The organism is Sphingopyxis sp. (assembly GCF_035998905.1).
GTDB lineage: Bacteria > Pseudomonadota > Alphaproteobacteria > Sphingomonadales > Sphingomonadaceae > Sphingopyxis.
Window position 1 is genome coordinate 347600 of sequence record NZ_DASYHG010000015.1, and the last position, 57253, is coordinate 404852.

General features: G+C 63.8%; 53 protein-coding genes and 1 pseudogene (2 of these 54 cut by a window edge). 30 read left to right on the top strand and 24 right to left on the bottom strand.

Features of this window, described 5'->3' with window-relative positions; genetic code table 11:
- The 9 genes from VGN62_RS07080 to VGN62_RS07120 all read right to left on the bottom strand — a co-directional run.
- Positions 1 to 1526 carry the 5' portion of a TonB-dependent receptor plug domain-containing protein gene (locus VGN62_RS07080; protein WP_054589301.1) on the bottom strand. Its footprint begins 946 nt before the window's first position, so only the first 1526 of its 2472 coding nucleotides appear in the window; its start codon is at positions 1524 to 1526; the stop codon falls past the left edge of the window.
- Positions 1527 to 1767: 241 nt separating this feature from the next.
- On the bottom strand, positions 1768 to 2115 hold the full coding sequence (locus tag VGN62_RS07085) for a hypothetical protein (RefSeq protein WP_003046382.1): 348 nt from the start codon (positions 2113 to 2115) through the stop codon (positions 1768 to 1770).
- A 26-nt stretch (positions 2116 to 2141) separates the two neighbouring features.
- Positions 2142 to 2609: a DUF411 domain-containing protein gene (locus tag VGN62_RS07090; protein ID WP_223181175.1), complete on the bottom strand. Its 468-nt coding sequence runs from the start codon at positions 2607 to 2609 to the stop codon at positions 2142 to 2144.
- A 58-nt stretch (positions 2610 to 2667) separates the two neighbouring features.
- Complete coding sequence (locus VGN62_RS07095) at positions 2668 to 3057, bottom strand: DUF305 domain-containing protein (RefSeq protein WP_223181178.1); 390 nt, start codon at positions 3055 to 3057, stop codon at positions 2668 to 2670.
- A gap of 92 nt (positions 3058 to 3149) precedes the next feature.
- Positions 3150 to 4361, bottom strand: a complete 1212-nt coding sequence (locus VGN62_RS07100; RefSeq protein WP_003046391.1) for a copper resistance protein B — start codon at positions 4359 to 4361, stop codon at positions 3150 to 3152.
- Positions 4358 to 6193, bottom strand: coding sequence for a copper resistance system multicopper oxidase (locus tag VGN62_RS07105; RefSeq protein WP_374046507.1), 1836 nt, complete (start codon positions 6191 to 6193; stop codon positions 4358 to 4360). The genes VGN62_RS07100 and VGN62_RS07105 overlap by 4 nt, the downstream gene beginning before the upstream one ends.
- Before the next feature lie 119 nt (positions 6194 to 6312).
- Entirely contained in the window at positions 6313 to 6897 is a 585-nt protein-coding gene (locus VGN62_RS07110; RefSeq protein ID WP_003046398.1) for an RNA polymerase sigma factor, read from the bottom strand.
- Positions 6894 to 7331, bottom strand: a complete 438-nt coding sequence (locus VGN62_RS07115; protein ID WP_003046401.1) for a periplasmic heavy metal sensor — start codon at positions 7329 to 7331, stop codon at positions 6894 to 6896. Before VGN62_RS07115 ends, VGN62_RS07110 begins: the two co-directional genes overlap by 4 nt.
- 2 nt (positions 7332 to 7333) lie before the next feature.
- Complete coding sequence (locus tag VGN62_RS07120; protein ID WP_137870392.1) at positions 7334 to 7579, bottom strand: hypothetical protein; 246 nt, start codon at positions 7577 to 7579, stop codon at positions 7334 to 7336.
- 164 nt (positions 7580 to 7743) lie between these two features.
- Between VGN62_RS07120 and copC the strand changes: the two genes are divergently transcribed.
- The 8 genes from copC to VGN62_RS07160 all read left to right on the top strand — a co-directional run bounded on the left by copC (position 7744) and on the right by VGN62_RS07160 (position 15977).
- Complete coding sequence (copC, locus tag VGN62_RS07125) at positions 7744 to 8127, top strand: copper homeostasis periplasmic binding protein CopC (RefSeq protein ID WP_011542702.1); 384 nt, start codon at positions 7744 to 7746, stop codon at positions 8125 to 8127.
- Positions 8128 to 8133: 6 nt separating this feature from the next.
- Positions 8134 to 9102: a copper homeostasis membrane protein CopD gene (gene copD, locus VGN62_RS07130; protein WP_003046408.1), complete on the top strand. Its 969-nt coding sequence runs from the start codon at positions 8134 to 8136 to the stop codon at positions 9100 to 9102.
- 32 nt (positions 9103 to 9134) lie between these two features.
- Positions 9135 to 9824: a helix-turn-helix domain-containing protein gene (locus VGN62_RS07135; protein WP_003046411.1), complete on the top strand. Its 690-nt coding sequence runs from the start codon at positions 9135 to 9137 to the stop codon at positions 9822 to 9824.
- A gap of 137 nt (positions 9825 to 9961) precedes the next feature.
- The gene (locus VGN62_RS07140) at positions 9962 to 10639 is read left to right on the top strand and encodes a class I SAM-dependent methyltransferase (RefSeq protein WP_003046415.1); all 678 of its coding nucleotides are present in this window, start codon (positions 9962 to 9964) and stop codon (positions 10637 to 10639) included.
- 166 nt (positions 10640 to 10805) lie between these two features.
- Complete coding sequence (locus VGN62_RS07145) at positions 10806 to 13127, top strand: heavy metal translocating P-type ATPase (RefSeq protein WP_327452222.1); 2322 nt, start codon at positions 10806 to 10808, stop codon at positions 13125 to 13127.
- 52 nt (positions 13128 to 13179) lie between these two features.
- Positions 13180 to 13656, top strand: a complete 477-nt coding sequence (locus VGN62_RS07150; protein WP_011542707.1) for a YybH family protein — start codon at positions 13180 to 13182, stop codon at positions 13654 to 13656.
- Positions 13657 to 13884: 228 nt separating this feature from the next.
- Positions 13885 to 14514: a c-type cytochrome gene (locus VGN62_RS07155; RefSeq protein WP_037553289.1), complete on the top strand. Its 630-nt coding sequence runs from the start codon at positions 13885 to 13887 to the stop codon at positions 14512 to 14514.
- Positions 14515 to 14699: 185 nt separating this feature from the next.
- On the top strand, positions 14700 to 15977 hold the full coding sequence (locus VGN62_RS07160; RefSeq protein ID WP_011542709.1) for a hypothetical protein: 1278 nt from the start codon (positions 14700 to 14702) through the stop codon (positions 15975 to 15977).
- 307 nt (positions 15978 to 16284) lie between these two features.
- Here VGN62_RS07160 and VGN62_RS07165 read toward each other — a convergent pair whose 3' ends face one another.
- Positions 16285 to 18399 carry a TonB-dependent receptor gene (locus VGN62_RS07165; protein WP_327452230.1) on the bottom strand — a complete coding sequence of 705 codons (2115 nt, stop codon included), beginning with the start codon at positions 18397 to 18399 and terminating at the stop codon, positions 16285 to 16287.
- 646 nt (positions 18400 to 19045) lie between these two features.
- Positions 19046 to 19444, bottom strand: coding sequence for a MerR family transcriptional regulator (locus VGN62_RS07170; RefSeq protein ID WP_039578962.1), 399 nt, complete (start codon positions 19442 to 19444; stop codon positions 19046 to 19048).
- 80 nt (positions 19445 to 19524) lie between these two features.
- Between VGN62_RS07170 and VGN62_RS07175 the strand changes: the two genes are divergently transcribed.
- From VGN62_RS07175 to VGN62_RS07205, 7 genes are all read left to right on the top strand, one after another.
- Positions 19525 to 20346 carry a MauE/DoxX family redox-associated membrane protein gene (locus VGN62_RS07175; RefSeq protein ID WP_276203603.1) on the top strand — a complete coding sequence of 274 codons (822 nt, stop codon included), beginning with the start codon at positions 19525 to 19527 and terminating at the stop codon, positions 20344 to 20346.
- A gap of 103 nt (positions 20347 to 20449) precedes the next feature.
- On the top strand, positions 20450 to 20809 hold the full coding sequence (locus VGN62_RS07180; protein ID WP_327452237.1) for a hypothetical protein: 360 nt from the start codon (positions 20450 to 20452) through the stop codon (positions 20807 to 20809).
- Between the two features lie 65 nt (positions 20810 to 20874).
- Positions 20875 to 21141 (top strand): hypothetical protein, encoded by a 267-nt coding sequence (locus VGN62_RS07185; protein WP_058455288.1) that lies wholly within the window; start codon positions 20875 to 20877, stop codon positions 21139 to 21141.
- Between the two features lie 64 nt (positions 21142 to 21205).
- Positions 21206 to 22435 (top strand): TolC family protein, encoded by a 1230-nt coding sequence (locus tag VGN62_RS07190; protein ID WP_188235735.1) that lies wholly within the window; start codon positions 21206 to 21208, stop codon positions 22433 to 22435.
- Entirely contained in the window at positions 22432 to 23661 is a 1230-nt protein-coding gene (locus VGN62_RS07195; protein ID WP_058455289.1) for an efflux RND transporter periplasmic adaptor subunit, read from the top strand. The genes VGN62_RS07190 and VGN62_RS07195 overlap by 4 nt, the downstream gene beginning before the upstream one ends.
- Positions 23658 to 26792, top strand: a complete 3135-nt coding sequence (locus tag VGN62_RS07200) for an efflux RND transporter permease subunit (protein WP_327452248.1) — start codon at positions 23658 to 23660, stop codon at positions 26790 to 26792. Before VGN62_RS07195 ends, VGN62_RS07200 begins: the two co-directional genes overlap by 4 nt.
- Entirely contained in the window at positions 26789 to 27157 is a 369-nt protein-coding gene (locus VGN62_RS07205) for a copper-binding protein (protein ID WP_011542714.1), read from the top strand. The genes VGN62_RS07200 and VGN62_RS07205 overlap by 4 nt, the downstream gene beginning before the upstream one ends.
- 85 nt (positions 27158 to 27242) lie before the next feature.
- Here VGN62_RS07205 and VGN62_RS07210 read toward each other — a convergent pair whose 3' ends face one another.
- On the bottom strand, positions 27243 to 27665 hold the full coding sequence (locus VGN62_RS07210; RefSeq protein WP_011542715.1) for a MerR family transcriptional regulator: 423 nt from the start codon (positions 27663 to 27665) through the stop codon (positions 27243 to 27245).
- A gap of 104 nt (positions 27666 to 27769) precedes the next feature.
- Between VGN62_RS07210 and VGN62_RS07215 the strand changes: the two genes are divergently transcribed.
- The 15 genes and pseudogenes from VGN62_RS07215 to VGN62_RS07285 all read left to right on the top strand — a co-directional run bounded on the left by VGN62_RS07215 (position 27770) and on the right by VGN62_RS07285 (position 48537).
- On the top strand, positions 27770 to 28432 hold the full coding sequence (locus VGN62_RS07215; RefSeq protein WP_041383325.1) for a cation transporter: 663 nt from the start codon (positions 27770 to 27772) through the stop codon (positions 28430 to 28432).
- Between the two features lie 62 nt (positions 28433 to 28494).
- A complete protein-coding gene (locus VGN62_RS07220; protein ID WP_011542717.1) occupies positions 28495 to 28866 on the top strand; it encodes a DUF3703 domain-containing protein in 372 nt (123 codons plus the stop codon).
- 20 nt (positions 28867 to 28886) lie between these two features.
- Complete coding sequence (locus VGN62_RS07225) at positions 28887 to 29195, top strand: hypothetical protein (protein WP_041383326.1); 309 nt, start codon at positions 28887 to 28889, stop codon at positions 29193 to 29195.
- Positions 29196 to 29254: 59 nt separating this feature from the next.
- A complete protein-coding gene (locus VGN62_RS07230) occupies positions 29255 to 30526 on the top strand; it encodes a TolC family protein (RefSeq protein WP_327452252.1) in 1272 nt (423 codons plus the stop codon).
- 4 nt (positions 30527 to 30530) lie between these two features.
- Positions 30531 to 31679: an efflux RND transporter periplasmic adaptor subunit gene (locus tag VGN62_RS07235; RefSeq protein WP_011542720.1), complete on the top strand. Its 1149-nt coding sequence runs from the start codon at positions 30531 to 30533 to the stop codon at positions 31677 to 31679.
- Between the two features lie 3 nt (positions 31680 to 31682).
- Positions 31683 to 34910: an efflux RND transporter permease subunit gene (locus VGN62_RS07240; RefSeq protein WP_011542721.1), complete on the top strand. Its 3228-nt coding sequence runs from the start codon at positions 31683 to 31685 to the stop codon at positions 34908 to 34910.
- Between the two features lie 755 nt (positions 34911 to 35665).
- Positions 35666 to 36891: pseudogene (locus tag VGN62_RS07245) on the top strand (IS3 family transposase); the annotation flags it as partial.
- A 361-nt stretch (positions 36892 to 37252) separates the two neighbouring features.
- Positions 37253 to 39574 (top strand): heavy metal translocating P-type ATPase, encoded by a 2322-nt coding sequence (locus tag VGN62_RS07250; RefSeq protein ID WP_041383328.1) that lies wholly within the window; start codon positions 37253 to 37255, stop codon positions 39572 to 39574.
- A 450-nt stretch (positions 39575 to 40024) separates the two neighbouring features.
- Entirely contained in the window at positions 40025 to 41545 is a 1521-nt protein-coding gene (locus VGN62_RS07255; RefSeq protein WP_327452258.1) for an aldehyde dehydrogenase family protein, read from the top strand.
- A gap of 24 nt (positions 41546 to 41569) precedes the next feature.
- A complete protein-coding gene (gene adhP, locus VGN62_RS07260) occupies positions 41570 to 42595 on the top strand; it encodes an alcohol dehydrogenase AdhP (protein WP_011542727.1) in 1026 nt (341 codons plus the stop codon).
- Positions 42596 to 42621: 26 nt separating this feature from the next.
- Entirely contained in the window at positions 42622 to 44316 is a 1695-nt protein-coding gene (locus VGN62_RS07265) for a copper resistance system multicopper oxidase (protein WP_011542728.1), read from the top strand.
- A gap of 182 nt (positions 44317 to 44498) precedes the next feature.
- On the top strand, positions 44499 to 45284 hold the full coding sequence (locus VGN62_RS07270; protein WP_041383330.1) for a copper resistance protein B: 786 nt from the start codon (positions 44499 to 44501) through the stop codon (positions 45282 to 45284).
- 613 nt (positions 45285 to 45897) lie between these two features.
- Positions 45898 to 47442 carry a PAS domain-containing sensor histidine kinase gene (locus VGN62_RS07275; RefSeq protein WP_011542731.1) on the top strand — a complete coding sequence of 515 codons (1545 nt, stop codon included), beginning with the start codon at positions 45898 to 45900 and terminating at the stop codon, positions 47440 to 47442.
- Positions 47432 to 48064, top strand: a complete 633-nt coding sequence (locus VGN62_RS07280; RefSeq protein WP_011542732.1) for a response regulator transcription factor — start codon at positions 47432 to 47434, stop codon at positions 48062 to 48064. The genes VGN62_RS07275 and VGN62_RS07280 overlap by 11 nt, the downstream gene beginning before the upstream one ends.
- 74 nt (positions 48065 to 48138) lie before the next feature.
- Complete coding sequence (locus tag VGN62_RS07285; protein ID WP_011542733.1) at positions 48139 to 48537, top strand: response regulator transcription factor; 399 nt, start codon at positions 48139 to 48141, stop codon at positions 48535 to 48537.
- On the opposite strand, the gene VGN62_RS07290 is transcribed toward VGN62_RS07285, so the two are convergent.
- The 12 genes from VGN62_RS07290 to VGN62_RS07345 form a co-directional block, all read right to left on the bottom strand.
- A complete protein-coding gene (locus tag VGN62_RS07290) occupies positions 48528 to 49685 on the bottom strand; it encodes an MFS transporter (protein ID WP_041383331.1) in 1158 nt (385 codons plus the stop codon). The two genes, VGN62_RS07285 and VGN62_RS07290, sit on opposite strands and share 10 nt — an antisense overlap.
- Before the next feature lie 148 nt (positions 49686 to 49833).
- Complete coding sequence (locus VGN62_RS07295; RefSeq protein ID WP_049754663.1) at positions 49834 to 50172, bottom strand: hypothetical protein; 339 nt, start codon at positions 50170 to 50172, stop codon at positions 49834 to 49836.
- 152 nt (positions 50173 to 50324) lie between these two features.
- Positions 50325 to 50792 (bottom strand): four-helix bundle copper-binding protein, encoded by a 468-nt coding sequence (locus VGN62_RS07300; protein WP_327452264.1) that lies wholly within the window; start codon positions 50790 to 50792, stop codon positions 50325 to 50327.
- A gap of 60 nt (positions 50793 to 50852) precedes the next feature.
- On the bottom strand, positions 50853 to 51257 hold the full coding sequence (locus VGN62_RS07305; RefSeq protein WP_011542737.1) for a DUF1622 domain-containing protein: 405 nt from the start codon (positions 51255 to 51257) through the stop codon (positions 50853 to 50855).
- Positions 51244 to 51624, bottom strand: coding sequence for a hypothetical protein (locus VGN62_RS07310; RefSeq protein ID WP_237700871.1), 381 nt, complete (start codon positions 51622 to 51624; stop codon positions 51244 to 51246). Before VGN62_RS07310 ends, VGN62_RS07305 begins: the two co-directional genes overlap by 14 nt.
- Positions 51625 to 51953: 329 nt before the next feature.
- Positions 51954 to 52679: a hypothetical protein gene (locus VGN62_RS07315; protein ID WP_011542739.1), complete on the bottom strand. Its 726-nt coding sequence runs from the start codon at positions 52677 to 52679 to the stop codon at positions 51954 to 51956.
- Positions 52679 to 54556, bottom strand: a complete 1878-nt coding sequence (locus VGN62_RS07320) for a 2Fe-2S iron-sulfur cluster-binding protein (protein ID WP_011542740.1) — start codon at positions 54554 to 54556, stop codon at positions 52679 to 52681. The genes VGN62_RS07315 and VGN62_RS07320 overlap by 1 nt, the downstream gene beginning before the upstream one ends.
- Before the next feature lie 28 nt (positions 54557 to 54584).
- Positions 54585 to 54944, bottom strand: a complete 360-nt coding sequence (locus VGN62_RS07325; RefSeq protein WP_011542741.1) for a hypothetical protein — start codon at positions 54942 to 54944, stop codon at positions 54585 to 54587.
- Positions 54945 to 54998: 54 nt separating this feature from the next.
- Positions 54999 to 55217, bottom strand: a complete 219-nt coding sequence (locus VGN62_RS07330) for a hypothetical protein (RefSeq protein WP_041383334.1) — start codon at positions 55215 to 55217, stop codon at positions 54999 to 55001.
- Positions 55218 to 55262: 45 nt separating this feature from the next.
- Positions 55263 to 55679 (bottom strand): heavy metal-responsive transcriptional regulator, encoded by a 417-nt coding sequence (locus VGN62_RS07335; protein ID WP_011542742.1) that lies wholly within the window; start codon positions 55677 to 55679, stop codon positions 55263 to 55265.
- Between the two features lie 185 nt (positions 55680 to 55864).
- On the bottom strand, positions 55865 to 56227 hold the full coding sequence (locus VGN62_RS07340; RefSeq protein ID WP_327452277.1) for a hypothetical protein: 363 nt from the start codon (positions 56225 to 56227) through the stop codon (positions 55865 to 55867).
- 135 nt (positions 56228 to 56362) lie between these two features.
- Positions 56363 to 57253, bottom strand: the 3' portion of a protein-coding gene (locus tag VGN62_RS07345; protein WP_058456012.1) for a ribose-phosphate pyrophosphokinase. Its footprint extends 9 nt past the window's final position; only the last 891 of its 900 coding nucleotides appear in the window; its start codon lies beyond the right edge, outside the window — the gene reads right to left on this strand; the stop codon is at positions 56363 to 56365.

The window sequence follows — 57253 nt, forward strand, 5'->3', positions numbered from 1 at the left end:
TTCTCGTAGCGGCCGGCAAGGCCGAACTGGAGCGCGTCGGTGAGATTGCCTTCGAGCGACGTATAGGCGGCCCAGTTGCTGCGCGCGAACTCGCCCGCCTGGATGGGACTGAAGCCCGGGAAGCCGTTCGAGCCGACCGGCAGTCCGACGCGGTTTCCGGTATCGGGATCGATGACCGACGCGAAAGGACCAACCTGCCATGATGCGATGTCGCCGGCCGTGATCTCATATGTCTCGCGCCGATACTCGAGACCGCCTGCAAGCGTCAGCGGATCGGAGGTGCCGATCGCGATGGGGTAAGTGAGATCGAGATTGAAAGCGAGTTCGCGCTGCTCGAGCTGCCCCGGCTTGAAGGAGGTCGGCGACGCGAGGCCAAGCGACGGATTGACCGTATTTTCGATCCGGTAGGAAGCATGGTTCTGACCATAGGAAGCGCTGAGGTCATAGGTCAGGCCCGAGGAGAATTCGCCCTTGAGGCCGGCCGCCAGCGCCGCATCGGTCACCGTGGCACCGAAATCCGGGGTGAAACCGCCGGGAAAGAGCTGGCGGAAGCTGAACCGCTGTCCTCCGGGCGTATTGGTGAGCGGAATCGAGGTGGAAATGAAGCTGGCATCGGGGTTGCGGTAAAAGAAGGCCGTCGTGCCGCGGCTCCAGCTATAGTTGCCGAAGGTGTAGAATTCCATCTCCTCCGACAGTTCGATGCCGGCATTGACGAAGATGCGCGCCGCCTCGGATTCGGGATTTCCCCAGCGCTGCGCCGGGACCGGGACATCCTGAACGCCGGCATCGATGAGCGCCTGCGCGTCGGGACGCTGAATGCCGCGCGACGTCGTGCTGGCGTTCACATATTCGCCGCTGATGTTGACGAAACCGGCGTCGGTGAAGGGAAGCCCGACATTGCCCTGGACGAGGAAATCCTCGCCGTCGCCCTTATAGAATTGGCCATAGCGGGCGATCAGCAATCCGCCTTCGCGGTCGCGGCGCAGACCGAAATTGAGGACGCCGGCGATCGCATCCGATCCATAGAGCGCCGACGCGCCGTCACGCAGAACCTCGAGCTGGCCGATCGCGATCGACGGGATCGCCGAAAGATCGGGTCCCTGCGATCCCCGGATATAGGGAACATTGGTGAACTGGACCGTCGCGCCGCGATGGCGCCGCTTGCCATTCACGAGCACCAGCGTCTGGTCCGGCGGCAGGCCGCGCAGCGAGAAAGGCCGGGTAAAAACGGCGCCGTCGTTGCTGACGAGGCGCTGGACATTGAGCGACGGGACCTCGGTGCGCAGGAGATCATTCATGTCGGCCGTGCCCTTTTCGAGCAGTTCGGCACCGGTGATGATGTCGATCGGCTGAGCGGAATCGGCCGCCTTGAGATCGTTCCGCCGCGTACCCGTCACGACGATTTCGCCCTGCGACGCGCCTGGCCCCGGCGCCTCTTTGGCGTTATCCTGCGCGAAGGCGGCGGCGGCCGACATGCCTGCCAGGACGGCGATAATCGAGCCACTCGTGCGAAGCAATTTTCTCATGGTCCCCTCCCATTTGCGAAAGCTCTCGGCTTCGCCACCGAGCTATCTTCGCGGCCTTGGCATGACCAGAAATAATCACCACTCATCGCTATAAACGAGATGGTTATTCCATATGGTTATATCTCTCGCTGCGGCATCGAGCAGCGCCCGACCGCGCGGCATGCCGGGCGCGGCGATGCCGGACACTTCGCGCAGCTTGTCCTCGACCGCCCGGGCGACATGCCGCGTCGGCACATGCTCCTTATTTTTTGTCCATATCGTGCCCGGCATGAGGATCGGGTTCGGGTTCGACAGGTTTCGGCGCTTCCGGCGCGGCCTTTGCCCGCGGCGGCACAGCGGCCTTCGCGGCGGGTTCTTGCTTGGGGCGGGATTTCTCCGGAGGCATCGCTTCTTCGGTCGGCGCCGCCGGGGCAGACGCGGCGGGCGGCTCGTCCGCTACGGGCATGGTCTCGACCATTGCGGGCGGCTCACCGGCAGTGACCTCACTCTGTTCCGGTGTGACGTCGCTCTGCTGCGCGGGCTCAGTGCCGCATCCTGCCAGAGCAAATATCAGCGCGGCGGCGCTCGCTAGGGGAATGAATCTCGTCATATCTGTCTCCTCTTCGTGTCGGCAGGTCATGCGCGGAATTCAGAAACCTTGCCGTCGCTGCCGAATGCCATCACTTCGAATGCGTCCGCGCTTCCGTCCGGCATTTCCATTCCCGGAGAACCGCGCGGCATGCCGGGCACGGCGATTCCGCGAATGTCGCGTGGCTTGTCGTGGAGGAGTCTCGCAACATGCCGCATCGGCACATGACCCTCGATCGCATAGCCGCCGATCACGGCCGTGTGGCACGACGCCAGCTGGCCAGGCACACCATATCGCGTCTTTACGGCGGCCATGTCAGCGCGGTTCTCGACAGTCACATCATAACCGGCCTTGCGTGCGATATCCGCCCAAGCTTCGCAGCAGCCGCATTCGGGATCGCGATAAACGAGCATTCGCTTGGGGCTGGACGTCTCGGCGCCCGGCGCGGGCGCCGCGCCATTCTTATCGCTGGTCGCCGCCGGGCCCGAGGCAGAATTGCATGCCGCAAGCGCCATCCCCGATCCGACCGCAATCAGGCCGAAAAGATGACGGCGCGTCATCAGATTTTTCATGTCATTTCCTCGCGAGAATGGATTTCATCTGTTCGATTTCGGCCGCCTGCCCCGCGATGATGCCGCGGCAGAGTTCGCGTATCTCGGCATCTTTGAGAGAAGCCTGTTCACACATGAGGATCGCGCCCGAGTGATGCGGGATCATCGAACGCAAGAAGGCCGTGTCGCCGATCGTCGTCTGTGTCCGGATGAGCCCGAAGCTCCCGAAGAAGGCAACTGCCGATCCCAGCAGCAGGAACGTATTGAGACGTTTCGACGGGAACATGCCCGGCATTGCGACGATCATCAGCACGACCATCGGCGAGACCATCATCAGCGTCATGTAGAGCATGTTGAGATTATTGTAGAAGCTCGAGAGGCGGTCGATCATGACGAACATCACCAGATACATGATGACGCCGCTGACGATCGTCTGCAGCGCGAGGCTGCGATAGGCTGGTTTCACGGCATTTCTCCTCGACGTGTCGCCACCCCGCGAAACTTCTAGAACCAGGCCCGCACCCCCATCACGAAGCTGACGCCGCTCGCATCCTCGCCCGCGGCGCGGGCAAAACGCGCGGTATCGCCGACCTTGCGCGCCCATTCGACGCCGACATAAGGCGCGAATTCCTTCACGACCTCGTAACGCAGGCGAAGCCCGAGCTCGAAATCCGAAAGCCCCGAACCAACGCCGGTCTCGGGGACATCCTGGAGCGCAAAATTGACCTCCGCCATCGGCTGGAGGATCAGTTTCTGGGTGATGCGCTGGTCGTAATAGCCTTCGAGCCGGGCGAGCAGATCACCCTTGTTCGAAAGAAACAGCGCGCCCTCGACTTCGAACCAATAGGGGGCGAGCCCCTCGAAGCCGATCGTCGCATAGGTGCGGTCGGGGCCGGGCCCAAGATCCTGCCTGATACCCGCCTGCGCGTTGAAATAGGGTCCGATCGCCCGGCTGTAGAGCGCCTGTACCTCGGCGCTCTCGATGCCTTCGCCGAACACGCCCTCGCCTTCGCTCTTGATCGTCAGCCGGTTAATGTCGCCGCCGTACCAAGCCTCACCGTCCCAGCGGAACCCGTCGCGGCCCTTGCGCGCCTGATATTCGGCAAGGTTGAAGCTGATGAAAGCGATGGTCTGCGCACCATTCTCTTTCATCATGTCGTGGCGCGAATGCTCCATTTCGGCTTGGGGATAAATGCGATCGGCATACCAGTCGCCGGGAGGCGCAGGCGCGGTAGCATCGCCCGGCGGCAAATCGGTGCCGCTAGCGCTGCTCGTGGTCGCCATGCCTTCCATTCCCGCCATCGCGTCCGCAGATCCGCCCTTCGGGGTGCAATGGCCCATTTTGGCATGTTCGGGCGGGCAATCGGGATCGGACGGCTGCGGTGCGCCATGATCCATCGCACCCATGTCCGAAGCGCCCTTGCCTGGAGCTTCCGCCTCAGGCGTACAATGACCCATCGCCGCATGTTCGGGCGGGCAGCTTGAAGCCTCGGGTTCCATGTCCATGCCCTGCATGTTCCCATGGTCCATCTGCTCCATCGACCCTTCGGCGGGCGCTTCGGGCGCGGACTGCGCTACGGGTGCTGGCGTTGGCGAGGGAGCGGGTGTCGGCGCGGGCGCCGCACCATGCATCGAATGATCCATCGACTGCGCCGCGGCGGGCACAGCAAAGGCCAGCGGGGCGATACCCGCGAGGAGAAGCGCGACCCGGGTCATTCGCCGTCTCCCTTCGGACGGACGCTGACGACGCGCATCATCCCCGCGTGCATGTGATAGAGAAGGTGGCAATGGAACGCCCAGTCGCCGAGCGCGTCGGCGGTGAAATCGAAGCTCGCGATGCCGCCCGGCTGGACAAGCACCGTATGCTTGCGCGGCGACCGGTCGCCCTTGCCCGTCACCAGTTCGAAAAAATGGCCGTGGAGGTGGATGGGGTGGCTCATCATCGAATCGTTGATGAGGTTGATCCGCACGCGCTCTCCCTCGATGAAGGGGATGGGCTCGTGATAGTCGGACATCTTGATGCCGTCGAACGACCACATGAAGCGTTCCATATTGCCGGTCAGATGGATGTCGAGCGAGCGCGAGGCGGCGCGGGTATCGGGGTTGCGCTCGAGCGCGACAAGGTCATGGTAGGTCAGCACCTTGTGCCCGACATTCTCCAGTCCCTGCCCCGGCTCGCCCATGCGATCCATCGGCATCGGCGAGATCGTCTGAACGCTGGGATCGCGCTTGACCTGCGGCGCGACACTGAAGTCGCGCATGCTGTGCTGCATGCCTCCGCCAGATCCATGATCCATGCCCGCCATCGCGCCGCTTTCCCCCGCTGGCGTACAATGGCCCATCTTGGCATGTTCGGGAGGACAAGAAGGGTCGCTCGCCGGCATGGGCATGGCGCCCATATCGCCGCCCGAATGGTCCATACCCGCCATCGCGCCGCCCGACATGTCGCCCATGCCCATGTCCTTCATGGTCGCGAGCGGCCGTTCGCGGAGCGGCGGCACCTCGGCGACCATGCCAGCGCGCGGTGCGAGCGTCGCGCGTCCCATGCCCGAGCGGTCATTGGCCTCGGCAACGAGCGTATAAGCACGGTCCTCGACCGGGGTCACGATGACGTCATAGGTTTCGGCGACCGCGATCTGGAACTCGTCGATTTCGGTCGGCACGACATTGAGCCCATCAGCCTGGACGACGGTCATCCTGAGGCCCGGGATACGGACGTTGAAGATCGTCATCGCCGACGCATTGACGATGCGCAGGCGTACCCGCTCGCCGGGGCTGAAGAGCGCGGTCCAGTTGTCGCGCGGACCATGGCCGTTGACGAGGAAGGTGTAGGTCGAACCATTGACGTCGGCGACGTCGGTCGGGTCCATCCGCATCTTGCCCCAATCGATCCGCTCCTTGAGCGGTTGATCCTTGCCGGCAAGCAGGCCCGCCAGCGTCTGGCGCTGCATGTTGAAATGGCCGGGATTGACCTTGAGCTTGCGGAAGATCGCCTCGGGCGACAATTGACTGTGGTCGGACAGGACGACGACATGCTCGCGGTCGTAGCCGATCGGGTCGGCGCCCGCGGGATCGATGACGATCGGGCCATAATGGCCGAGCTGTTCCTGAAGCCCCGAATGGCTGTGATACCAATAGGTCCCCGATTGAACGACCGGGAATTCATAGACAAACTTCGAGCGCGGCTTGATCCCGGGGAAGCTGACGCCGGGCACGCCGTCCATCTGGAACGGCAGGATCAGGCCGTGCCAGTGAATCGAGCTGTCCTCGTCGAGATCGTTGACGACGGTGAGGCGCGCGTTTTGTCCCTCCTTCAGCCGGACGAGCGGCGCGGGCACGGTGCCGTTGATCCCGATCGCGCGACTGACCTTGCCGTCGATGCGCATCGTCTGGCGCGCGATGCGCAGCGTTATGTCATTGCCGGATACGGTCGGAAGCGGCGCGGTGATGCCGGACGACACCGGCTGGGCCCAGGCCGGGAACCATGCGGCCATCGCCGCAGCAGCCCCTCCACCCAAAGCTCCACTGACGAACCGACGCCTTTCCATCTGCATATTCTTTCCGACCGTTACTGACTGTTCCTAAAGCTATACGCAGGCGGCACGCCTGCCCCTCAATAAAAATGCCGGACGATGAGGAGATGCCGCCTGAACGAGCGGTCGAACCCTCAACCCTCGGCGCTCGCAGATGTTCCCGCGAGCAATTCCCGGAGCCTGGTCCGCGCTCGATAGAGGCGCGTTTCGACTGTTTTCTCGCTGACCCGCAAAATGACCGCTGTTTCGGCCTGGCTGACCTCGTCGACACCGCGGAGGAGCAACACTTCGCGCAAATTCTGCGGCAGCTGATCGATCGCCCCGCGAACCCTGGCGAGCTCTCGCCTGTCGGTCGCCGCGGAATCGGGCCCAGGACCATCGCTTGCTACGTGATGCGCATTTTCGAGCGGGAGCGCGCGGGAGAAAAAGGCGCGCACCTTTCGCCGTCGTGCCCAGTCGCGACATTTGTTGAGCGCGATACGGGCGATCCATGTGCGGAAGGGGCGTTCGCCATCATAGCGATCGAGCGCCGAAAAGCCGGAGACGAACGTCTCCTGCGTCAAATCCATCGCCTCGTCGGCATCGCCGATCTGCTTTACGATGAGCCGGTAGACGCCCGTTTTGTAACGGCGCAGCAACTCGCGATAGGCGTCTTCGCGGTGCGCGCGCGCAAAGGCCGCCAGATCCTGGTCGCTACATTGCGATAGGTCGGCGCTCACCGCGCATCGGCGGTCAGCGCCTTGACCACGCTTTTGTCGAACATTTCCGCTTGATCGGGGTTGAGAACCCCGCGCATCGCGAAGAGATGCTGGAGCGTTTCCTTCTGCAATGTCCCCATCACCTCATGCGTCTCGTCGATCGCCTCGGTGACGCGCGGTCCATAGCCATGCTCGGCTTCGATCGCCTGCGCGAGCCGGACATTGGCGGCGCGCATCTCGAGTTCGAGCGCCTGGCGGCGACCGGCGAAGTCGGCTTCGATCCGCTCGAGTTTCTTTTCCTGCTCCGGGGTCAGGTCGAGTTGGCCGTGGAGAAGCGCATGAAGTTCGGTTTCGCTGGCTTTGGGCGCATCGGCTACCAGACGGCCGATGAACACGCCGGCAATCGCCGCGGCGAAGGCAATGAGCCCCAAGAGAAGAAGACGGCGCGACGGCATCGCTACTGTACATCCAGCAAGGTGGAAGGCACCAATGCGCTAGGCGGGCCGAATGGGGTCAGGGGGCTTGCCGCGACCGCCGGCTGGGAAATCGCACTCCCCGCAAAGACACCGCCGCCGAGCGAGACAAAGGCCGCGAGCGCCATCAGGCGGCGCATCGCTACCGCTTCGCGCCGGCGGATCGCCAATGCGCCCATGATGCGATCATCGAGCGCATCGAGCGCTGCGGGCAGATCGATCCTGTTCAAAATGCGAAGCTCCTTATCCATCGATCGTCTCTTCAAACCTTTCCATCATTGTACATACGCGCCGAAGCGCCTCACCCCTCACACCAGAATATTATTCCGGAATATTTGAGGGCCATGCCGATATCCTGCGTATTAGCAGGACAGACACGCATTTGGAGGTGTTCATGTTCAAGTCTCTTCTCCCCTCTGCAGCGGCGGCTTTCGCTCTGCTTCTCATGCCGGCCACGGCAAGCGCGCACACCAAGCTCGTCAGCTCGACGCCCGCCGCCAATTCGACCGTTTCGAAGGTCACGTCGGTCAATCTTCAGTTCAACGAAAAGATCGTCGCCTCGACCCTCAAGACCGAGCTGGTCATGACCGGCATGCCCGGCATGGCCAATCATGCCCCGATGAAGGTGCCTTACTCGTCGATGATGGGCAAAGAGGGCAAGTCGGCGATGCTGATGCTCAAGCGGCCGCTGACAGCCGGAACCTACAAGGTCACATGGTCGGCGGCGGGCGCTGATACCCACCGCATGGGCAGCGAATTCAGCTTCACCGTAAAGTAAAAGACGGTGGGGGACCCCGTTCTGATCGGCATCAGGTTCGCACTTTATGCGGACCTGATGCTCATCGCCGGCCTTGCTGCGTTCCCGCTTTTTGCGCTGACACGGAGCGAACGCCTTGCGCCGCAGTCGATGATGGCCTCGATCTGGCGCGCAGAGCGATGGCTCTGCGCCGCCGGACTGCTTCTCTCCATCTTGGGGATGGGCGTGCTCGCGGCTTCGATGCAGGGTGTGGGGCTCCTCTCCCTGGAACTCCAGCCTTTTTGGGACCTTGTTCGCGAGACCGAGGTCGGCACAGCCTGGGTCTACCGGAGCGCAGCGCTGCTGCTCGCGCTGGGAGTCGCGATCTGGATGGTCCGCTGGCCGACAACTTCGGCCGCCGTACTCGCGGCCGCGGGCTCGGTGGCCGTCGCGAGTCTGGTCTGGTCCGGCCACGCCGGCGCGACCGAAGGCGCCGCAGGCACCGTGCACCGGATCAGCGACATCTTGCACCTGATTGCAGCGGCGGTCTGGATCGGCGCGATCGGCGCCTTCCTGATCCTGATCTCACCACGTCGTGTCCGCGAATGGCCGGGCGGACTCCAAATTGCGGCGCGGAGCCTCGATCAATTCTCGCGCGTCGGTACGATCTGCGTCCTCGTCATCGCCGCCACCGGCCTCGTCAACAGCCAGATGATCGTCGGCGCCGAGAATCTCGGCCGTTCCCTCGGCTCGCCCTATGGACAATTGCTTCTCGCCAAGCTTGCGCTGTTCGGACTGATGCTGGCGCTCGCGGCGGCGAACCGCTGGCGGCTGACCCCGGCGCTCGCGGCCGCCGTCCCGGGGACCGATACCGACAATGTCGACGCCGACCCCGACCTCGCGATTGCAGCCATGCGCAGAAGCCTCATCATCGAAGCGTCGGCCGCGCTCGCCATACTCGCGCTGGTTGCCTGGTTCGGTACGCTCGAACCCTTCGTCACCGCCGATCCGGTTTGACCCCAAGCACCGCCTCTTGGTCGGGTTCGATCATGCTCGGGACCGGCTGGGCGCTCATTGACGCGCGCATCGGGAGCAGCCGTCCCCATAACCATGTGGCGCACCAGATCAGCCTCGCCATCGAACGCGACCTCGAAATTTCCGGTGATGCCGACCTGATAGTTCCCGCCGGACACGCCATTGCGATAGCGTCGCATGTCCGGCACCGCCTCGGGCCGCCGGGCGCCCTCGTGCGGTCATTTTATCTCGACCCGCTTTTTCGTGCCGGCACCCGGCTGTCCGCCGGATCGGCGCCTGTCCTGTTGACGCCGATAGAGACAGCCGGGCTAGGTGACATCGCAAGCGGCGCGGACGCGAAGCGCTGGGCGTCCGACTATCTCGACCGCTCGCAGGCGCGTCCGGTGGATGCCCGCCTGTCCGAAGTGCTCGCGGCCCCTGACGATTTGTCGACCGCGCGCGCCTTGGCCGACGTCGCCTGCCTTTCGCCCTCGCGCCTCCGCGAAATCGTCAGCCGCGACTTCGGCGTGCCTCCGGCCAAATTGCTGCAATGGCTCCAGCTTCAACGCGCCGTGCGGACGCTGGTCGGCGGCGGAGGTCTTGCCGACGCCGCGGCGGCGGGAGGCTTCGCCGATCAATCGCACTTCACGCGCCGCTGCGCTCAATGGCTAGGCGTGACGCCTTCGGCCGGCCTTAGTGCCTTCGCGTTCGAAATCGTGCCCTGAGCCGGATGCGCCTCGCACCGCGTCGCCCCGGCGAAACATTCAAGACTGCCGCGCCTGTTTGCCCTTAAGCGTCTCGTCGAGACCGGCGATTGCGGCCGCAATCCGGCGGCAAGCCAAAGCGTCGAAAGGAGACGGCCATGCCCGACCCGAAACCCGTAGCAAGATCCTACACGCCAGCGGCAGGATATCACTTCCTGACGCCCTTTTATGATTTCGGCGTCGCGGTGACAACGCGCGAGCGCGTGTGGCGCGACCGTCTCGTTCGCCATATGGCGCTCGGCGAGGGTGACGTCATTCTCGATATCGGCTCGGGTACGGGAAATCTTGCGCTGGCGATCGCTCGCCATAGCCGGGACGTCCGCTATCTTGGTTTCGACCCCGACGAGGCAGCGACGCGAATTGCCCGAACGAAGACCGCGCAGATTGTTCCACCGCCGGAGTTTCGAGTTGGCTTTTTCGCGGCTTCGGCGATCGATGACTGGCCCCCGCCTGCCAAGATTGCGATCTGCCTCGTCCTTCATCAGGTCGGGCTTGAGGAAAAGGCACGTCTGCTACGCGAGGCCCGGCAGGTGCTCGCGCCGGGCGGCAAACTCTATGTTGCCGACTATGGGGAACAGCGCAGCCGCCTCATGCGGTTGTTGTTCCGCCTCACGATCCAGCAGCTCGACGGCGTCCAGGACACCCAGCCCAACGCCGATGGATTGCTCCCGGTGCTGATGAGAGAGGCAGGCTTTTGCGATGTTCGCGAGCTTGAGACGTTCCGCACGCCAACCGGTGCGATCGGGATCATCGAGGCCCGAAAGCCCGGGACCTGACGGCACGGGGCAAAGAAAATCCAAGGGATAACCGCTCTTCTTGCGTATCGATAGAAGCGGCTCCATTCTGGAACCGCCAGGAACGACGCCAACGGCGAACTCGACCGGTGGCGTTTGGACCGCCCCGCCGCGAGGCGGGCATCCGACACATACGGGAGCGGCGGCGATGCACGATCATCAGGGCGCAGAAAAAGGCAGCGGGAGCACGACTGATCCGGTCTGCGGCATGATGGTCGATCCGGCCACCACACCTCATATCGCGACGCATAGCGGCAAGCATCACTATTTCTGCAGCGCAGGCTGCCTCGCCAAATTCGAGGCCGATCCCGATCTTTATGCCGCAAAACGCGAGCCGGCCGCAGCCGATGCACCCGAAGGCGCCATCTGGACCTGCCCGATGCATCCCGAGATCCAGCGCGCCGGCCCCGGAAGCTGCCCGATCTGCGGCATGGCACTCGAGCCCGTCATGCCGACAGCATCGGGCGGCCCCAGCGAAGAATATCGCGATATGCGGCGGCGCTTCTGGATCGGGCTCCTTCTCGCACTCCCGGTGGTTGCGCTCGAAATGGGCGGCCATCTGACAGGCCTTCATCAATTTGTCGGTCGCCAGACGAACAACTGGACCCAGATGTTGCTCGCGACTCCCGTCGTTCTATGGGCGGGCTGGCCCTTCTTCGAGCGCGCGTGGCTCTCAATCCGCAACAAAAGCCTCAACATGTTCACCCTCATCGCGATGGGGACCGGGGTCGCGTGGGGCTACAGCATGATCGCGGCGATCGTCCCCCAAATCTTTCCGGCTGCGTTCCGCGCCGATGATGGCTCGGTCGCGATCTATTTCGAGGCGGCGGCGGTCATCACGGTGCTGGTGCTACTCGGGCAGGTGCTCGAACTCAGGGCCCGCGAAACGACGAGCGGCGCGATCCGCGCGCTCCTTGACCTCACACCGAAGCTCGCCCGGCGCGTCCGCAGCGATGGAAGCGACGAGGAGGTCGCGCTCGAGGACGTCGCGGTCGGTGACATGCTACGCATCCGTCCGGGCGAAAAAGTCCCCGTCGATGGCATCGTCGTAGAAGGCCGCGGCACGGTCGACGAATCGATGGTCACGGGCGAATCGATGCCGGTGACCAAGGCGGCCGGGGCGGCGCTGGTCGGCGGAACGATCAATCAAACGGGCGGCCTGCTCATGCGCAGCGAGAAGGTCGGGCGCGACACGATGCTCGCGCGAATCGTACAGATGGTCGCCGATGCGCAGCGCAGCCGCGCGCCGATCCAGCGTCTCGCCGATGCCGTTTCGGGCTGGTTCGTGCCCGGCGTCATCGTCGTCGCCATTGCCGCTTTCGTTGTCTGGTCGCTTCTGGGCCCCGTGCCCGCCATGGCCTATGGCCTTATCGCCGCCGTCTCGGTGCTCATCATCGCCTGTCCCTGCGCGCTCGGCCTCGCGACGCCAATGTCCATCATGGTCGGCGTGGGGCGCGGCGCCGAAGTTGGCGTGCTGATCAAAAATGCCGAGGCGCTTGAGCGGATGGAGAAGGTCGACACGCTCGTCGTCGATAAGACCGGGACGCTGACAGAAGGCAGACCCTCGGTCGTCGCCATCGAAGTCGCCGAAGGGTTCGAGGAAAACGACCTCCTCCGGATTGCCGCGAGCCTTGAGCGCAGCAGCGAACATCCATTGGCCGCCGCAATCGTCAAAGCGGCGGAAGACCGCGCCCTCGCGCTCGTCGAGCCATCGGGAGTCGACCAGCCGGTCGGCAAGGGCATCGTCGGGGTCGTCGACGACAAGGCGATCGTCCTCGGCAATGCGAACTTTCTCGAAGAATATGACGTCGATCTGGGCGCACTCGCCGAGGCGGCTGACCGGCTTCGTACAGACGGTGCAACGGCGATCTACATCGCGGTCAGCGGCAAGGCGGCCGGCGTCATCGCCATCGCCGATCCGGTCAAGGAGACGACGGGCGACGCACTCGCGGCGCTGCGCGAAGCCGGAATCAAGGTCATCATGCTAACCGGCGACAATCGCGTCACCGCCGAGGCGATCGCGCGGCGCCTCGGCATCGACGACGTCGAGGCCGATGTCCTCCCCGACCAGAAGAGTGCGGTCGTGCAGCGGCTGCGCGAAGAGGGCCGGATCGTCGCCATGGCCGGCGACGGGGTAAACGACGCCCCCGCGCTCGCCGCCGCCGACGTCGGCATCGCGATGGGTTCGGGAACCGATGTCGCCATCGAAAGCGCGGGTGTGACGCTACTGCGCGGCGACCTTCTGGGCATCGTGCGGGCGCGGCATCTCAGCCATGCGACGATGGCGAACATCCGTCAGAATCTCTTCTTCGCTTTCGCCTATAATGTCGCCGGGATTCCCGTCGCTGCGGGCGTGCTCTATCCGATTTTCGGACTATTGCTCTCGCCGGTCATTGCCGCCGCTGCAATGGCACTCTCGTCCGTCAGCGTCATCGCCAATTCTTTGCGGCTGCGCTTTGCCAGAATCTGATCGAAACCACCGGAGGCACTCGTGAAGTGTCGGCACAACAAGGGGAAATGATATGAGACGACTGACGATTACAGCAATCGCATTGGCCATGCTGGTGGCCGTCCCGGCTCAGGCGACCGAGCCTGCGGATTATCAGGGCGCGGCGGCAGCGCTCGCGCAGTATAAATCGGCGATGGAGAAACTGGACCTGACCGGCGTCGAGGCCCTCTTTTCGCCAGACGCCCAGATATTCGAGTCCGGCGGCGTTGAAGGGAACTTCGCCCACTATCGCGACCATCACATGGGTCCCGAACTCAAGGAATTCAAATCCTTCACCTTCCGCAATTACAAGATTTCGGTTCGCGGCGAAGGAAATATCGCGATCGCAACCGAGACCTACAGCTTCTCGATTGTGCTCGCGAGCGGCGAGACCATCGAACGGGATGGCGTCGCTACGAGTGTCCTCAAACAGGACAACGGAAAGTGGCAGATCTTCAATCTCCACAGCTCCTCACGCAAGCCGAAGGTGCGGCCGGCGGGTGGCATCTGAGCGGGCAAAAAAGGGGCTAGTCCTCACGATCTCTCCGAACCCACACCTAGCAGGACGCATGAGCCCGAGCGGGTGTGGGCACCCTGAAATGGCTCGTCGCGGCAAGTACGGAAACGCCTGCCTCGTCTGTGACAAGGGCAAAGCTGTTGGGGTGCGTATCATCTGTTGCACAGCCGCCGCATTGCGTTCGGCTGCAAAGCTCAAGGCCTGTTATGCGGGAGATAGATAATGGAGCGATTTCGAACTTTCGATTTCCGAAAGCATATGCCGAGCGTGACGTTCACGCTGCTGGCGGTTGCCCTGATAGCGGGCGCGGGTGCGATCACCGTCTATCTCGGCCTATATAATATAGCGGCCGATGCCCCCCATAACCGGCTGACTTACAGCGTCATCGAAACATTCAGGGAGAAGTCCATCGCAGCGCGATCCGGATCGATCGCGGTGCCGGCAGATTTGGCGGCTCCGGCGCGGATCGCGTCGGGCGCAGGTCTCTATACCGAGATGTGCAGCGGCTGCCATCTCGCGCCCGGGATGGAAAAGACCGAAATGAGTCAAGGGCTGTATCCGCAAGCGCCCGTCTTGTTCAAAGGTTCGGAACGTTCGGCTGCGGAGCAATTCTGGATCATCAAGCATGGCATCAAGATGACCGCCATGCCGGCCTGGGGGAAAACGCATGATGATCGTCTCATCTGGGATATGGTCGCGTTTGTCCGAAAACTCCCTGGCCTGTCGCCGGCACAATATCAGGCTATTACGCAGAATGCGCCAATGGACCATGACGCGATGATGAAGGGCATGACAGAGGCGGAAGGCGCGAGTCAGAAACCAAGCGGAGCGGGCGAACACGCAGGGCACTGAGGTCGTCGACAATTATGCAGCGCCGGGCGTGAACGGGCTCGTTTCGACCTTCCATTCCCGCCCACCTTGCCGGTGGGACGGAAGGTTTCGCCTTTCGCTAAGGGCCGGATCGAGCGAACTGTCTTGGCCGGCAAGCCGCAGGTGGAAAACAGCAATTCGGAATGGATCAAGCGGGGGCTATAAACATGAAGCGCGATCTTGTTCGCGAACTGATCGAGCGCTGGCGCGGCGATTCCGGCTCGACCTATCAAAGCTGGTTCCTGTGGGAGGAACGACTGAAGAATTTTCGGTCGATCAGAAGAGGAATCTCGCAGGTCGTCGCCGAAATTGAGGCCGGCACCTTCGGAGCGGCATATCGGGGCTCGTCATTGGAGATCATTGTTCATTCAATCGCCGAGCAACGACAGATTTTCAAAGGTGCGGATCATGCTTTCTTGTGGAAGCCCAAACTCCGAATCCCGGACATCTACGAGAACGCCGACAATCAACGAGCTTTTGGCAGACTTCTTCACCATTGCTCCTGTTGCGATACCGCCGAGGAGGTCGTCGCCGGGATCCTCGCAATCGACAGACAGAAGATCAAGGGGTTGGGTCCTGCGGTAGCCAACATTCTCTATTTTCTGCATCCCACCCTTGTGCCTCCGTTCAATACGGCAATCGTAAAGGGCTACAACGCGCTGACGGGTGCGAATGTGAAGCTTGGCAGCTGGGAGCATTTTCTCGCGATGCGCGCGGGCATTCTGGATCTCAACGATTGCTACCGGGATCTTCTCTCCAACGATTTGGGCGCGATAGGAGGGCTGCTGTTCGATATCGGATCGGGACGGTTTCCAGCCCCACCGCTCAGCGGTTCGAGCGAAAATGCTCGCGATTGGATGGCCTTGCTGAATGAAACGCGCTCACAGTCCGACAAGTTCGATAAGGGGCTTGCAAATCAGAAAGAGAGCGACCGGACGCATAGCGAAGTCCAATCCTGGCTTCGGGACCTCGGCCTTGCACTTGGATATGACGTCTGGGTAGCGGCAAATGACCGGGGGCGCCTTCATGAGGGTGTACCGCTCGGGTCTCGATGCCTCGATAGCTTGCCGCATGCCATCGCAACCGCTCAAGGAAGCGATGCCATAAGACTGATCGACATCTTATGGCTCGAGCAATCGACGGCTACGGTCGCGGCGGCATTCGAAGTCGAGCATTCGACATCCATTTATTCCGGAATTGTCCGCATGCTTGATCTCGCGCTGAGCAGCGAGAATCTTCATTTGTCGACGCCACTTTTCCTGGTTGCACCCGATGCGCGAGAAGCCGATGTCCGCGCTCAGCTCCGACGCCCGGCTTTCAGCCGGATCGGTGATCTCGACATTTCCTACCTGCCCTACGCCGAGCTCGAACAGAACAGGGTCGCCATTGCCCGCTTCGGTACGGGCCTGAAGGCGATCAAGGCGATCTCCCATCCATTGCCGTGAGGCAGCCGACGACGCGTAGGCCTCCGAAAGCAGTTGGTCTTTGCATCCTCGCGGCGTCACAGGGAAAGCCGGGCATCGAAATCGCGCGCGCTACCGACGTTCAGGATGGGACTAGCCCGTATCTGTTCGTGCCATCTTACTGTCCGGCTCATCGTGCCATCAGCAGGGCCGTTCAAGTAACGGCGCCGGTGAGAACAGGGACATATCATGTCCTGCGTTCAGAGGAAGTATTCCCCCCGGGCGCAAGCGCCCAGGGGGACCGACGACCGTAGGGGAGTCGCCGGGGGACCTCGCAGGACGAGGAACCTCAGAAAAAGTAGCGCAGCTGCAATCCGTACTGGCGCGGCTCGCCGTAGATGTAGAGCGGAAGAGTAGGGTTCGAGACACCCGTCGTGTCCGTCCCGATCGTACTATAGCTCACATAGCGCTCGTTGGTGAGATTTCGGCCATAAAGCGCAATTTCCCACGCTTCGCTCGCCGGCTGCCATGCGACACGCCCATTTATAAGGGTCGTGGCGTTTCCGGAAAAAAGCGGATTGTTGCTGGGCTTGAAAAAGATGCTGTCGCGCCAGGAGATATCGGTCCGTAATGTCAGCATTCCGCCGCCCAGGGAGGCCTTATATTCTCCGCCGAGAGTGATGTTCCACTTCGGCGCGTTCGGCAGCCGCTTGCCCTTGAGGCTTGCGCCGACGTCGTCAAAATAGACATCGTAGCGCGCATCGAGATAAGCGATCGTGGATGTAAGCGTCAGGCGATCGAACGGCCGTGCCATCAGTTCCGCTTCAACGCCCTTGATCGTCGCCTTGCCGGCGTTGGTGGTACTGGCAACGCCATTATTATACTCGACCACCTGAAGATTGGTGTAATCATAATAGAAGGCCGAAAAATTAGCTCGAAGCCGGCGATCGAGGAGCGTCGACTTCAAGCCGACTTCGTAGCTCCAGACATACTCCGGGAGGAAAGGCCGCCCGTCTCCCAGCTGGAATCCACCCGATTTGAACCCGCGGGTTGCCGACGCATAAGCCATGACGTCATCGGCAAGGTCGTAATCGATCCCAATTTTCGGAGTCCAGGCGGTCCAGGATGATTTGGGCTGACCGGCATCGACCTGATTTCCGTTCAGCAGGACACGATATCCGAAATCCTTTTTTTCGTATGAGTATCGAAGCCCTCCGGTCAATCGCAGGCGGTCGATGAGTTCGTAGCTTGCTTGTCCGAAGAGCGCGAATGCATTCGTCGTATTGTTTTCCGGGATCGCGAGCCGACGACCCGGTTCGATGATCCGTATTTCGTCGTTGCCCTTTTCATTCAGATAGAATGCTCCGACGATCCAGCGCAGCTTGTCCGCATCGTTGTTGAGAAGTTGGAACTCTTGCGTGAAACTGCGGGAACGTTCGTAAAATTCGATATCGCGGAGGAAGAGGTCAGTCGAGTCAACGTCGAGCGCCTGGACGACCTTGCTCTTGCGCAGCGCCGTAATCGAGCGGAGCGTGACCGGGCCGCCGTCCCAGTTCATGGTCGAGGACACGCCCCAGGCATCGACATCGTAACGCGGCAGGCGGTCGAGTGCGGCCTCTTTGTCATTGGCCGGGATCGTCGCCCCCGCATCGACGAAGCCTTGCGGATAAAAGGGCCGAACAGACCGCGCGCCGGTCTCGCGATCACGGCTGGCATCCGCCCGCAACACGATCTCAAGACGGTCGCTCGCGTCAATCGCAAGCGTCAGTCGTCCAGCGAGATTATCTTCGTTTTGGTATCGCCGTCCCGAGACGACGTCGCGGTAGATGCCGTCGCGCTGGTTGGCAAGCAAGGTGAGGCGGCCTCGGACGCCCGCTCCAAGCGGTCCAGAAATCGTGCCGCTCAGCGAGCGCTTCTCGTAATTTCCGACGGTGAGTCCCAGCGCGCCAGTCAAATCCTCCGTAGGCATTTTGGAAATGATGTTGAGTGTGCCGCCGGCGGAGTTGCGACCGAAGAGAACGCCTTGCGGTCCGCGCAGCACCTCGATGCGTTCGACGTCGAACAAATCCTGATAGCTTGTGGTCGGGCGCGAGATGTAGACGCCGTCATAATGGACTGTCGTGCTGGGGTCGGTCGCAACGCCGAACGCCGAGGTGCCAATTCCACGAATATTGATGATCGCCATGGAATCGTTGGTGATCGACACGCCCGGCACAAAAAATTGGAGGTCTTCGACGTTTGATATGCCCGTTGCCGTAAGCGCCTCGCCGGTCATCGCTGTCACCGAGACGGGAACGGACTGCAGATTTTCCTCGCGCTTCTCCGCCGTTACGATGATCTCGGCGAGGCCGTCCGACTGGGCTTCCTGAGCCTGCGCGGGAAACGCGACCGCCACCGCAATCGCCGCCATCGAGCTTCGCTGCATTGCGCGCTTCGTCGACGAATAACAGTATAATTTGTTCATTATGCTTCCCCTGTTTCGAAGAACTGCCCTTTCGCGCAGCCCAAATGAGTTTCGGGGAAGTCGAGGACAAAAACATGCATGCCCGGAAACCGCTGCTTACGGCTTCCGGGTTCAAGCACCCAACATCCCCTACTGACATTGATTACGCACCAGAACGACTCATCCCTCAAAAATGGTTCGGGCGACGTAAAACCATCGGAATTGGGCTCCCCGATTTGTTCAGATCGCCAGGATGAAGTTGATCCGGAACGCCCAAAGGCTCCTACCTTCATCCAGAAGCGGCGCTTTTCGCTTCTGCCCCTCGTCGGAGCCTTGGTCGGCGCCGTGCACGTGACGCAATCGCTCGCTTGACCCTATGGTCAGGTCTTCCCCGTGGAAGCCTATTTGTTCGCTCTGATGCCGGTCCTAGCCGCGGAGATTCGATGGCGCCTGACCCAGGCACTTCGGACGGCCGTCGCAACTCCGGACGCGGCAGCGGCGAGACACTGCGGCTGCGATCCGCGCTAGCCTTCAGCTCGATGTCGCAGCCGGAGTTACCATCCCATCGCTTGTAGCCGGGATGCTGGAACCATTTGCGACCGATTGACACCAGTTTGAGGGAGGTGAGACGGGCCGTCAGCACCATCCGCCCCCAAGACCAGTCGGGCTAGATCTGCTCGAACGCCGCTATGATCGGGCAGTGGAGCGTGTCGGCGGCAGCGCATTGGCGCGACAGGCCCATGAGCGCGCGCCGCGCCACATCGAGTTCGGCGATCGTCTTTTCGATCGCCGCGATGCGCGCGTCGGCCAGTTCGCGCGCTCGCGCGCGATCGCTCGACGCGTCGAGTTCGAGCAGTTCGGCGATCTCGGTGAGCGTAAATCCCGCTGCCTGTGCCGATTTGATGAAGCGCAGACGGCGCAGAACCGCCTCGTCGTAACGCCGGACTCGGCCTTCCGACGGGGCGCTGGCCGACTGAGGCGGAACGGGCAACAGGCCGCGGCGTTGGTAATAGCGGATCGTCTCGACATTGACGCCGCCCTGCCGGGCAAGCTGGCCGATGGTCATGTCACGCAAGGCCTTGACTCCGTACTATGGTACGGAGCCTATATAGCGGGAAGCGATCGGGAATCAAGAAAGGCGAATCGATGAATATGCAGGTTCAGCGCGCGAACGAAAGCGCGCCAGCGCACACTGGTGCGGCGGTTTCGGGCAAGCCGCGGGCGACCATCTATCGCATGGTGATGGAGCAGCATATCTGCCCCTATGGCCTGAAGGCGCTGCATCTGTTGCGCAGCCGCGGCTATGACGTCGAGGATGTCTGGCTGACGACCCGCGAGGAAACCGACGCATTCAAGGCGAAACATGGCGTCGCGACGACGCCGCAGACCTTCATCGAAGGCGAGCGGATCGGCGGTCTTGACGATCTGAGGCGCCATCTCGGTCTGAAAGTCCGCGATCCTAAGGCGCTTACCTATAAGCCCGTCATCGCGCTCTTCTCTATCACCGCGCTGATGGCGCTGGCCGCCAGCCAAGCGGTGTCGGGCACGCCCTTCACAATCCGTGCCGCCGAATGGTTTATCGGGTTCAGCATGGCGTTGCTTGCCTTCCTCAAGCTCCGCGACATCGAGAGCTTCTCGAGCATGTTCCTGAACTATGACCTGCTCGCCAAGCGGTGGGTGCCCTACGCCACCATCTATCCGTTCGCCGAGGCGCTCGCGGGCATCCTGATGATTTCCGGCGCGCTGAGCTGGATTTCGATCCCGGTCGCGCTCTTCATAGGGAGCATCGGCGCCGTCTCTGTCTTCAAGGCGGTCTATATCGACAAGCGCGAACTTAAATGCGCCTGCGTCGGCGGCGACAGCAATGTGCCGCTGGGCTTCATATCGCTGACCGAGAATCTGATGATGATCGCCATGGCGCTGTGGATGCTGCTCGCGCCCGCTGCCATGACGATGGGCCATAATTAACCGGGCCCGGTGTAACCGTGAGGGGACCGCCGGCGAACAGGTCGGCGGGATCTTCCTCCAGTTTCGAATTGACGCCAAGTTTGACAAGGATCATGCTTTTACCGTGAAACGCTGGCTCACCTTCCTGCTTCTTGTCGGAGCCGTCCTCGGCCTCCTGGCACAGGAAGCCGCGTTCGCCTCCGCGCCGGCGATCCCGGCAGCCGCAACCACGACTACCGCGGCGATGAGCGACGAATGCGCCGAGATGATGGGAATCGACAAGTCCCAAGATAGCGCACCCTGCAAGGGCCTGACCCTCGATTGCATCGCCAAGATGGGCTGCGCGCTGCCGCTGGCGGTCGCGGCGCCCGCCTCGCTGGAGGCGGCCGCCTATCGGCCGGCGCCGGTAGACGCGCGGCCTGCCGTTCGCTTGACGGGCCGAATCGTCGGTCCCGAGCCCGAACCGCCTCTATTCCGCGGCTGAAACGCGCGATGCGCGCCGGTCTCCCCGGCGCGTGTCTCCCAGCTTTTCGACCGAGGAATTTCACCATGAAGACGATTTTTGTCGTTGCCGCGCTCGCGGCCGCAACCCTTGCCGCTCCCGTGTCCGCGCAGGACGCGAGCGGCGGTCATTATGAATGGCAGACCCGCCAGGTGCCGGGACCGAACAAGTCCAATATCAACCCGCGCGTTCGCGTGTGGGTCAAAGACGCATCAATGAATATGGCGGCCTGCGACTGCACCATGATGAAGACCGACGCAGCGGGCTGCATGCACGACATGCCCGGACATCGCATGTCGCCCTCCAAGGGCTGACGGCTTCCGTCCCCCGGCCGACGTGCCGGGGGACATTTCCGCCTGACTCGAAAGAGGGGGACATATGCGCATATATCTTGCGGCAGTTTTGCTTATCCCGACGCCCGCGGCGCTACATGCCGAGCCGATGACGCTCGATACGGCGCTCGACCGCGCGGCATCAGAGGCGCCCGAATTGCAGGGTCGCGAAGCCGGCATCGATGCTGCCCAATCGGCGGCGATCGCCGCCGACCGGCTGCCCGACCCGAAACTCAATATCGTCCTGCAGGATTTCCCGGTGACCGGGCCCGACGCGGGCCGGTTCAATCGCGACGACTTCACGATGCAGGTCGTCGGCGTCAGCCAGGAGTTCCCGAACCCCGCCAAGCGCCGCGCGCGCGCAACGCGTGCGCAGGCCGACATCGGAATCGCCCGCGCCGACGAGGCGGTCACCGCGCAGGATATCAGGCTCGCGACCGCGCTTGCCTGGGTCGACCTTTACTACGCCAAGAAGCGTCTCAAGGAACTCGACCTGCTCGATTCTGGTCTTGAAGACCTTCAAGCGACGGTGACCGCGCGGCTGGCCAGCGGCGCTGCGCGCCCGGCACAGGCGCTTGAACCCGATCAGCTTCGCGCCGCGATCAATGATCGCCGCAGCGCACTCGCCGCCGAGATTGCCCGCGCCCGCGCGCAGCTCGCGCGCTTTACCGGCGACGCAGCCGCCGACACGCTGGGAGACTTGCCGCCGCAAATGATCGACGAGCAAGGATTGCGCTCCGGAATCGACGCCCTGCCAAGGCTGCGCGCGCTCGATGCCCGCGCCCTCGCCGCCGATGCCGAGACCGGTCTCGCCCGCGCAGACAAGCGCCCCGACTGGAGCGTCAACGCGGCCTATGGGCGGCGCGAGCCCAATTTTGGCGACCTCGTCACGGTTGGCGTCACCGTAGATCTGCCCTTCTTCTCGAAAAGGCGGCAGGATCCCAAGATCGCCGCGCGCGCCAGCGAGGCGACGCGCGCCCGGCTCGACCGTGAGGCCGCCAAGCGCGACATCGCGGCGGGGCTCGACGCCGATCTCGCCGATCACCGCATGCATCATGAACAACTCGCCAATGCGCGCACGCGGCTCGTGCCGCTCGCGAAGAAGCGCGCCGAGCTCGATCTCGCCAGCTACGCCGCCGGAAAGCTCGATCTCGGGACCGCACTCCTGTCGACACTCGCGCTCGCCGAGGCCGAAGTCGATGCGCTCGCTCGCGAAGCCGAGGTCGCGCGCGACGCGATCCGGATCAACACTATTTATGGGGAGGCAGGTCGATGACCGATGCAACATCAGCGGCGCGTTGGCGCGCCGGAATATTGGCCGCGGTGCTGATCGCGGGCGGCAGCGGTTACTGGCTGGGACAGAGCGGTCAGAGCGATGCGCCAAGCGAAGCGGCAGGCAGCGGCGGGCGCAAGATCCTCTATTATTATGATCCGATGTTCCCGAACCAGAAATTCGACAAGCCCGGCAAGTCGCCCTTCATGGACATGCAGCTCGAGCCCAAATATGCCGACGAGGGCAGCGGCGCGGCACCGGGCGTGTCGGTCGATCCTGCCGCGCGGCAGAGCCTCGGCATAAGGGTGGTCGTGGCCGAAATGGGCAGCCTCGCGGCGACCTTCGACGTCAACGGCAGCATCGATTTCAACCAGCGCGACGTCACGATCGTCCAGGCGCGCTCGGGCGGATTCGTCGAGCGCGTCTATCGCCTCGCGCCCGGCGACGTCATCGGCGCCGGCACGCCGATCGCCGACCTGCAATTGCCCGAATGGGGCGGCGCGCAGACCGAATATCTGAGCGTCAAGAAACTCGGACGTCCCGACCTCACTGCGGCGGCGCGGCAGCGGCTGCGGTTGATGGGCATGCCCGAAGGCGTGATTGTCGAAGTCGACCGGACCGGACGCACCGGCGGCCGGATGACCGTCCGCGCGCCGATCGGCGGCGTAGTCCAGACGCTGGGCGCGCGTGCGGGCGTGACGCTTGCCGCGGGGCAGACGCTCGCCGAAATCTCGGGGCTCGGCACGGTGTGGCTCAACGCCGCGCTCCCCGAAGCGCAGGCGGGACTCGTACAGGTCGGCCAGCGCGCGACCGCGACGCTCACCGCCTTTCCCGGCGAAGCATTCACCGGCAGGATCATTGCGATCCTGCCCACTGCATCGGCCGACAGCCGGACGCTGACGGTGCGCGTCGAACTCGCCAATCGCGGCGGGCGTCTCCGCCCCGGCATGTTCGCGGTGGTGGCGCTCGGGGGCGATGCCAAACCGGCGCTGCTGGTGCCGAGCGAAGCGGTGATCCGCACCGGCACGCGCAGCATCGTGATGCTCGAGAAGGGCGACGGGCGCTACCATCCCGCCGAAGTGATCACTGGACGCGAAGGTGGTGGCAAGACCGAGATATTGCAGGGGCTCGCTCCCGGCGAAAAGGTCGTCGCGTCGGGCCAGTTCCTGCTCGATTCCGAGGCGAGCCTGACCGGCCTCACCGTCCGTCCGCTGGAGCCCGCGCAATGATCGCGAAGATCATTCGCGCTTCGGTCGCGGCGCGCGGGCTCGTCGTCGCGGCGGCGCTGATCCTGACCCTGCTCGGGATCGCCGCGGTGCGCACGACGCCGGTCGATGCCCTGCCCGATCTCTCCGACGTCCAGGTCATCATCCGCACCACCTATGCGGGTCAGGCGCCGCGGATCGTCGAGGATCAGGTCACCTATCCGATCACGACGACAATGCTCTCGGTGCCCGGCGCGCGCGTCGTGCGCGGCTACAGCTTCGTCGGCGACAGCTTCGTCTATGTGCTCTTCGACGACGGCACCGATCCCTATTGGGCGCGCAGCCGCGTGCTCGAATATCTGAGCCAGGTGCAGAGCCGGCTCCCCGACGGCGCGCGGGCGAGCCTCGGCCCCGACGCGACCGGGGTCGGGTGGATCTATGAATATGCGCTCGTCGACAAGAGCGGCCGCCACGATCTTGCCGAGCTCCGCAGCCTCCAGGACTGGTTCCTGCGCTTCGAACTGAAGTCAGTGCCGGGCGTCGCCGAGGTCGCGAGCATCGGCGGCATGGTGCGCCAATATCAGATCATCGTCGATCCGCAGAAGCTTGCCGCCTTCGGCGTGACCGCAACCGACGTGGCAGACGCCCTCAAGCGCGCAAACCAGGAAAGCGGCGGCGGCAGCCTCGAACTCGCCGAGGCCGAATATATCGTGCGCGCGGGCGGCTATCTGAAATCGCTCGACGATTTCCGCAGCGTCCCGATCCGCACCGCCGGCGGCGGCATCCCGGTGACGGTCGGCGATGTTGCGACGGTCCAGATCGGCCCCGACACGCGGCGCGGCATCGCCGAACTCAATGGCGAGGGCGAGGTCGCGGGCGGCGTGATCGTCATGCGCGAGGGCAAGAATGCCCGCGAGGTCATCGACGGCGTGCGCGCCAAGCTCGCCGAGCTCAAGCGCAGCCTGCCGCCGGGGGTCGAGATCGTCACCACCTACGACCGTTCGGGGCTGATCGATCGTGCGGTCGACAATCTCACCTCGAAGCTCGTCGAAGAATTCATCATCGTCGGGCTCGTCTGCGCGCTGTTCCTGTGGCACGCCCGGTCGGCGCTGGTCGCCATCCTGACCCTGCCGCTCGGCATCCTCATCGCCTTCATCGTCATGCGGCTGCAGGGGCTCAACGCCAATATCCTGTCGCTCGGCGGCATCGCGATCGCGGTCGGCGCGATGGTCGATGCGGCGGTGGTGATGATCGAAAATGCCCACAAGCATCTCGAACATTGGGAGCGCGATCATCCGGGCGAGGAATTGAAGGGCGCCGAGCGCTGGCGCGTCATCACCGATGCCGCCGCCGAGGTCGGCCCGGCGCTGTTCCTCAGCCTTCTCATTATCACCTTCTCCTTCTTGCCGATCTTCACGCTCGAAGGCCAGGAAGGGCGGCTCTTCGCGCCGCTCGCCTTCACCAAGACCTATGCGATGGCGGCCGCTGCGATCCTCTCGATCACGCTCATCCCGGTGCTGATGGGCTGGCTGATCCGCGGAAAGATCCCGGCCGAACAGGCCAATCCGGTCAACCGCTGGCTGACCCGCGCCTATCGCCCGGCACTCGACTGGGTGCTCGAACGGCCGAAAAAGGCGCTCCTCATCGCCGGCCTCGTCTTCGCCACCAGCCTCTGGCCGATGACCCAGATCGGCGGCGAGTTCATGCCGCAGATGCATGAGGGCGATCTCCTCTACATGCCCTCAGCGCTTCCCGGCATCTCAGCAGCGCGGGCGTCGAGCCTGCTCCAGCAGACCGATCGGCTGATCAAGACGGTGCCAGAGGTCGAAAGCGTGTTCGGCAAGGCGGGCCGCGCCGACAGCGCCACCGACCCCGCGCCGCTCGAGATGTTCGAGACGACGATCCGCTTCAAGCCGAAGGACCAGTGGCGCCCCGGCATGACCGAGGAGAAATTGATCGAGGAGCTCGACGCGCGGGTCCGGGTCCCTGGGCTCGCCAATTTCTGGATCCCGCCGATCCGCAACCGCATCGACATGCTCGCGACCGGGATCAAAAGCCCGGTCGGCATCAAGGTCGCGGGCTCGGATCTTGCCGAGATCGACCGCACCGCGAAGCGCATCGAGGGCGTAGTCAGGACCGTCCCCGGCGTCGCCTCGGCGCTGGCCGAGCGCCTGACTGGCGGCCGTTATATCGACGTCGACATCGATCGCGCCGCCGCGGGGCGCTATGGTCTCAACGTCGCCGACGTGCAGGCGATCGTCGCGGGCGCGATCGGCGGCGAGACGATCGGCCAGACGGTCGAGGGGCTCGCGCGCTATCCGATCAGCGTCCGCTATCCACGCGAGATGCGCGACAGCATCGGCGAGCTCGCGGCCCTTCCGATCCTGACGCCGTCGCGCCAGCAGATCACGCTCGGGACGGTGGCGAGCGTCAAGGTCAGCGACGGGCCGCCGATGCTGCGCAGCGAGAATGGCCGCCCGGTGACCTGGATCTATGTCGACAGCCGCGGCCGCGATTTGCAGGGTCTGGTGCACGACATCCAGCGGGCGATCGCGCGCGATGTCGAGCTGCCCCCCGGCGTCAGCATCTCCTACACCGGGCAGTTCGAGTTCCTCGTTCGTGCGACCGAGCGGATGAAGGTGGTCGTGCCGGTCACGCTCGCGATCATCTTCATCCTGCTCTACCTCATCTTCCGCCGCTGGGACGAGGCGCTGCTCATCATGGCGACCTTGCCCTTTGCACTCACCGGCGGGCTCTGGCTGCTCTATCTGCTCGGTTACAACCAGTCGGTCGCGAGCGCGGTCGGGTTCATCGCGCTCGCCGGCGTCGCCGCCGAGTTCGGGGTCGTCATGCTCATCTACCTCAAGCATGCGCTCGCCGATCGCGGCGATGGCGACATATTGGCCGCGGTTCGCGAGGGCGCGCTGCTTCGCGTCCGGCCGAAGGCGATGACCGTCGCGGTGATCCTCGCGGGCCTGTTCCCGATCCTCGTCGGGACCGGCACCGGCTCCGAAGTGATGAGCCGCATCGCCGCGCCGATGATCGGCGGCATGCTGACCGCGCCGCTGCTCTCGATGCTCATCATTCCCGCCGCCTATCTGCTGATGCGCAGGCGCGCGGCCCATCCCGTTCAACCCGAAGGAGAAATGACATGAAGAATTTGACCGCCATCGCACTGGGCATCGCGCTCAGCGCAGGACTTGCCGGCTGCGGCAAGCAGGGCGAAGCGCCGAAGACCGAAGAAAAGGCCGCGATGGCCGATGACGCCGGAACCATGGCGATGCCCGCCGAAACCAAACATGGCAAGGGCACGGCGACCGTGACCGCAATCGATAGCGCGAAGGGACAGGTCACGCTCGATCATGGCGCGATCGCCGAACTCGAATGGCCGCCGATGACGATGGGCTTCGCCGCAAAGCCCGAGCTGCTGAAGGACATCAAGGTCGGCGACAAGGTCGCGTTCGAGCTCGACTGGAACGGTAAGGCCGGGACGATCACCAAGCTCGACAAGGCGCCATAATATCCGCCGGCGCGCGCGGCGAAGCCAGTCGTCGCGCGCGCCAGCCCCTTCCTTCCCCGAACCCGGATGCGTCCGGTCGGATCGATCAATCGGTCTGGAGCGCGAGTTCGGTGCCCGCGATCGCCTCGATCACCCGGCATTCGGCGGCCCGGCCGCCCTCGCAGGAGGTCGCGACCTCGGTCAGCGCCGAGCGCAAGGTTTCGAGCCGCGCGATGCGGATGCCGATATCGGCAAGATGCGCGCGCGCGATCGCCGCAGCCTCGCCGCAATCGCGGTCGGGCTGATCCGAAAGCGCCAGCAGCGAGCGGATTTCGGGGATCGAAAAACCGAGCTGCCGGCCGTGGCGGACGAAGGCGAGCCGCCGAAGGTCGGCCGCATCATAGCTTCGCCGTCCCGAAGCGGTGCGCAGGGCTTCGGGCAGCAGCCCGATCTCTTCATAGAAGCGGATGGTGTTGACCTTGGTCCCGGTCTCCCGGGCAAGGTCGCCGATCGCGAGCCGCTTGGTCATATTATGCTTGATCCTCCAGTGACTGGAGGATGTATAGGCGGTCCTCGTCCGAAGTTGAAGGCGGCAAAGCGAAGAGCGCGCCACCACCATGGAGTGAAGACGCGATGGCGGAGGGATCCGAGAACGGCGACGGCTGCGGCTGCACGGGAGACCCGGTGCGCGCGGAAAAGGACCCGGCCTATCGCCGTGCTCTTTGGATCGTGGTTATCCTAAATCTCGGCTTCGGCGCTATCGAGATCGTCGGCGGATTCATCGCCAACAGCCAGGCGCTGAAGGCCGACTCGCTCGACTTCATCGGCGACGGCACCATCACGCTGGCCGGCCTCGTCGCGATCGGCTGGACGGCGCTCGCCCGCACCCGCATCGCTCTTGCCCAAGGCCTGTTCCTGCTGACGCTCGGGCTCGGCGTCATCGGCGTCGCGCTGTGGCGCGCCCTGACAGCGGTTCCGCCCGAAGCCGAGCTCATGGGCGGCATCGGCTTCGTTGCACTGCTCGTCAATCTCACCTCGGCGGCGGTCCTCTCGCGGTTTCGCGAAGGCGACGCCAATGTCCGCGCTGTTTGGCTGTTCAGCCGCAATGACGCGGTCGCCAATGTCGCGGTAATCATCGCTGCGGGTCTCGTCGCATGGACCGGCCAGGCCTGGCCCGACCTTGCAGTGGCCGCCATCATTGCAGCGCTCTTCCTGCATTCGGCCTATGAAATTCTTCGCAGCGCGCGGACCGAGCTGCGCCAACTGTCGGAACAAGGGATTCGTGGTCAGGCTTGACCCTGTAGTTGCTACAGGGTGCATAAGGCCGGCGAATCGACGCAAAGGGAAATGTCGCGAGCATGCTGGATCGACGTCAAGCTGCCGGCCTGATCGCCGCCGAGATGACGCATTACCGGGCCGCGCGGCGGGCCGGCGATTATCCCGCGGCCTGGCGCGCGCTCGAGCGCGCGCACATCGTTGCGCAGCCCTTCTTCGGCATTCACCTGTCGTCGCATGGCCACATGCTCGGTTTCGCGATGGCGCTCGGCGACTGGCGCGAAGCGGCGGGGCAGATTTTCCGGCTGGCCCTCGTCCCTCTGGGATCGCTGACGGGCCGGATCCCGGCAGGCAATAGTGGGCGGGCGCGGGTCAGCGCGTTCCAACCCATGGCGATTCCATCCGATCTGGCCGCCGCGATGTCACGCCGCGACAAACAGATGACGGGTCGATAGGGGGCTTTATGGCTGGTGCGATGATGCGACTGCTGGTGATTGTGGGCGTGCTGCTTTGCACCCTGCAATTCTGTGAGCCCGCGTCCGCGCATATTGCCGATCAAGGCACCGCCTATTCGCTGGACAGGGACGGCGGCAAGCAAGTGCCGGGCGAACCGGCAAAGAAATTCGCCCATAGCGGCCATCATCATTGCCCCATGGCGCCGGACCAGCATCAGACGGTCAGCGAAGCCCCGCTGGCCCCGGCGCGTGGGCCACTATTTGCCGCGCCGGTCGTGCAGCGACCATCGCGCGTCCTGCCGCCCCTTCTCGACCCGCCCCTCGCCTGACGTCTTGACGCGCTCGCGCATTCGCGCGGCGATCTATCGGCTCAATCGAGGATGGAATTATGTACAGGATCGTTGTTGCCCTCGTGGCAGCCACATCGTGCGTTGCGATAGCGCAGGCACAGGAGGTCGGCACCGAAAGCCGGCAGATATCAGGACCGCTCCTGACGCTCGACGAGGCGGTTGCGCTCGCGGGCGGCAGCGCGCCCGCGGCGGAAGCCGCAGCGGCGGACGTTGATGCCGCAAGCGCAGCCCGCCGAGTCGCGGGGCTGCGCCCCAACCCAGCGCTTTCGGTCGAAGTCGAGAATTTCGTCGGCACCGGGCCCTATAATGGCGTCAATGGCGCCGATATCACGGCAAGCGTCGCGATCCCGCTCGAACTCGGCGGCAAGCGGCAGGCCCGGATCGCGGTTGCCGATGCGGCGGCGCACCGCGCGCAAATCGCGCAGGCGATTGCGCAGGCCGATATCCGGTTCCAGGTCACCGAACTCTATATCCAGGCCTCGGCCGCCGAAGTGCGTGTCGCGATTGCCGAGGACCAATATCGTATCGCCGGCGACACGGCGCGCGCCGCGACCATAAGAGTGCAAGCGGGGCGCGCCTCGCCGCTCGAACAAGAACGCGCCGAAGTCGCGCGCCTGACCGCCGAAACCGAGGCCGAGAAAGCGCGCCGCTTCGCCGATGCCGCGCGCGCCAGTCTCGCGCGCCGCATTGGCCGCCCGGTCACCGGCCCGCTCGATGTCGCGGTACTCGGCGGCCCCGGAAGCGGCACCATGGGTCCGCCCCGCCCTGTATCGGCGGCTGGCACGCTCGCGCTGGCGGCGGCCGATGCCGACCTCGCCACCGCGGATGCCGGCGTCGAACTGGCGCGTTCGCAGCGCGTGCCCGATCTTACCGTCGGGCCGGGCGTTCGCCGGCTCGAAGCCACCAACGATGTCGCTGCGGTGTTCAGCGTCTCGGTGCCGCTGCCGCTGTTCAACAACGGACGCGCCGCGGTCGACCAGGCGAATGCCGAACGGCGGCGTGCCGACGCGCAGCGCCGCGTCACCGCGCTCGATATCGAGCAGAAGATCAGCGACGCCGAAGTCGAGGCTGCCAATGCGGCCGCGGCGGCGCGCGTCGCGAGCGGCCCCGCTCTGTCCTCGGCCATGGAAGCCGCGCGCATTGCGCGCATCGGCTACCGCGAGGGCAAGTTCGGACAGCTCGAACTGCTCGATGCCGAACGGACGCTGACCGAGATGCGCTCCGCGTCGATCGAAGCCCTCGCCTCCTATCAACTCGCCAAGGCCCGGTTGGAACGCCTGACGGCTCCCGCGCCGCTCGAAGGAAATTGACCCGATGACTATCACTATCAACCGAAAGCTGCTGCTCGCCGCGACGCTGCCGCTGTTCCTCGCCGCCTGCGGTGGCGGCGAGACCGCCAAACCCGCCGACGAGCATGGCGAGGAAGAGGCCGGCCATGCCGACGAGGGCAAGATCACCCTCACCAACGAGCAGATCAAGATCGCGGGGATCGCGCTCGGCAGCCCGACCATCGGCAGCGCCGGCGCGCTGCAATTGCCCGCAACGATCGAAGGCGATCCGCAAGGAACGCAGGCCGTGTCGGCCGCGATCGGCGGGCGGATCGTCGCGCTCAACCGCAATCTCGGACAGAGCGTCGGCCGTGGGCAGACGCTTGCGATTGTCGAGAGCCGCGAGGCCGCGCAGCTCCAGGGCGAGGTGCAGGCCACGCGTGCCCGATTAGCGCTTGCCAACTCCAATCTCGCACGCGAGGAGCGGCTGTTCGCACAGCGCGTGTCGCCCGAGCAGGATGTGATTGCGGCACGCACGGCCGCGACCGAAGCCAGGATCGCCTATCAACTCGCGCAGCAGCAGGTATCCGCCGCAGGGGGCGGCGGCGGCCAGCTCAACCGGATTGCCATTACCGCGCCGATTTCGGGCCAGGTAATCGCGCGCAGCGTGGTGCTCGGTCAGACGGTTCCCGCCGATGCAGAACTCTATCGCATCGCCAACCTCTCGAGCGTTTCGCTCTCGCTGAACCTCCAGCCCGCCGACGCCGGTCGTATCCGGCCCGGCGCCGTCGTCTCGGTGAGCGCGCCTGGACGCCAGGCGACCGGCAAGATCAGCTTCGTCTCGCCCGCGCTCGATCCGGCCACGAAGCTCGTGCCCGCAATCGCGATCCTCGACAATCGCGCCGGCCAATGGCGCGTCGGCGAAGCCGTGACCGCCTCGGTCGCGCTGGCTGCGAGCGGCGGCGTCGGCTCGATCAGCGTTCCCGCGACCGCGATCCAGACCGTCGAGGGCAAGAGCGTCGTGTTCGTGCGTACCAAGGACGGGTTCGAGGCTGTCCCCGTGGTGCTCGGCGACCGCGCGGGAGCCAATGTCATCGTCCGCTCCGGGCTCAAGGGCACCGAGCAGATCGCCATCACCAACAGCTTTTCGCTCAAGGCCGAGATCGGCAAGGGCGAAGCAGGCGATGAGGACTAAGCCATGATCGCTCGTATCGTTACCTGGGCGGTCGAAAAGCGCTGGCTTGTCGTCCTGCTCACCGCCATCGCCGCCATAATCGGGGCGACAGCATTGTCGCGCCTGCCGATCGACGCGGTTCCCGACATCACCAACAACCAGATCCAGATCAACGTCCGCGCCCCCGCGCTCTCGCCCGAACTCGTCGAGAAGCAGGTCGCCTTCCCGATCGAGACCGCGCTCGCGGGGATCCCCGGCCTCGATCACACAAGGTCGCTGAGCCGCAACGGCTTCGCGCAGGTCACCGCGGTCTTCGACGATTCGACCGACATTTATTTCGCGCGCCAGCAGGTCGGCGAACGCCTCAACGAGGCAACCGAGAATATACCCGACGGGGTTCGCCCGGAGATGGGGCCGATCGCGACGGGTCTCGGCGACGTCTATATGTGGACGGTCCGCCTCGCGCACCGCAAAGACGATGCGCACAAGGCCGGCGAGCCCGGCCTCCAGCCTGACGGCAGCTATGTGACCCCCGAAGGCGAACGGCTCGTCACCGAGGCCGACAAGTCGACCTATCTTCGCACGACGCAGGACTGGATCGTCACGCCGCTCGTCCGGACGGTTCCCGGCGTCGCGGGCGTCGATGCGATCGGCGGCTATTCGAAGCAGTATCTGGTCGTTCCCGACGTGCAGCGCCTCGCCGCGCTCGACCTCAGCCTCACCGAGCTCGCCGAAGCCCTCGAACGCAACAATAGTGCGGTCGGCGGCGGCGTCGTCGAGCGCAATGGCGAAGGGCTCGCCGTTCGTTCGGACGCGTTGGTCCGCGACACCGCCGAGCTGGCACGCACCGTCGTCGCAACGCGCGCGGGCGTTCCGATCACGCTCGACCAGGTGGCGACGGTCCGCACCGGACAGGCGGTTCGCATGGGTTCAGCCTCTGAAAATGGCACCGAAGTCGTCGTCGGCACCGCGGTCATGCGCATCGGCGAGAACAGCCGGACGGTCGCGACCGCGGTCGCAGACCGGCTGAAGGAGGTAAACGCCTCGCTGCCGCCCGATGTCGTTATCGAGCCGGCGCTCGATCGTACCAAGCTCGTCAATTCGACGATCTGGACGGTCGGCAAGAACCTGACCGAGGGTGCGCTGCTCGTCATTGTCGTGCTTTTCCTGCTGCTCGGCAATTTCCGCGCAGCGCTGATCGCGGCGCTCGTCATCCCGATCACGATGCTGCTCACCAGCTTCGGCATGCTGCGCGCCGGCGTCTCGGCGAACCTGATGAGCCTCGGCGCACTCGACTTCGGCCTCATCGTCGATGGCGCCGTCATCATCGTCGAGAATGCGCTGCGGCGCATGGCCGACCTCCAGCATCGCCACGGCCGCATCCTGACCGTCCAGGAACGTCTCGCGACCGTTGCATCGGCCGCGCGCGAGATGGTGCGACCGTCTGTCTACGGGCAGGCGATCATCATCCTCGTCTATGTGCCCTTGCTCACCTTGAGCGGGGTCGAGGGCAAGACCTTCATCCCGATGGCGCTGACCGTGATCATCGCGCTCGCTTTCGCCTTCATCCTCTCGCTCACATTCGTCCCCGCCGCGATCGCGATCTGGCTTTCGAAGCGGGTCGAAGAAAAAGAGGGCCGCATCATGGCGTGGCTGAAGCAACGCTACGAGCCGGGTCTCGACCGCGCGATTAGCAAGCCCAAGATCACCCTCGGCGCGGGCATCGGGGGGTTCGTCATCGCGATCCTCGCCTTCTTCTCACTCGGCCAGGTCTTCCTGCCGCAGCTCGACGAGGGAGATCTCCTGATCCAGGCGTTTCGCGTGCCCTCGACGTCCGTCGAACAGAGCCAGGCCATGCAAGTGCCGATCGAGCGGATGCTCGCAAGGCAGCCCGAGGTCGCGATCGTCTTCTCGAAGACCGGCACGGCGGACCTCGCGTCCGATCCGATGCCGCCCAACGCGACCGACAATTTCGTGATCCTCAAGCCTCGCAAAGAATGGCCCGACCCAAGCCTCCCCAAGGCCGAACTCGTCGAGCGGCTGGAGAAGGAACTGAACAAGATCCCGGGCAATGCCTATGAGATCACTCAGCCGATCCAGATGCGCTTCAACGAGCTGATTGCGGGCGTGCGCGGTGACATTGCGATCAAGGTCTATGGCGACGACTTCGACGCGATGAACGCGACCGCGCAGCAAGTCGCCGCAATCTTGCGGAAGACCGAAGGCGCGAGCGACGTGCGCGTCGAAGAAACCGAAGGTCTCTCGATGCTCGACATTCGGGCGAACCGCGACGCGATGGCGCGGCTCGGCGTCAGCGCGCGTGACGTGCAGGATGTCGTCACCGCAACGATCGGCGGCCGCGAGGCCGGCACGATCTTCGAAGGCGACCGGCGCTTCCCGATCGTCATCCGGCTGTCCGACGCGCAGCGCGCTGACCTGTCGGTGCTCGAACAGGTACAGGTCCCGGTGGCGGGCGGCGCCTTCGTGCCGCTTGCGAGCGTCGCCGATATCCGTATCGTCGAGGGACCGAACCAGATCAGCCGCGAAAACGGGAAGAGGCGCGTCGTCGTCCAGGCCAACGTCCGCGGCCGCGCGATCTCCGACGTCGTGGCCGACGCCAAGGCCGGCATCGCTAAGGATGTTCGCCTCCCCGCCGGCAGCTACCTTGAATGGGGCGGCCAGTTCGAGAATCTCGCCTCCGCACGCGACCGGCTTCAGCTCGTCGTCCCGGCCTGCTTCATCCTGATCCTGCTGCTGCTCTATGGCGCGCTTCGATCGTCGCGCGATGCGGCGATCGTGTTCACCGGGGTTCCGCTGGCACTGATCGGCGGCGTGCTAGCACTGTTCCTGCGCGGGATGGACTTCTCCATCTCGGCAGCAGTCGGGTTCATCGCGCTCTCGGGTATCGCGGTGCTCAACGGCCTCGTGATGGTGTCGTCGATCCAGGAACTGATGCGCTCGGGCATGGCGCGGGCCGAAGCCGCAAGGCAAGGCGCGCTCATGCGCCTTCGCCCCGTCGTGATGACCGCGCTCGTCGCCAGCCTCGGGTTCGTGCCGATGGCGCTCGCGACCGGCGCGGGCGCCGAAGTGCAGAAGCCGCTCGCGACGGTGGTGATTGGGGGACTGATCTCGGCGACCCTGCTCACGCTCTTCGTACTTCCGACCCTCTATGCCCGCTATGGCAGCCGGGAAGCCGACCTGCGGGAAGATCATTTGCAGTACGACGACAGCCTATCTGCGAGCACCCCCTAATGATCAGCACGACAAGACGCGCGGCACGCAAGGCTGCGGTTCTGTTGAACCGGCGGGCGACCATGCTGCTCGCTGGCGCCCGGGCGCCGATTCTCGACGACTTCGTGAACAGGTTGCCACATTGCCCGGCGATTCACATCGTAAGGGATCAGAATTCTAAAAATCTGGATCCAGGTCCAGCCCGGAACGGATGAGGTGCTCGTCACCGGAAGCGCCCAACGAGCCGGGACGAGCAGAGTCGTAAACCGCGGGCATCTTCACGCTTCCGCCGACATCGTCGGTGGAAGCGAGTCGATCATCGCAGACGCGCGCTAGACCTGTCCGATTTCCCCGTGCGTTAGATATTCCGCCCGGTTCGGCGTATCTATACCGATTTGAACATCTATCTGCTCCGCAACCGCTTGGCTGGAGTGGGTGGAAATCGCTGCCGGAGAACATGACAACGTCCTCTTCCGCCTCGGCCGGGCAGCCGTTTCCGAAGGGGTCACGCCGTTGGCGTTCCACTCCAGCAATTTTGACGCAACCCAGCCGATCGGAGGGACCGACTCATTCTACTGCGCGCTTGGGCCCCGATCCGGTAGTTGCAGCACGCTAAGCGCCAATCCTTTCCTAGACACACCCGTCGGCTCGCCGTCATCATATTACGTCCTTATTACGCGAGACGAAATGCGGCTCGACGTAACGCGGCATATTACGCCGCCTTTTGGCGTAAGTGACTGGAATTACTAGGAAAACTGGAGCGGGCGAAGGGATTCGAACCCTCGATCGCCGAGCTATGCCGCAAGGAAGGCATTGCCCAGAGCCTGTATTACACCTGGTCGAAGGAGTTCATGGAAGCTGGCAAGCGCCGCCTGGCCGGCGACACCGCCCGTGCCGCGACCACCGGAGAGGTCCAGGACCTGCGCCGCGAAGCCCGGGCCCTGAAGGAATGCGTGGCCGATCTGACACTGGAAAACCGTCTGCTCAAAAAAAGCATGGTCGCGGATGGGGGCAACGACGAATGAGATATCCCGCATCCGAGAAGCTCGAGATCATCAGAACCGTCGAGCAGTCGCACCTGTCGGCCAAGCGCACGCTGGACCAACTCGGCATCCCTCGTCGGACATTCTACCGCTGGTATGATCGCTACCTCGAAGGCGGGCCGGAGGCGTTGGAAGATCGGCCATCGGCGCCGAGCCGGGTGTGGAACCGCATCCCGGCGGGCATCCACGACCAGATCATCGAGCTGGCGCTGGAACAGTCTGAGCTGAGCCCCCGGGAACTGGCCGTGCGCTTCACCGAAGGGCAGCGCTACTTCGTGTCGGAATCCACGGTTTACCGCCTGTTGAAGGCCCACGACCTGATCACCAGCCCGGCCTATGTCGTGATCAAGGCTGCCGATCAGTTCCACACGAAAACCACGCGGCCGAACGAGATGTGGCAGACCGACTTCACCTACTTCAAGATCATCGGGTGGGGCTGGATGTATCTGTCGACCGTGCTCGACGACTTCTCACGCTACATCATCGCCTGGAAGCTGTGCACCAACATGCGAGCCGAGGACGTCACCGACACGCTGGACCTCGCCCTGGCGGCTTCTGGTTGCGACAGCGCCACGGTGCTGCACAAACCCCGGATACTCAGCGATAATGGCCCCAGCTACATCGCGGGTGAGCTGGCGGAATACATCGAGGCCCGGAAGATGAGCCATGTCCGCGGCGCCCCGTGTCATCCCCAAACCCAGGGCAAGATCGAGCGCTGGCACCAGACCCTGAAAAACCGCATCTTGCTGGAAAACTACTTCCTGCCCGGCGACCTCGAAGCCCACATCGAGACCTTCGTCGAGCACTACAATCACCAGCGATACCACGAGAGCCTGGCCAACGTGACGCCTGCCGACGCCTACTTCGGCAGGGCTCCGGCAATCATCAAACTGCGCGAAAGGATCAAGCGACAGACCATCGAACATCGGCGCTTGCAGCACCGCAAGTTCGCCGCCTAACATCAACCCCCTGACGAGGTCCGCACTCCGCTAATCTACGCCGCGAGTTGTGCCGAATGTTCTGACGACGGACACCTATTTAACCGACGGCCTTCCCTGAGTGGAGCGAGAGCCACATAGACCGTCGCGATCATTTGGCACGGAGCGCCGCCGCGATCGATGCGCGAACAGAAGGAAGCCGCGCCCACGGTAAGCCGGTGACGGTTAAGGTGGCGCAACACAAGAGGAGTGAGTCCGACAAGGCTGAGGGGAATGTGATTTTTGCGTATATCAGAGAATGACGATCCGAATGAAGGCGAGTTGCAATCATGCCGCCTGGTGAAAGGCGGTTGAGCTGGAAATCTGACAGGAGCTTCTGACAATGGATCATCAGCATCATGGCCATTTGGCGGAAGGCGCGGTTACCGATCCCGTCTGCGGGATGGCAGTCGATCCGGAGACGAGTATTCACCAGCTCACGCATGCCGGCGTCCATCATTATTTCTGCAGTGCGGGATGTCTGGGCAAGTTCAGAGCGGACCCGGCTCGCTATCACGGCGGCGCGGAGAACTCGGCACCGCCCCCTCCGAAGGGCGCGATCTGGACGTGTCCGATGCATCCCGAGATCCAGCGGCCGGGACCAGGAGCTTGCCCGATCTGCGGAATGGCATTGGAGCCTATCGTTCCCGAAGCCACCGACGGCCCGAGCGAAGAATATCGGGACATGCGCCGACGCTTCTGGATCGGCCTGGTGCTTGCGCTTCCGGTCCTTGCCCTCGAGATGGGCGGGCACATGACCGGACTTCATATGCTGATCTCCCGCCAGGCTAGTAATTGGGTCCAGATGCTGCTTGCGACGCCCGTCGTCCTCTGGGCGGGCTGGCCGTTCTTCGAGCGCGGCTGGCAGTCGCTGCGTACGCGTAACCTCAACATGTTCACGCTGATCGCAATGGGGACAGGCGTTGCCTGGCTTTACAGCATGGTCGCAGCACTCTTGCCCGATATCTTTCCAGATGCTTTCCGCGCCGCGGACGGTTCGGTGGCGGTCTATTTCGAGGCAGCCGCCGTAATCACGGTGTTGGTGCTGCTCGGCCAGCTACTCGAACTGCGCGCCCGCGAGACAACCAGTGGCGCGATCCGGGCGCTTCTCGATCTTTCACCGAAGCTCGCCCGCCGCGTCGCCGCGGACGGCAGCGACGAGGAAATAGACCTTTCCGAGGTTGTGGTAGGCGACGTCCTGCGAGTCCGCCCTGGCGAGAAGGTCCCGGTAGACGGTATCGTCATGGAAGGGCGGAGCACGGTCGATGAATCCATGGTTACCGGGGAATCCATGCCCATCACGAAGGACATCGGGGCCGCGCTGATCGGTGGAACGATCAATCAGACCGGCGGACTTGTGATGCGAAGCGAGAAGGTCGGCCGCGATACGATGCTTGCGCGTATTGTGCAGATGGTGGCCGACGCCCAGCGCAGCCGTGCCCCAATTCAGCGGCTCGCCGATGCGGTATCGGCCTGGTTCGTGCCGACTGTCATTCTGGTCGCACTGGTTGCCTTCGTCGCCTGGTCGCTATTCGGCCCGGCGCCATCGATGGGATATGGACTTGTGGCCGCTGTCGCGGTCCTCATTATCGCCTGCCCCTGCGCGCTCGGTCTCGCGACGCCGATGTCGATCATGGTCGGCGTTGGCCGCGGTGCCGAGGCTGGAGTGCTGATCAAGAACGCCGAGGCCCTGGAGCGCATGGAGAAGGTCGACACTCTGGTCGTCGACAAGACCGGAACGCTGACGGCCGGAAAGCCTTCGGTCGTCGCCATCGAAGTTGCGGAGGGTTTTGCCGAGGAAGAGATTCTGCGCATTGCGGCAAGCCTTGAACGTACAAGCGAACACCCGCTGGCACAGGCGATCGTCCAGGCCGCCGAGCAGCGCGGGATCAAGCTCCTCGAACCGACCGCAGTCGACCAGCCGGTTGGCAAGGGCATAGTCGGCATGGTCGACGGGCAAACCGTGCAGGCGGGCAACGCGAGTTTCCTGGCCGAATATGATATCGGCCCCGGCGACCTCGCGGGTCCGGCCGACCGGCTGCGCGGGGACGGGGCTACCGCCATTTTCCTGGCAATCGGCGGGCGCGCAGCGGGCGTCATCGCCATCGCCGATCCGGTAAAGGAGACAACTCCGGCAGCGCTCAGGGCGCTCAGGGAGGCCGGCATCAAGGTAATCATGCTGACGGGCGACAACCGCACGACCGCGCAGGCGATAGCGCGGCGCCTCGATATTGCCGATGTCGAGGCCGACGTCCTGCCGGACCAGAAGAGTGCCGTGGTAACGCGCCTTCGCGAGGAAGGGAGAATTGTCGCAATGGCCGGCGACGGCGTCAACGACGCGCCCGCGCTCGCTGCTGCCGATGTCGGGATCGCGATGGGATCGGGCACCGATGTCGCGATCGAGAGCGCCGGAGTGACGCTGCTCCATGGCGACCTGATGGGTATCGTCCGGGCGCGGCATCTCAGCCATGCCACGATGCGGAATATTCGCCAGAATCTCTTCTTCGCCTTCGCATATAATGTCGCCGGGATTCCGATCGCGGCTGGCGCGCTCTATCCGGTTTTCGGCTTGCTGCTGTCGCCGATTATCGCCGCCACCGCGATGGCGCTCTCTTCGGTCAGCGTGATCGGCAATTCGTTGCGACTGCGCCTGGTGAAAATCTGATCCGTGCGGCGCTTCGCACATTGCGTATACGGGCGAGGAACAGCGAACAGCCTCTCTCGGGCAAGCTCGGTTTGATGAGCGAAACCAAAGTCCCTCTCGGGAATATGCGCGAGGCTCACGAACGCGGGGCGGATCTTCGGGTGTGTCGAGGGGCGGTTGCTGAGAGGGAAACAAGCGAGCCCAACGACAACTTATGACCCGCTTCGCACCCTCGGCGGGCCATTCCCCAACCGGCTGCCTCGGTCGCGACCCGCCGGAGAATCTCGGGCATCCGGACCCGGACTGGTCGGTCAGGATCATGAAACGGCCTGACCTCGGACGAGGATCCAGTCGCATGATCCGTGCGAATACCGGGCCGCTCCAGAGTGGATTCGTAACTTACGTATATTGAAGGGACGGTCGGGACGGCATTGAGGCGATCTAGCTCAAGACAGCTAATGGAGCGCGATCATGTTCGAACAGGCCTTCAGCACCATCAATGCCGCGCCGTCCTTCCGGCATCGCTATGACAATTTCATCGGTGGTCGTTGGAGTGCCCCCGCCACGGGAGAATATTTCGCCGATACGAGCCCGATCAACGGCGCCCTGATCGCCGAGTTCGCACTATCAACTCCGGAAGATGTCGAGCGCGCTCTCGATGCGGCGCACGCGGCCAAGGATCAGTGGGCCAAGATATCGCCAGCCGAGCGTGCCCGGTTGCTCAACCGGATCGCCGACCGGCTGGAAGACAATCTGGAGCTGCTGGCCTTCGCCGAGACGATCGACAACGGCAAGCCGATCCGCGAGACGCGCGCCGCCGACGTGCCCCTGGCGATCGACCACTTCCGCTACTTCGCCGGCTGCATCCGGGCGGAAGAGGGCGCGATCTCGACGATCGATGCCGACACGATCGCCTATCATTTCCGCGAGCCGCTTGGCGTCGTCGGGCAGATCATCCCGTGGAACTTCCCGCTGCTCATGGCAGCCTGGAAAATCGCCCCGGCACTTGCCGCGGGCAATTGCACGGTGATCAAACCTGCGTCCCAGACGCCTTTGACATTGCTGATGTTCGCAGAGCTCACCGCCGATATTCTGCCGCCTGGCGTGTTCAACGTCGTGACGGGACCTGGACGGACCGTTGGCCAGGCGATCGCCGCCAATCCACGGATCGCCAAGGTCTCCTTTACGGGCGAGACGGTCACCGGCAAGCAGATCATGCATGCGGCCGCCGACCATCTCATCCCCCAGACGATGGAACTTGGCGGCAAGTCGCCCAACATCTTCATGGCCGACGTGCTCGACGAGGAGGACGCCTTCTTCGACAAGGCGCTGGAGGGCTTCACGCTCTTCGCGTTCAACAAAGGCGAGGTCTGCACCTGTCCCTCGCGCGCGTTGATCCACGAATCGATCTTCGACCGTTTCATCGAGCGCGCCGTGGCGCGTGTCACAGCGATCCGCCAAGGCGACCCGCTCGACCCTTCGGTCCAGATCGGCGCCCAGGCGTCCGAAGATCAGCTCCACAAGATCCTCGGCTATATCGACATCGGAAAAGCCGAGGGTGCGCAATGCCTGACCGGCGGCGCGCGGGCGCTCCCCGGCGGCGAACTCGATCGGGGCTATTTCGTGCAGCCCACCGTGTTCCTCGGCGAAAATCGGATGCGCATCTTCCAGGAAGAGATCTTCGGGCCGGTGCTGTCGGTGACCACATTCAAGACAGTCGACGAGGCGATCGCGATCGCCAACGATACCGCCTACGGCCTCGGCGCGGGCGTCTGGACCCGCAACGGCAACACGGCCTACCGGCTCGGCCGCGCGATCGAGGCCGGGCGGGTCTGGACCAACTGCTACCATCACTATCCCGCACATGCCGCTTTCGGCGGATATAAGGCGTCGGGTTTCGGACGCGAAAATCACAAGATGATGCTCGACCATTATCAGCAGACCAAGAACCTGCTCGTCTCCTATGACGAGCATGCGCTCGGCCTGTTCTGATCCCTCCCGGAAGGAGAAGCAGACATGGCGAAAACCATGAAGGCGGCGGTCGTCCGCGAATTCGGTAAGCCGCTGGTCATCGAAGAAGCGCCGATCCCGACGGTCGGACCCGGCCAGATCCTGGTAAAGGTCGCGGCGGCCGGCGTATGCCACACCGACCTGCATGCGGCCGAGGGCGACTGGCCGGTCAAGCCCAACCCGCCCTTCATTCCCGGGCATGAAGGCGTCGGACATGTCGCCGCCGTCGGATCGGGCGTCACTCTCATAAAAGAGGGCGACCGGGTCGGCGTCCCCTGGCTCTACTCCGCCTGCGGGCATTGCGTGCATTGCCTGGGCGGCTGGGAGACGTTGTGCGAGAGCCAGCAGAATACCGGCTATTCGGTGAATGGCAGCTTCGCGGAATATGTCCTCGCCGATCCAAATTATGTCGGGCATCTTCCCGACAATGTCGACTTCCTCGACATCGCGCCGATCCTCTGCGCCGGCGTCACCGTCTATAAAGGGCTGAAGGCCACCGAGGCGAAGCCCGGAGAGTGGGTGGTCGTCTCCGGGATCGGCGGGCTCGGCCACATGGCGGTGCAATATGCCCGCGCGATGGGTCTCAATGTGGCGGCGGTCGACGTCGACGACCGCAAGCTCGATCTCGCGACCCGTCTCGGCGCGGCGCTCACGGTCAACGCGCGCGAGGAGGATCCGTCAGCCGCCATCAAGCAGGCGATCGACGGTGCGCAGGGCGTCCTCGTCACCGCGGTCTCGCCCAAGGCCTTCCAGCAGGCGCTCGGCATGGTCCGGCGCGGTGGTACGGTCGCGCTCAACGGCCTTCCACCGGGCGATTTTCCGCTGTCGATCTTCGACACCGTACTCAACGGCATCACCGTTCGCGGTTCGATCGTCGGCACCCGGCTCGACCTTCTCGAAGCACTGGCCTTCGCCGGCGAAGGCAAGGTGCATGCGACGGTGCACGCCGAAAAGCTGGAGAACATCAACGACGTCTTTGCGCGCATGCGCCGCGGCGACATTGACGGGCGGATCGTTCTCGATCTGGCCTGACCATCTTCTGGCGAAAGAAACATTCAATGCCCCTCCTTCATAGCTTGCCGATCGCACGGCGCCACTTCGTTCAGGGGCTGGCGATTGGCGGAGCCGTCGCGGGCTTCGTCCCGGCACTGCAGGCGAAATCCCTCTCCGCATCGACGGCTGAATTGAGCGGGACCGAATTCGACCTCGAGATCGCCGAGATCCCGGTCAACTATACCGGCAAGCGCCGGGTCGCGACGGCAGTGAACGGCGCCGTACCCGCGCCGGTCCTGCGCCTGCGCGAGGGCGACACCGTCACGCTGCGCGTTCGCAACAGCCTCAAGGAGATGTCCAGCATCCACTGGCACGGGATCATCCTGCCCGCAGAAATGGACGGCGTTCCGGGCATCAGCTTCGCCGGTATCGCGCCGGGCGAGACCTTCACCTATCGATTCGAAGTACGCCAAGTGGGCACCTACTGGTACCACGCTCATACGCTTGCCGAGCAGACCGGACTTTATGGAGCGATTGTCGTCGAGCCGAGAGTGCCGATGGGTCCCGTTCCCCACCGCGACTATACCATCATGCTGAGCGACTGGTCGGACGAACCACCGCTCCAGATCTTCACGAACCTCAAGAAGCTGAGCAGCTATTATAACTTCGCGCAGCCGACCGCCGGCGACTTTCTAGAGGATGTGAGCGAGTTGGGCCTCGCCAAAGCCCTCGAACGGCGGCGGATGTGGAACGGGTCGCGGATGAATCCGACCGACTACAGCGACCTTTCCGCAGCGACCTACACTTATCTTATGAACGGGACGACGCCTGCGGGCAACTGGACCGCCGTCGCCGCGCCCGGCGAGCATGTGCGCCTGCGCTTTGTGGGCGCGGGAACGGCGACCTTCTTCGACGTACGGATTCCCGGTGTGGAGCTGACAATCGTTTCGACCGACGGGCAGCCGGTGGTGCCGGTGACGGTCGAGGAGTTCCGGATCGGCCCGGGGGAAACCTATGATGTCGAGTTCACCATGCCCGATGGCAATGCGCGCACGATCTTCGCCCAGGCGATCGATCGGACCGGCTTTGCCCGCGGCACGATCGCGCCTGCTCCCGGCATGTCGGCACCGGTCCCCACCCTCGATGCGCGGCCCTGGCTCGATCCCGTCGACATGATGGGGGCGATGATGACGATGGGCGGCGGCGAGCACGCCGGGCACGGCCTGACGGAGATGCCGCCGAAGGCCCGGCATGCCCGCACCGAATATGGTGCGAACACCGATATGCGCGTCGACTATCCCCGCGCCAATCTCGATGATCCCGGCGCCGGCCTGCGCGACCGCTCATGGCGTGTCCTGACGCTGGCGGACTTGCGGACACCCAATGGCGATCCCGATCCGCGCGAGCCCGAACGCGAGATCGAGCTCCACCTCAACGGCAATATGGAGCGCTTCATCTGGGCGCTCGACGGAATCAAGCTCAATGACTCGCGGCCGCTCCACTTCAAGCCGAACGAGCGACTGCGCATCATCTTGGTCAACGACACGATGATGTCCCATCCGATGCACCTCCACGGCATGTGGAGCGATGTCGAAGGATCCGATGGCGCCTTCCAGGTCCGCAAGCATACGGTGGTGGTCCAGCCTGCCCAGAGGGTGAGCTTCCGCGTCACCGCCGATGCTATGGGTCGATGGGCGTTTCACTGCCATCTGCTCTACCATATGGCGGCCGGCATGTTCCGGGAGGTCGTCGTCGCATGATCCGCATGGCCCGCCCCCGCCCCGCGCCGTTCCTGGTTGTCCTCCTCTTCTCGACTGCGATTGCATCACCCGCCTCGGCGCAAGAGCCATCTTCCACGGCGCCGGACGCCTTCCAGGCGGGGCAGGTGCCTCCACCGGAGGAGCACATCCATCCCGCGTCTCAAACCCAGGACCATGCGGGAATGGACATGCCTGGCATGGATGTGCCGAGCACCGGTATGAAGATGGACATGGGCCGCATGCAGGGCGGCAAGGCCCCGCCGGACGCGCGCGATTCAAATGACTATTCGGACGGCTACCGCAATTCGACACTGCCCGGCTATGAGATGGCCGACAAGCTCTCGATTCCGAAGGTCCTCGTCGACGAGCTCGAGTTCGTCAGCGGCAATGAGGGCCAGGGGGTGGGCTGGACGGTGCTCGTCACGAAGGGGCAGGACAATGACAAACTATGGCTGCGCAGCCAGGGCCTGAAAAACTCGCGCGATCGTCTTGATGCTGAAAGCAGCGTCGAGGCGCTCTGGTGGCACGGCAAGAGTCCGTTCTGGGGCACGGTGCTGGGAGTTCGCCAGGATCTCGGCAAGGGAGCGACGACATGGCTTGCCGCAGGCGTCGAGGGATTGGCGCCCTATTGGTTCGACGTGCAGTTGACCGCCTATGTGGGCGACGATGGCCGCATCGCGGGGCGCGCCAAGGCCGGCTACGAGGTTCTGTTCACCAATCGGCTGATCTTGACCTCCCAGGTCGAGACCAACCTCTATTCCAAGCGCTCGGTCGACCGCGAGCTTGGTGGCGGGTTCAGCAATGTCGAGCTGAGCGGCCGACTACGCTACGAGTTGTCGCGCAAGTTCGCACCTTATGTCGGCTTTGTCTGGGAACGCGCGCTCGATGGCACCGCCGCCTTCCGGCGCGCGGACCGCGAACTGACAACCGAGCGTCGCGTGGTCGTCGGCCTCAGATTGTGGTGGTGATCCCTGGACCCGAGACGGTAGCGAACGCGCAACGGTACGATGGTGCGACCGGACGGCCATATCAGGCGGCCGGTCATCACCACCCAGGCGACGGTGCATGATGGACAATTGCATGCTTGAACGTGCGATCTTCATCCATTGAGTGCCGGATCGGAAATCTTGGACTGACCTCGCGTCACGGCCTGCTTGCACTGGCTATCGATCCGTAAGGCCTGCGCCATTGGCATGCGAACTCCAAGGATCGGCTTCTGCGACGCTTGCTCGCAATGGCTATCGGTCTCGTGTGTTGGCTGACTCGCAGCATCGGTGCTCGCGGGACGGTTAGCCGCGGCCATATCGACGTCGAGTATCGGTCACGCCAGCCTGGAGCAGCGGCCCGCAAGCAATGGTCTCGAGTGGCGCGGCGGCGAACGATGATCGATCCCGACAAGGCGGCATTACTCCGGAACTCCCACGCCGGTGCAGCGCTCAGGCTGGATCGCGCGAGAAATTTCGAGGGGTATCGCGCCGAGCTGCGTATTTGACTTAGTGCCCGTTCCGATTGGGGGATTCCGACGGCCATGAAACCATTGCCCTGTCGCCTACGCGCCCGGCCTGGACGCCTGGGGATGACATGATCCCCGAAGACAATTCGGTAGCGTGGCGCGACGACGTCCGCGAAATCGAGGCGCTATCGGAGCTCATGCTTCGCGAGGCCAGCGGCTATGTCGTCGTCTTGCTCGATCCCGCCGGCACCATCCGCGCGATCAATGGCGAGACCGAGAGGAAGGGACTTTGGTCGAGCGCCGATCTGTGCGGCCGCTCGCACGAGATTTTCTATCCGCCCGATGAAATGGCGAACGGCCGGCCTGAAGCCGATCTGGCGGCGGCCCTCGCGCAGGGTTCCCTCGAGCGTGAGGCTTGGCGCGTGTGCCGTGATGGAACCGAATATCTCGCCAGGCTGACGATCAATGCCCTGAAAGATCAAGCGGGTGTGATTCGCGGTTTCGGCAGCATCGTGCGCGACATCACCGAGGATGCGGCAATGCGCGGCTCGATCGAAGCCCGCGAGCGACATCTGCAGTCGATTCTCGCGACCGTTCCCGATGCCATGATCGTCATCGACGAGCGGGGGCGCATAACCTCGTTCAGCGCTGCGGCCGAGCGATTGTTCGGTTATGGCGAGAGCGAATTGCTTGGCCGCAATGTGTCCTGCCTCATGCCGCGGGCGGACAGTATCAGGCATGACGAATATATCGGCCATTATCTCGAAACGGGAGAGCGCCGAATCATCGGGATCGGCCGCATCGTGGTCGGGCAGCGCCGGGACGGTTCGACTTTTCCAATGGAATTGTCGGTCGGCGAGGCGGGGGGGCCGGAAGGGCGCATCTTCACCGGCTTCATTCGGGACCTGACGGAAAAGGAACATGATGAGCTGAGGCTCAAGGAATTGCAGGCCGAGCTTGTGCATGTCTCGCGGCTGAGCGCGATGGGAACGATGGCCTCGACCTTGGCCCATGAGCTTAACCAGCCGCTGACTGCCATTGCCAACTATCTGGAGACGACGCGGGATCTTGTTGACGGGGAAGGGGATATACCGCGGGATATCCTGCACGAAGCGCTGACGGAGGCCGCCAATGAGACCCTCAGGGCAGGCTATATTGTTCGCCGCCTCAGGGATTTCGTAGCTCGGGGCGAGGTGGAAAAGACCGTAGAGGATTTGCCGCGCCTGATCGACGAGGCAGGCAAGCTGGCGCTTATCGGTGCCCGGGAACGCGGGGTCCGCAGCTTTTTCACCTTCGACCCGGCCGCGACACCTACGCTCGTGGACCGCGTCCAGATCCAGCAGGTTCTGGTCAACATCATGCGCAATGCCATTGAAGCGATGGCGGACTCCGAAGTGCGGGAACTGCGCGTTTCCACCAGGCTGCGGGCCGACGAGATGATCGAGATTGCGGTAGAGGACAGCGGTCCCGGCATTGCGGAGGACGTGATACCGCGGTTGTTCCAGGCTTTTGTCAGCAGCAAATCGGACGGCATGGGGCTCGGCCTGTCGATCTGTCGGACGATCGTTGAGGCTCATGGCGGACGGATCTGGGTCGAGGACGGTCCAGGCGGTGGAGCCGTGTTCCGATTCACCTTGGTTCACGCAAAGCTGGAGGAAGAACATGCAGGATAAGCGCCTCATTCATCTGGTCGATGACGAAGAGGCCATCCGGAAGTCAGCCGGATTCATGCTGCGGACGGTGGGGTTCGAGGTACGGACCTATGCGAGCGGCGTGGAATTTCTGAAGCTGGCACGCACGGCCGAGACTGGATGTGTGCTTCTCGACGTTCGCATGCCTGAGTTAGATGGGCTTCAGGTCCAGTCGGAAATGGCGCAGCGCGGCATCAATATGCCGGTCGTCGTCCTGACCGGTCATGGCGACGTCACTCTCGCGGTGCAGGCGATGAAGGCGGGCGCAGTGGATTTTATCGAGAAACCCTTCGAGAAGGCATCGCTGCTTGAGGCTATCGACCGCGGATTCGCGCGTATCGACCGGGTCGATGTCCGAGCGACGGAAGAAGCCGAAGCGCAGGTCCGGATCGGCGTCTTGACGCCCCGCGAGAAGGAGGTTCTCGATGGGCTCGCGCGAGGCTATCCCAACAAGACCATCGCCTATGATCTAGGCGTTTCTTCGCGAACCGTCGAAGTCCACCGGGCAAGCCTGATGAGCAAGTTGGCTGTCCGCAGTCTTTCCGATGCGCTCCGGATTGCATTTGCTGCGGGCCTTGGTCGCAGCGAAGCCAAACTGGGATGATTACGTAGCGACTGAGATACGCGGTTCTGGAATGCTGCACTCACGGAGAATCGATTTTCGGATGCTCGCCACTCATGTCTGTGCACATCGGGCAATCGTCCCGTCACCCCTTCACGATATTGGTCTCGGACGACGACCCGGGCGTTCGCCGTTCGACGCAATTGATGCTGCGGGCCCAGGGATTTCGGGTCCGGGCCTATACTAGCGGCAGCGCGCTATTGGCCGACCCGCGATCACTTCATGCCGATTGCCTTGTCGTCGACTTTCGCATGCCGGACATCGACGGCCTGTCACTCCTGAGACGCTTACGCTCGAAGGGCTGGTGCGGTTGCGCGATCATGATCTCGGCCTATCATGACGACGCGCTGGAACGCGAAGCGAGGCGCGTTGGATTCGAGCATGTCATTGCAAAGCCGCTGATCGCGCGCGCACTGCTCGAGGCGATCGCTTGCTCCGCAAGGGATCATGGCTGACTGGACCGATCGCTCGTCCGTTCCCCCTCTTGCCACAGCAAAGGCAGGCTGAGAGCGACGATCAATGCCGCCGCCGCCAGGGTGAACGTGATCACCCACTGCTGCCCCACTCCCGCGAGCGCAAGCCCGATCGGCGCCGCCGCCTGTCCAATACTCGCCGCCGCATGCTGGAGCCCGAGCCGAGCACCCGAAACCCGGGAGCTGCGGTTGCTGATCCAGAAGCTGGTCACGAGGCGAAGGCTGGCCGCGCTCCAGCCGAGAAGGAAAGCGATCCCCGCGAGACCGAGGATCGACCGCGGATTTTGCGAAGCCAACAGTCCGATTGCCAGAACGAGCAGCATAAGACGCGTGAGATCGACCGGCCGGCGGACAAGCCAACCCAAACGGGCCTGCGCGATTTGTGCCGCGAGCATGCCGACGCCGCAAAGGCTCAGCATGAAGGCGATGGCTTCGCGGTCGAGCGGAAGGCCTTGGCCGGTCACCAGCAGACCGATGTGAAGGGCCGCCAGGGCAGCGCCGGCGATAATGGTGATGACGAGGAGTGTCGCAGTCTTCCGGTTGTTGTCGCGGTTGCTGCGGCGCGGGATGGCATGCGAACGAGACCGTTTGGGAAGCTGAGAGGGCGACAGCAGGCAACCGGCGAGCAAGAGTGCCAGGGCGAGAGGGAACAGCGGGGCCGACGGCAGCAGCGGAAAAGACAATTGTGTGAGCAGGGGGCCGGCCAGGTCGCCAAGAAAGACAAAGCTGGTCAGCCATGTGAAGAGACGGGCCCGACCCACCCGGCTCTCGGCCCGGAAGCCCGCAGCAAGGAGCGAGAGAGGAATGATGGCCCCCGACGCCATGCCCGACAGGATGCGCAGAAGATATAAGGTGGCGAGATCGGTACTGCCGAACGCCAGTGTCGTTGCCGCGAGGACCAGAAGCGCGATCCGAAGAAGCACCCGATAGTCCATGCGATCGGCCAACCACCCCCAAATGGGCGCAAGGCCGAGAGCGGCAAGAGGAAAGGAAGCCGAAAGGCTCACTATATGGAAATCGTGGGTTGCGGCAACGGGGATCACCGCGCCGCCCTCGATCAAGGACGGCAGAAAAGCGATGGCGGCCGTTTGCGTGGCCGACGTCGCGGCAACGGCAATCAGGAGGAGCAAGAATCCGAAGCTTGATCCGCCAAAAACTGCGGAGTTCCGGCTGGCTGCCGCAGGACCGAAAATCTTCACGGGAACATTTGAGCTTTTCAGACAAAAAGCCCGCTGCCACGGGGGCAGCGGGCTTCCGGGGGGATGGACCGACCGATGCTCACATATGCTCGTGCTTCATCGGCATGTCTTTCGGTTTGTCCGCAGGCTTGGACGTCCCCATGCCGCCCATGGCAGGCATGGGCTTGTCGTTGCCGCCGCATCCACCGCCGGACTGATCCTGCATCTTTTCCATGCCCTCGCGGTGATCTTTCATCATCTTGTCGTGCATCTGCTGTCCGCCGTGGTCCATGCCGTGGCGATGCTCGTCGCCGGGCTTCTGGGCCGGCGCGGTGGCGGCCGGCTTCTTCGGCGGCCCTTTGCTCTCGTCGGCGAGGACCGGCATCTGGGTCAGGGCGAGGAGGCCAAGGACCGTCAGAACAGGGGAAATCTTGCGCATGATGTGTCTCCATTCGAAATCTTTGCTTTGTATCGACACCAAGTCGGATCGGCGCCGCTGTGCTCGATATGCTGCACCGAACGTCCGGATCGAAATACGTGAAGCCCACATGTTGATCTCTCGCCCGAAGAAAATCGGAACGCCACGTGCTGCTATGAAGACATGACCATCATGCCGCACCCCTCGGCACAGCGGCGGCATAAGTTCGCGCAGCGCAACAGCTGTGCGTCACCCGTGAATGCAGCGCAGTTTTCCGCGCACAATCGGCAGATCTGCTCGCAGGTCTGGCAAAGGATCCCATGAGCCGGAGAATTGCGAAGCAGCGATTGAGCGGTCGTGAGGCAAATCCCGGCGCAATCGGCGAGAATAGCCATGATCCCCGGAGCGGCCTTGTCGCCGCCCTCTTCTAGGCAATGGCGCGCGGCTTCGATGCAGCTTCGATGCGTTTCCAGGCACAACGCCGCGCAATCGGCAAGCGGCATTGCATGGGAGTCGGGCATTCCCCCGCCGGGCGGTGGATCTTCGGCGCGCGCGGCGCCGACGAGCATTGTCAGGGCAAGCCCGGTCCCCAGGATCGATCGCCTCTCAAGCATGAAAATTCTCCCATTGAATCGAGCCATGCGGCCGAAGCCGCCATCCTCTCGGAAAGATGCGCCTGAGCGTGTCGGATGGCATGGTGGTCACCGGTCCGTCGCCGCGTCGAGGCGGGCGCGCTCCATGCGCGTATTCTCCCAAGGCCAATGACCATTGATCTCGACGCCCAGCGAAATGCTCAGGAAGGTACGAACAAACACGAGGCCCGCGAGCACGACGAGGTCGTTAAGCGTAGGGTTGATCACCAGTGATTTCACGATGTCGCCCGCTACGAGAAACTCAAGGCCGAGCAATATGCTGCGACCGAGTGTCGATCGGAACGGACGATAGGCTTCGGCATAGAGGCCTCGACAGGCCTGACGGAGAAACGTCGCGGTCGCCAGCGCGGCACCTGTCAGGATGGTTGCCGTGCCGCTCAGTTCCAGGATAACCACGGCGAGGCGGAACAGGCTCTCGAGCCAGTGACCGCTTCCGCCGTCAATGGTGATCATACCAGCCTCTCCTGCGAATATTGTTGAAACTGTCGGTCGTGTGACAGGCATAGCATTGTTCCACGGTCGCCCGCTCGCCTGCGGCGCGCTGCGAAACCATGCTGAAATGCTCCATATAGTGGCTCGGCGGCGCCCGGTGGCATTCGGAGCAGTTCCGGGAATTGGTCGAGGGATGCCGGTAGCCGTCGATGCGCCAGCTGTCGGTCGCGTGGCAACTCGCGCAGCGCGTTCCGAAGAGGCCCAGGTGCGGGTCGCGAATGGAATGGCAACCAGCACAGGCGAGCACGCCTGTCACCGCGCCGCCGGCGGTCGCGGCGGCGGGGCGCTGCGACCATATTCCCGGCTTGAACAGGGCCTTGTGATCCATGCGAATGAGGCTCTGTCTGCCCGCATGCTCGACGTGGCATGAGGTGCATTGCAAGGCCGAGGCATGGAATTGGGTCGATTGCTTGTTTCCGAAGTCGGTCGCGGCATGACAACTCTTGCAAGTCTCCCCCGTCACACCAGCGATGGGGGTGTGGCAGTTTCGGCACGATCCTGCGAGGCTGCGGTGGGCTTCGGACAGGGGGCCCGGCGAAACGAGCTGCGCGACCACGCCGGCCTGAGGCGGCGCGTTCGACCGCGACAGCGCCGGTAGCCCAAGCAGCACGACGAGCAGGCTGGTCGCAAAAAGGGCCGGAAGCAGCCAGTGGCGCATCATGGCCAGCGAAGACCAAAATAGACCGCGGCCGCGATATGGAGAATCACGAGCGCGTAAAGCAGCGAACCGGCCACGATATGAAACCATCGCCAGCGTGCGAAAAGTACTCCCGTTACTTCCTCTGCCCGCACGGCATATTCGGTGTCGGAAATGGCCGCGGCAAGCTTGATCGCATCCTGCGGTGGTGGTTCAGCGGGCTGGTTTGCGCGGGTGAAGACATATCGAAGCCAGCGTGGCGGCTCCTGCGTCTCCCCAATTTCGCCCGGCGCCGCCGGAATGTCCAGAAAGGCCGACTGGAGCGAAGCCAGTTCCGACTTGCGGCCGCGCAAGGCCCTTGCAAGTTCGCCGAGAAGATAGCGCCCGGCAAATCCGCTTGCAACGGTGAGGAGGAGGAGGCCGGTTAGCATGAGGCCCAGCGGACTCGCGAACTTGTGCGCGGTGTGAAGGAGGGCGAAGAAAGCTCCCAGAACGCCAGAATAGATATGAACGGCAAGGAGCGTCGGCTTACGCACATAGCGCGTAATCCGACGATCGAGCGGCGGGATATGTTTGGCCGCCACATAGGGAAGCGTCAGCAGCATGCACAGGGCCGCAAGGATGCCGAGCAGACCGCCGCCGAGGCTACCGGGGAAGCGTGGGGATGCGTGAACGAGAAATCCGGCCGGAAAGACCAGAATGAACCCCACCAGAAGCACCATCAATATGTCGCCGCGTTCGCGCATCAGGCTTCAACCACGATCGGCTTGCCGCTGCCTTTGGCCTGGCAAGCCAATATATAGCCGTTCGCCTTGTCTTCCGGCGCCAGGCCCGCTTCGTTCGCCATCGTGACTTCACCGTCGAGCAGCTTGGTGACGCATAGTCCGCAGTCTCCGGTGCGGCAGGAATAGGGTATCTCGACGCCAACCCCCTCGGCGGCTTCGAGCACGGTCTGATCGCCAGCCAGGGCGGCGGACACACCCGACAGAGCGAACGTCACGGAAGCTTCGGCAATCCTTGTGGAAGGCGCGGACGGAGGCTGTACCGTGCGACTTGCATCGTTGCCGGGCGCGCTGGGCGCGTCGACTGGATCGATGGGCAGCGATGCGGGCCCAAAGGCTTCGGTATGAAGTTGCACTTCCGGCACGCCGAGCTCGGCGAGCTCCGCCTTCATCGCCGCCATCATCGCGGGGGGACCGCACAGGTGGATGCGGCGGCGCGCGATGTCGGGGACGGCCGAAAGCAGCATGTCCCGCGTCAGGGGGCCGACGGCGCCATGCCAGACCGTCCCTGGCGAGCGCTCCATCGCGGCGAAGACATGCAGATTGTCATGAAGCCGCTCGAGTCGCTCGATTTCGTCACGGAAGACGAACTCGTCCGTGGACCGAGCGCCATAAAGGAAGAATATCTCGCCCGGCCAGGCGGTGTCTGTAAGATAGCGCAATACCGACATCATCGGCGTGATCCCGACACCGCCCGCGATGAGCACGATACTATCCGCGGTCGTCCCAGTGAAGGTGAAGGAGCCGAAAGGGCCCGAGGCTCGAACAAGATCCCCGACAATGAGCGTGTCGTGCAGGTGGCGGGACACCGCTCCCTGCTCCTCGCGCTTCACCGTCAGTTCGACATAGGCCCGCTGCGTCGGCGACGAAGCGATAGTGTAGGATCGGCGGGCACGCTTGCCGGGCTCGGGCTCGACCTCGATTTGCAGAAACTGACCGGGCAGGAAATCGAAAGGCAGCCGGTCGGCTGCGGGATCTGCGAGACGGAAGGTCCTGATGGTCGGCGTCTCCCGGATGATCCGCGTCACCCGCAGCGGTCCGGACCAGGGCCGGGGCTTGCGCAGCGAAGCACCGGCCGGGGCGGGCGCGTTGCTTGGCGCGAGCGCTCCGGCCGTAGCGGCCTGCATCTCCGGAGCTGCGGCCGGCGACGGTTGCGTGTTGGCGACCTTCGCGGTTCCTTTCCTGGCTGCGACGATCTGACGGATGCGCTTGAGACGAAGTAGCTGCAACGCGGCGAGGCCGGTACTCAGCAAGAGGAGGAACAGCATCAGCAGCAGGTGGGAGGGAGACAGGCCGAAAGGATGGGCCGCGTGCGTCTCGTCCGGCTCGATCGACAGGCGATCGCGGAACCAGTTCATCGCGGCGCCCGCCGGCTTTCCGGTCCCGGCGAGGGCCATCCGGGCAGCCGCACCGCTATCGAGAAGATCGCTGCCTTCGCGAAGATTGCGCACGGCGGCGATTTGCTCGGTCGCCGTTTCGGCGTGCGCGGCTGCGCGGGCGGCCTCGGAGATCAGCATCAGCCCTCGATGCGACCGTTGCTCGGCTTGCCGCAGCAGGGCTTGCCTCGCCGCGTCATCGAGTGCCGGTAGCGCGAGCAATTGCGAGAAGAAAGGAGACTGGCGGCGGCCGCCATGCTCGCCTTCCATCATTTCGCCCATCATCGATTGCATTTCGCCCGCGGGCTTCATCCCGGATGACGCCATGCTGCCAACCGCCACGCCGCCAGGCGGCGAGGCACTCCCATGATGGGCGGCATGCTCGTCGGCGTCCTCCGCATGGACGATCGATGCCGTCAGAAACGTCATCGCCACGCACAGGCCGAAGCGGAATGATTTCTGCATCTTTGGTCACCCCGCCCGGCGAATCTGCTTACATATGCTTCATCGGCGCCGACTGATCGGTCGTGGTCTGATCCGCGGGCTGCATATTGCCTTGCCCCGCCCCACCCTTGCGCATCTCGTCATGGTCCATTTCCTGACGATGATGGCGCATCATTTCCTCGTCCATCGCGTCATCTTCATGATCCATGGCATCGGGCGCGGCTGGCGCGGCGGATGAGGCATCGGTGGACGGCGTGGAACCAGCGCCACCGGCGGTTGCGTCGGGGGTTGCCGAGGCGGCGTCCGCGGCCTTGTTCTCGGCCTTGTCTCCACAGCCGGCGAGCGCGAGTGCCGCTGCGAGCGCGACACCATATCCAGCCCATTTCAGGTCGATTTTTCGGTTTGTCATGGCATTATCCCTTCCTCGAACTAGTCCGGGTGGCCATCGGCCACCCGGACAAAGTCATTTCGCGTCGCGCAGAATCCGCTGGCAGCGGCCGTGCGACAGGTTCATCGGATTGAAGCCCTGGCGTTTCATCTCGCCATGGTCATGGCGCTGATCGAGCCCCATCTTCTCTTCCATGGCCCGGCAGCTATCGACTTCGGCCTGAGTGGCCCGGGTCGTGACGCAGCCTCCGAGAAGGAGCGCGGGGGTGAGCAACAAAATGGAATATTTCTTCATAAAAATCCCCTATTTTCAATGTTGTAATATGTTCCCCTGCGAACGCTATTTTTTTGGTCTTCGTTTTTCCGCCAAGAATGCGATTATGTTGCAGTCGGAGACCGGCGCCTCTCGCGGGCAATTGTCGGCGAGGTCCTGCAGCACATCCCGAATCTCAGTCAGCTTCCTGACCCGCGTTTCGGCCTCCCGAACCTTGTCGAGCGTGATCGCAAGCACGGCCGCCGCGGTGGCGGTATCCGATGCCTTGAGGGTGAGAAGCTGGCGCGCCTGTTCGAGCGTGAATCCGAGTTCCTGCGACGCGCGAATGAAGTTGAGCCGCTCAAGGTCCCCGTCGCTGTAAAGGCGATAGCCGGCCGCGGTACGGCCCGGGGCCGGTAGCAAGCCCGTCCGCTCATAATAGCGTATCGTATCGCGCCCCACGCCCGCGGCTTCGGCGAGCTTTCCGATCTTATAGCTTCCCATGACATCCGCTCGCTTGTGCAGGTTGGACCATGGTCCAAGGTCAAGAGGCATTCGGCATTGGAGGCGGGCTATTACCGCTTCATGCCTCCACCACGGATCCGACATCCGGGCCGCGACGCGGCGCGTTCCTGTCCGCGCACGGGGAGGACCTCCGGCCCTCGCCCGCGCTGCGGAAAGGACCGGACTCAGTCTTTGCGAAGCTCGACGATATCGTTCTTGGCCGGCTTGCCTTCGGCGATCGTGACATGGGCGAAATGGTCATCGTAAATATGGTCGATGGTCACCTGGCCGACACGCTTGCGATGGAAGGGGGCAACATTGCCCTTCGATGATACGGGACCCGGATGCCGGACGTTCCGATAGACGTCGAGCGTCTGGCCAACCTCGGCACCGTCGGCCTTGCCGATGCAGACCACGGTATTGCCCGCGCTGGCCTCGACGATCGAGCCCCGCATGAAGAAACTGTGCCCGATGCCCTGGGCGAATGCCGGAGCGGCCGCGAACATCGAAATGCCTGCCGCCGCGATCATGATGCTTTTCCTGATCATCTTGAACTCCTTCGGGCCGCTGCCCTGACTGCCTGTCGAAGAATCCTGTTCTTCGCCAACAGGACTAGGGTCCCGGGTCCAAGCTCGACATACGTAGTGTTCGCAGCTTCGGAAAATACCTAGATATCGGCCGCTTTATCGATCGAGCTTGGCGAGGAGGCGCTGCACGCCCTGCGCGACGACCGGTTGCAGGCTGATGGCGTTGCTGGAATGAGCGACGGCATCGGTACTGACGATACGCCCCGCCTCGGCGGACAGTGCCGCGAAGGCGCCTCGAGCGAATAATGGGTGCACGATGACGCATTCGGGCGGCGGAAAGCCGGCCTCTCCTATTCCCCGCGCCGCTTCGATCAGCGTCCGGGCCGATGACGCGATATCGTCGACCAGAACCGGGGTGCGCCCCGTATGCGCCGCGAGATCGGGTAGCGCGATCCTGACGTCGCGATCGCCCAATCTCAGCTTGCTGCAGACGGCATGAGGGGCACCCGCACGGCGTGCGATCGCGCTCGCCCATTGCTCGCTTTCGCTGTCGGGACCGATGATGAGCGGTCGCTCGATATGGGTTCTGATCCAGTCGGAAATCGGCACGGCGGCATGCACGGCCTCTGCCGGAATATCATAGATGTCGCCGAGCGAGGCATATCGATGAAGATGGGGATCCGCCGTGACCAGCCAGTCGACGGCGCCCGAAATGCGGCGCGCGAAACTGCGCGAGCTGATTGCCTCGCCATTCTGAAAGCGCCGGTCCTGGCGCATATAGGCAAGATATGGGGCTACGAGCCCTACGCTGAGGGCGCCGAGCTCGCGGGCCGCGTCGGCTGCGATAAGAAGCGAAACCAGCTTGGTATCGGGGCGATCCAGCGTGCAGACGAGCACGATGTCGCGGCCGGCAACCTCGGAACGGAGCCGCAGATAGGTCTCACCGTCCGGAAATCTGCGGGTTTCGATCCGTCCGACCTCGCCCCCGAGCAGGCCCGCGAGTCCAACCGCGAACTTGCCGTTACCGGGCAGCGGCAGGAACATCGG

Excerpts from the sequence above, each read along its gene's own strand:
- VGN62_RS07085 (WP_003046382.1), bottom strand. The coding sequence starts at position 2,115 with ATGACGAGATTCATTCCCCTAGCGAGCGCCGCCGCGCTGATATTTGCT.
- VGN62_RS07090 (WP_223181175.1), bottom strand. The coding sequence starts at position 2,609 with ATGGCGCTTGCGGCATGCAATTCTGCCTCGGGCCCGGCGGCGACCAGC.
- VGN62_RS07095 (WP_223181178.1), bottom strand. The coding sequence starts at position 3,057 with ATGTATCTGGTGATGTTCGTCATGATCGACCGCCTCTCGAGCTTCTAC.
- VGN62_RS07100 (WP_003046391.1), bottom strand. The coding sequence starts at position 4,361 with ATGACCCGGGTCGCGCTTCTCCTCGCGGGTATCGCCCCGCTGGCCTTT.
- VGN62_RS07105 (WP_374046507.1), bottom strand. The coding sequence starts at position 6,193 with ATGGAAAGGCGTCGGTTCGTCAGTGGAGCTTTGGGTGGAGGGGCTGCT.
- VGN62_RS07115 (WP_003046401.1), bottom strand. The coding sequence starts at position 7,331 with ATGCCGTCGCGCCGTCTTCTTCTCTTGGGGCTCATTGCCTTCGCCGCG.
- copC (WP_011542702.1), top strand. The coding sequence starts at position 7,744 with ATGTTCAAGTCTCTTCTCCCCTCTGCAGCGGCGGCTTTCGCTCTGCTT.
- VGN62_RS07135 (WP_003046411.1), top strand. The coding sequence starts at position 9,135 with ATGCTCGGGACCGGCTGGGCGCTCATTGACGCGCGCATCGGGAGCAGC.
- VGN62_RS07140 (WP_003046415.1), top strand. The coding sequence starts at position 9,962 with ATGCCCGACCCGAAACCCGTAGCAAGATCCTACACGCCAGCGGCAGGA.
- VGN62_RS07145 (WP_327452222.1), top strand. The coding sequence starts at position 10,806 with ATGCACGATCATCAGGGCGCAGAAAAAGGCAGCGGGAGCACGACTGAT.
- VGN62_RS07150 (WP_011542707.1), top strand. The coding sequence starts at position 13,180 with ATGAGACGACTGACGATTACAGCAATCGCATTGGCCATGCTGGTGGCC.
- VGN62_RS07155 (WP_037553289.1), top strand. The coding sequence starts at position 13,885 with ATGGAGCGATTTCGAACTTTCGATTTCCGAAAGCATATGCCGAGCGTG.
- VGN62_RS07160 (WP_011542709.1), top strand. The coding sequence starts at position 14,700 with ATGAAGCGCGATCTTGTTCGCGAACTGATCGAGCGCTGGCGCGGCGAT.
- VGN62_RS07165 (WP_327452230.1), bottom strand. The coding sequence starts at position 18,399 with ATGAACAAATTATACTGTTATTCGTCGACGAAGCGCGCAATGCAGCGA.
- VGN62_RS07170 (WP_039578962.1), bottom strand. The coding sequence starts at position 19,444 with ATGACCATCGGCCAGCTTGCCCGGCAGGGCGGCGTCAATGTCGAGACG.
- VGN62_RS07175 (WP_276203603.1), top strand. The coding sequence starts at position 19,525 with ATGAATATGCAGGTTCAGCGCGCGAACGAAAGCGCGCCAGCGCACACT.
- VGN62_RS07185 (WP_058455288.1), top strand. The coding sequence starts at position 20,875 with ATGAAGACGATTTTTGTCGTTGCCGCGCTCGCGGCCGCAACCCTTGCC.
- VGN62_RS07190 (WP_188235735.1), top strand. The coding sequence starts at position 21,206 with ATGCGCATATATCTTGCGGCAGTTTTGCTTATCCCGACGCCCGCGGCG.
- VGN62_RS07195 (WP_058455289.1), top strand. The coding sequence starts at position 22,432 with ATGACCGATGCAACATCAGCGGCGCGTTGGCGCGCCGGAATATTGGCC.
- VGN62_RS07200 (WP_327452248.1), top strand. The coding sequence starts at position 23,658 with ATGATCGCGAAGATCATTCGCGCTTCGGTCGCGGCGCGCGGGCTCGTC.
- VGN62_RS07205 (WP_011542714.1), top strand. The coding sequence starts at position 26,789 with ATGAAGAATTTGACCGCCATCGCACTGGGCATCGCGCTCAGCGCAGGA.
- VGN62_RS07210 (WP_011542715.1), bottom strand. The coding sequence starts at position 27,665 with ATGACCAAGCGGCTCGCGATCGGCGACCTTGCCCGGGAGACCGGGACC.
- VGN62_RS07215 (WP_041383325.1), top strand. The coding sequence starts at position 27,770 with ATGGCGGAGGGATCCGAGAACGGCGACGGCTGCGGCTGCACGGGAGAC.
- VGN62_RS07220 (WP_011542717.1), top strand. The coding sequence starts at position 28,495 with ATGCTGGATCGACGTCAAGCTGCCGGCCTGATCGCCGCCGAGATGACG.
- VGN62_RS07225 (WP_041383326.1), top strand. The coding sequence starts at position 28,887 with ATGATGCGACTGCTGGTGATTGTGGGCGTGCTGCTTTGCACCCTGCAA.
- VGN62_RS07230 (WP_327452252.1), top strand. The coding sequence starts at position 29,255 with ATGTACAGGATCGTTGTTGCCCTCGTGGCAGCCACATCGTGCGTTGCG.
- VGN62_RS07235 (WP_011542720.1), top strand. The coding sequence starts at position 30,531 with ATGACTATCACTATCAACCGAAAGCTGCTGCTCGCCGCGACGCTGCCG.
- VGN62_RS07240 (WP_011542721.1), top strand. The coding sequence starts at position 31,683 with ATGATCGCTCGTATCGTTACCTGGGCGGTCGAAAAGCGCTGGCTTGTC.
- VGN62_RS07250 (WP_041383328.1), top strand. The coding sequence starts at position 37,253 with ATGGATCATCAGCATCATGGCCATTTGGCGGAAGGCGCGGTTACCGAT.
- VGN62_RS07255 (WP_327452258.1), top strand. The coding sequence starts at position 40,025 with ATGTTCGAACAGGCCTTCAGCACCATCAATGCCGCGCCGTCCTTCCGG.
- adhP (WP_011542727.1), top strand. The coding sequence starts at position 41,570 with ATGGCGAAAACCATGAAGGCGGCGGTCGTCCGCGAATTCGGTAAGCCG.
- VGN62_RS07265 (WP_011542728.1), top strand. The coding sequence starts at position 42,622 with ATGCCCCTCCTTCATAGCTTGCCGATCGCACGGCGCCACTTCGTTCAG.
- VGN62_RS07270 (WP_041383330.1), top strand. The coding sequence starts at position 44,499 with ATGGACATGCCTGGCATGGATGTGCCGAGCACCGGTATGAAGATGGAC.
- VGN62_RS07275 (WP_011542731.1), top strand. The coding sequence starts at position 45,898 with ATGATCCCCGAAGACAATTCGGTAGCGTGGCGCGACGACGTCCGCGAA.
- VGN62_RS07280 (WP_011542732.1), top strand. The coding sequence starts at position 47,432 with ATGCAGGATAAGCGCCTCATTCATCTGGTCGATGACGAAGAGGCCATC.
- VGN62_RS07285 (WP_011542733.1), top strand. The coding sequence starts at position 48,139 with ATGTCTGTGCACATCGGGCAATCGTCCCGTCACCCCTTCACGATATTG.
- VGN62_RS07295 (WP_049754663.1), bottom strand. The coding sequence starts at position 50,172 with ATGCGCAAGATTTCCCCTGTTCTGACGGTCCTTGGCCTCCTCGCCCTG.
- VGN62_RS07300 (WP_327452264.1), bottom strand. The coding sequence starts at position 50,792 with ATGGCTCGATTCAATGGGAGAATTTTCATGCTTGAGAGGCGATCGATC.
- VGN62_RS07305 (WP_011542737.1), bottom strand. The coding sequence starts at position 51,257 with ATGATCACCATTGACGGCGGAAGCGGTCACTGGCTCGAGAGCCTGTTC.
- VGN62_RS07310 (WP_237700871.1), bottom strand. The coding sequence starts at position 51,624 with ATGGATCACAAGGCCCTGTTCAAGCCGGGAATATGGTCGCAGCGCCCC.
- VGN62_RS07315 (WP_011542739.1), bottom strand. The coding sequence starts at position 52,679 with ATGCGCGAACGCGGCGACATATTGATGGTGCTTCTGGTGGGGTTCATT.
- VGN62_RS07320 (WP_011542740.1), bottom strand. The coding sequence starts at position 54,556 with ATGCAGAAATCATTCCGCTTCGGCCTGTGCGTGGCGATGACGTTTCTG.
- VGN62_RS07325 (WP_011542741.1), bottom strand. The coding sequence starts at position 54,944 with ATGACAAACCGAAAAATCGACCTGAAATGGGCTGGATATGGTGTCGCG.
- VGN62_RS07330 (WP_041383334.1), bottom strand. The coding sequence starts at position 55,217 with ATGAAGAAATATTCCATTTTGTTGCTCACCCCCGCGCTCCTTCTCGGA.
- VGN62_RS07335 (WP_011542742.1), bottom strand. The coding sequence starts at position 55,679 with ATGGGAAGCTATAAGATCGGAAAGCTCGCCGAAGCCGCGGGCGTGGGG.
- VGN62_RS07340 (WP_327452277.1), bottom strand. The coding sequence starts at position 56,227 with ATGATCAGGAAAAGCATCATGATCGCGGCGGCAGGCATTTCGATGTTC.